Origin of the sequence: Weizmannia sp. CD-2023, from assembly GCF_036225245.1 — a bacterium.
In the GTDB taxonomy this organism is placed as follows: domain Bacteria; phylum Bacillota; class Bacilli; order Bacillales; family Bacillaceae_C; genus Weizmannia; species Weizmannia faecalis.
In genome coordinates this window covers 56343-105690 of the sequence record NZ_JARTJQ010000077.1, presented here as the reverse complement: position 1 = coordinate 105690, position 49348 = coordinate 56343, and the positions used below count along the sequence as shown (strand labels likewise).

General features: G+C 49.1%; 46 protein-coding genes, 1 pseudogene and 1 other annotated feature (1 of these 48 running past the window's edge). Of the genes and pseudogenes, 4 read left to right on the top strand and 43 right to left on the bottom strand.

The features are described from left to right. The 16 genes and pseudogenes from P9687_RS11590 to pgeF form a co-directional block, all read right to left on the bottom strand. The coding region (locus tag P9687_RS11590; protein ID WP_328228897.1) for an FAD-binding oxidoreductase at positions 1-372 on the bottom strand (372 nt) is incomplete at its 3' end. Further along, on the bottom strand, positions 369-3569 hold the full coding sequence (gene carB, locus P9687_RS11585) for a carbamoyl-phosphate synthase large subunit (RefSeq protein ID WP_168985982.1): 3201 nt from the start codon (positions 3567-3569) through the stop codon (positions 369-371). The genes carB and P9687_RS11590, both read right to left, overlap by 4 nt. A 33-nt stretch (positions 3570-3602) precedes the next feature. Next, a pseudogene (locus tag P9687_RS11580) lies at positions 3603-4649 on the bottom strand (carbamoyl phosphate synthase small subunit); the annotation flags it as partial. Further along, complete coding sequence (locus P9687_RS11575; protein WP_237340474.1) at positions 4646-5908, bottom strand: dihydroorotase; 1263 nt, start codon at positions 5906-5908, stop codon at positions 4646-4648. The pseudogene P9687_RS11580 and the gene P9687_RS11575, both read right to left, overlap by 4 nt. An 83-nt stretch (positions 5909-5991) precedes the next feature. After that, on the bottom strand, positions 5992-6891 hold the full coding sequence (locus P9687_RS11570) for an aspartate carbamoyltransferase catalytic subunit (RefSeq protein ID WP_035189241.1): 900 nt from the start codon (positions 6889-6891) through the stop codon (positions 5992-5994). Between the two features lie 230 nt (positions 6892-7121). Then, positions 7122-7664 carry a bifunctional pyr operon transcriptional regulator/uracil phosphoribosyltransferase PyrR gene (pyrR, locus tag P9687_RS11565; protein ID WP_035189240.1) on the bottom strand — a complete coding sequence of 181 codons (543 nt, stop codon included), beginning with the start codon at positions 7662-7664 and terminating at the stop codon, positions 7122-7124. 170 nt (positions 7665-7834) lie between these two features. Next, positions 7835-8746: an RluA family pseudouridine synthase gene (locus tag P9687_RS11560; RefSeq protein ID WP_168985980.1), complete on the bottom strand. Its 912-nt coding sequence runs from the start codon at positions 8744-8746 to the stop codon at positions 7835-7837. Beyond that, a complete protein-coding gene (gene lspA, locus P9687_RS11555; protein WP_211161954.1) occupies positions 8718-9215 on the bottom strand; it encodes a signal peptidase II in 498 nt (165 codons plus the stop codon). The genes P9687_RS11560 and lspA overlap by 29 nt, the downstream gene beginning before the upstream one ends. Before the next feature lie 216 nt (positions 9216-9431). Further along, positions 9432-9680 (bottom strand): hypothetical protein, encoded by a 249-nt coding sequence (locus P9687_RS11550; RefSeq protein WP_035189238.1) that lies wholly within the window; start codon positions 9678-9680, stop codon positions 9432-9434. A gap of 201 nt (positions 9681-9881) precedes the next feature. After that, on the bottom strand, positions 9882-12650 hold the full coding sequence (gene ileS, locus P9687_RS11545; RefSeq protein WP_035189234.1) for an isoleucine--tRNA ligase: 2769 nt from the start codon (positions 12648-12650) through the stop codon (positions 9882-9884). A 93-nt stretch (positions 12651-12743) separates the two neighbouring features. After that, positions 12744-12964: a binding site (T-box leader), on the bottom strand. A gap of 49 nt (positions 12965-13013) precedes the next feature. Next, positions 13014-13529 carry a DivIVA domain-containing protein gene (locus P9687_RS11540; protein WP_035189233.1) on the bottom strand — a complete coding sequence of 172 codons (516 nt, stop codon included), beginning with the start codon at positions 13527-13529 and terminating at the stop codon, positions 13014-13016. A gap of 107 nt (positions 13530-13636) precedes the next feature. Then, positions 13637-14413, bottom strand: coding sequence for a YlmH family RNA-binding protein (locus tag P9687_RS11535; protein ID WP_035181897.1), 777 nt, complete (start codon positions 14411-14413; stop codon positions 13637-13639). 60 nt (positions 14414-14473) lie between these two features. Then, positions 14474-14746 carry a YggT family protein gene (locus P9687_RS11530; RefSeq protein ID WP_014095548.1) on the bottom strand — a complete coding sequence of 91 codons (273 nt, stop codon included), beginning with the start codon at positions 14744-14746 and terminating at the stop codon, positions 14474-14476. Positions 14747-14751: 5 nt separating this feature from the next. Beyond that, positions 14752-15201: a cell division protein SepF gene (locus P9687_RS11525; RefSeq protein WP_013858990.1), complete on the bottom strand. Its 450-nt coding sequence runs from the start codon at positions 15199-15201 to the stop codon at positions 14752-14754. Between the two features lie 26 nt (positions 15202-15227). Next, the gene (locus P9687_RS11520) at positions 15228-15905 is read right to left on the bottom strand and encodes a YggS family pyridoxal phosphate-dependent enzyme (protein ID WP_017554171.1); all 678 of its coding nucleotides are present in this window, start codon (positions 15903-15905) and stop codon (positions 15228-15230) included. Further along, complete coding sequence (gene pgeF, locus P9687_RS11515; protein WP_168985979.1) at positions 15902-16726, bottom strand: peptidoglycan editing factor PgeF; 825 nt, start codon at positions 16724-16726, stop codon at positions 15902-15904. Before pgeF ends, P9687_RS11520 begins: the two co-directional genes overlap by 4 nt. 277 nt (positions 16727-17003) lie before the next feature. Between pgeF and P9687_RS11510 the strand changes: the two genes are divergently transcribed. Further along, entirely contained in the window at positions 17004-17540 is a 537-nt protein-coding gene (locus P9687_RS11510) for a 3D domain-containing protein (RefSeq protein ID WP_168985978.1), read from the top strand. A 42-nt stretch (positions 17541-17582) separates the two neighbouring features. On the opposite strand, the gene P9687_RS11505 is transcribed toward P9687_RS11510, so the two are convergent. The 20 genes from P9687_RS11505 to P9687_RS11410 form a co-directional block, all read right to left on the bottom strand. Further along, positions 17583-17861 carry a YlmC/YmxH family sporulation protein gene (locus tag P9687_RS11505; protein ID WP_017554168.1) on the bottom strand — a complete coding sequence of 93 codons (279 nt, stop codon included), beginning with the start codon at positions 17859-17861 and terminating at the stop codon, positions 17583-17585. 287 nt (positions 17862-18148) lie between these two features. Further along, positions 18149-18925 (bottom strand): RNA polymerase sporulation sigma factor SigG, encoded by a 777-nt coding sequence (gene sigG / locus P9687_RS11500; protein ID WP_014095553.1) that lies wholly within the window; start codon positions 18923-18925, stop codon positions 18149-18151. Positions 18926-19079: 154 nt separating this feature from the next. Then, complete coding sequence (gene sigE / locus P9687_RS11495; protein ID WP_014095554.1) at positions 19080-19799, bottom strand: RNA polymerase sporulation sigma factor SigE; 720 nt, start codon at positions 19797-19799, stop codon at positions 19080-19082. A gap of 24 nt (positions 19800-19823) precedes the next feature. After that, complete coding sequence (gene spoIIGA / locus P9687_RS11490; protein WP_168985977.1) at positions 19824-20750, bottom strand: sigma-E processing peptidase SpoIIGA; 927 nt, start codon at positions 20748-20750, stop codon at positions 19824-19826. Positions 20751-21390: 640 nt separating this feature from the next. Then, entirely contained in the window at positions 21391-22524 is a 1134-nt protein-coding gene (gene ftsZ, locus P9687_RS11485) for a cell division protein FtsZ (protein ID WP_014095557.1), read from the bottom strand. An 88-nt stretch (positions 22525-22612) separates the two neighbouring features. Further along, positions 22613-23902 (bottom strand): cell division protein FtsA, encoded by a 1290-nt coding sequence (gene ftsA, locus P9687_RS11480; RefSeq protein WP_035189211.1) that lies wholly within the window; start codon positions 23900-23902, stop codon positions 22613-22615. 319 nt (positions 23903-24221) lie between these two features. Continuing rightward, positions 24222-24977: a cell division protein FtsQ/DivIB gene (locus P9687_RS11475; protein WP_014095559.1), complete on the bottom strand. Its 756-nt coding sequence runs from the start codon at positions 24975-24977 to the stop codon at positions 24222-24224. Between the two features lie 28 nt (positions 24978-25005). After that, positions 25006-26109, bottom strand: coding sequence for an undecaprenyldiphospho-muramoylpentapeptide beta-N-acetylglucosaminyltransferase (murG, locus tag P9687_RS11470; protein WP_014095560.1), 1104 nt, complete (start codon positions 26107-26109; stop codon positions 25006-25008). A 181-nt stretch (positions 26110-26290) separates the two neighbouring features. Further along, positions 26291-27391: a stage V sporulation protein E gene (gene spoVE, locus P9687_RS11465; protein WP_026684687.1), complete on the bottom strand. Its 1101-nt coding sequence runs from the start codon at positions 27389-27391 to the stop codon at positions 26291-26293. Positions 27392-27468: 77 nt separating this feature from the next. Then, entirely contained in the window at positions 27469-28824 is a 1356-nt protein-coding gene (murD, locus tag P9687_RS11460; RefSeq protein WP_026684688.1) for a UDP-N-acetylmuramoyl-L-alanine--D-glutamate ligase, read from the bottom strand. A gap of 1 nt (position 28825) precedes the next feature. Beyond that, on the bottom strand, positions 28826-29800 hold the full coding sequence (gene mraY, locus P9687_RS11455) for a phospho-N-acetylmuramoyl-pentapeptide-transferase (RefSeq protein ID WP_014095563.1): 975 nt from the start codon (positions 29798-29800) through the stop codon (positions 28826-28828). After that, the gene (locus P9687_RS11450) at positions 29797-30237 is read right to left on the bottom strand and encodes a hypothetical protein (RefSeq protein WP_026684689.1); all 441 of its coding nucleotides are present in this window, start codon (positions 30235-30237) and stop codon (positions 29797-29799) included. The genes mraY and P9687_RS11450 overlap by 4 nt, the downstream gene beginning before the upstream one ends. A 5-nt stretch (positions 30238-30242) precedes the next feature. Next, a complete protein-coding gene (locus tag P9687_RS11445; RefSeq protein ID WP_035189208.1) occupies positions 30243-31700 on the bottom strand; it encodes a UDP-N-acetylmuramoyl-L-alanyl-D-glutamate--2,6-diaminopimelate ligase in 1458 nt (485 codons plus the stop codon). Positions 31701-31969: 269 nt separating this feature from the next. After that, complete coding sequence (locus tag P9687_RS11440) at positions 31970-33886, bottom strand: stage V sporulation protein D (protein ID WP_035189206.1); 1917 nt, start codon at positions 33884-33886, stop codon at positions 31970-31972. Between the two features lie 240 nt (positions 33887-34126). Further along, positions 34127-36268: a penicillin-binding protein gene (locus P9687_RS11435; RefSeq protein ID WP_035181919.1), complete on the bottom strand. Its 2142-nt coding sequence runs from the start codon at positions 36266-36268 to the stop codon at positions 34127-34129. Then, the gene (ftsL, locus tag P9687_RS11430) at positions 36265-36624 is read right to left on the bottom strand and encodes a cell division protein FtsL (RefSeq protein WP_035189204.1); all 360 of its coding nucleotides are present in this window, start codon (positions 36622-36624) and stop codon (positions 36265-36267) included. The genes P9687_RS11435 and ftsL overlap by 4 nt, the downstream gene beginning before the upstream one ends. Positions 36625-36645: 21 nt before the next feature. Next, the gene (gene rsmH / locus P9687_RS11425; RefSeq protein ID WP_035189202.1) at positions 36646-37575 is read right to left on the bottom strand and encodes a 16S rRNA (cytosine(1402)-N(4))-methyltransferase RsmH; all 930 of its coding nucleotides are present in this window, start codon (positions 37573-37575) and stop codon (positions 36646-36648) included. A gap of 27 nt (positions 37576-37602) precedes the next feature. Beyond that, entirely contained in the window at positions 37603-38034 is a 432-nt protein-coding gene (gene mraZ, locus P9687_RS11420) for a division/cell wall cluster transcriptional repressor MraZ (RefSeq protein ID WP_013858966.1), read from the bottom strand. Between the two features lie 338 nt (positions 38035-38372). Further along, complete coding sequence (gene bshC, locus P9687_RS11415; RefSeq protein ID WP_168985975.1) at positions 38373-39992, bottom strand: bacillithiol biosynthesis cysteine-adding enzyme BshC; 1620 nt, start codon at positions 39990-39992, stop codon at positions 38373-38375. A 166-nt stretch (positions 39993-40158) separates the two neighbouring features. Further along, positions 40159-41037 (bottom strand): 2-dehydropantoate 2-reductase, encoded by an 879-nt coding sequence (locus tag P9687_RS11410; RefSeq protein ID WP_035181923.1) that lies wholly within the window; start codon positions 41035-41037, stop codon positions 40159-40161. Between the two features lie 213 nt (positions 41038-41250). Here P9687_RS11410 and P9687_RS11405 point away from each other — a divergent pair, with 213 nt between their 5' ends. Then, on the top strand, positions 41251-41751 hold the full coding sequence (locus P9687_RS11405; RefSeq protein WP_013858962.1) for an N-acetyltransferase: 501 nt from the start codon (positions 41251-41253) through the stop codon (positions 41749-41751). An 84-nt stretch (positions 41752-41835) separates the two neighbouring features. On the opposite strand, the gene P9687_RS11400 is transcribed toward P9687_RS11405, so the two are convergent. The 3 genes from P9687_RS11400 to P9687_RS11390 form a co-directional block, all read right to left on the bottom strand. Further along, positions 41836-42348, bottom strand: a complete 513-nt coding sequence (locus P9687_RS11400; protein ID WP_014095572.1) for an RsfA family transcriptional regulator — start codon at positions 42346-42348, stop codon at positions 41836-41838. A gap of 160 nt (positions 42349-42508) precedes the next feature. Beyond that, entirely contained in the window at positions 42509-42682 is a 174-nt protein-coding gene (gene rpmF, locus P9687_RS11395) for a 50S ribosomal protein L32 (protein WP_014095573.1), read from the bottom strand. A gap of 52 nt (positions 42683-42734) precedes the next feature. Continuing rightward, complete coding sequence (locus P9687_RS11390; RefSeq protein ID WP_014095574.1) at positions 42735-43280, bottom strand: YceD family protein; 546 nt, start codon at positions 43278-43280, stop codon at positions 42735-42737. A gap of 283 nt (positions 43281-43563) precedes the next feature. On the opposite strand from P9687_RS11390, the gene P9687_RS11385 reads away from it, so the two are divergent. Further along, entirely contained in the window at positions 43564-44790 is a 1227-nt protein-coding gene (locus tag P9687_RS11385; RefSeq protein WP_035189218.1) for a nucleotidyltransferase, read from the top strand. Positions 44791-45122: 332 nt separating this feature from the next. Here the strand turns inward: P9687_RS11385 and P9687_RS11380 are convergent, their stop codons facing one another. Together P9687_RS11380 and P9687_RS11375 are read right to left on the bottom strand one after the other, a co-directional pair. Next, complete coding sequence (locus P9687_RS11380) at positions 45123-46172, bottom strand: SepM family pheromone-processing serine protease (protein WP_017552189.1); 1050 nt, start codon at positions 46170-46172, stop codon at positions 45123-45125. After that, on the bottom strand, positions 46169-46960 hold the full coding sequence (locus P9687_RS11375; RefSeq protein WP_014095577.1) for a patatin-like phospholipase family protein: 792 nt from the start codon (positions 46958-46960) through the stop codon (positions 46169-46171). Before P9687_RS11375 ends, P9687_RS11380 begins: the two co-directional genes overlap by 4 nt. A 126-nt stretch (positions 46961-47086) precedes the next feature. Here P9687_RS11375 and ylbJ point away from each other — a divergent pair, with 126 nt between their 5' ends. After that, positions 47087-48307 carry a sporulation integral membrane protein YlbJ gene (ylbJ, locus tag P9687_RS11370; RefSeq protein WP_035189197.1) on the top strand — a complete coding sequence of 407 codons (1221 nt, stop codon included), beginning with the start codon at positions 47087-47089 and terminating at the stop codon, positions 48305-48307. 276 nt (positions 48308-48583) lie between these two features. On the opposite strand, the gene coaD is transcribed toward ylbJ, so the two are convergent. Continuing rightward, the gene (coaD, locus tag P9687_RS11365) at positions 48584-49078 is read right to left on the bottom strand and encodes a pantetheine-phosphate adenylyltransferase (protein ID WP_035189195.1); all 495 of its coding nucleotides are present in this window, start codon (positions 49076-49078) and stop codon (positions 48584-48586) included. Then, positions 49035-49348, bottom strand: partial view of a 16S rRNA (guanine(966)-N(2))-methyltransferase RsmD gene (rsmD, locus tag P9687_RS11360; RefSeq protein ID WP_017552186.1) — the 3' portion only. The gene runs 283 nt beyond the window's last position; the window shows 314 of its 597 coding nt (coding positions 284-597); its start codon lies beyond the right edge, outside the window — the gene reads right to left on this strand; it ends in the stop codon at positions 49035-49037. The genes coaD and rsmD overlap by 44 nt, the downstream gene beginning before the upstream one ends.

The following is a 49348-nucleotide window of genomic DNA, read 5'->3' as shown; positions in this document are numbered from 1 at the left end:
CTCGTACAGCGGCGGGACCCCGATGCCGCCGCCGACAAGGAGCGCTTTTTGCCCGGGGCGAAGCGCGTCCACCGGGACCCCGTTGCCAAGGGGGCCGAGCACATCGAGCCGTGCGCCGGGTGCCATGTTTGCCATCAGGCGCGTTCCTTTTCCCTGCACCCGGTACAACAAAGTAAGCGCGCCGTTTTTGCGGTCCACCGCCGCGATGCTGATCGGACGGCGCAACAGGGGATCAAACCCGCTTCCCGCTTTCACATGAACAAACTGTCCGGGGCGGGCGATTTGCCGGACCAAACTGCCGGCAAGCACCATTTCCCAAATATCCTGCGCAATGAGCCGGTTGCTTTTCACGATCATATATTCCTGGATCATGCGTGCACCGCCTGCTTTGCCCCCTGCACCATCGGCATGATCGAAAAACTTATCGATTCCAAAATGGATACGATGGCTGCTGCTGTATCAAGCGAAGTCAGGCACGGGATGCCGCATTCGACTGCTTCCCTGCGGATCCGGAAGCCGTCGCGTTCGTATTCCCGGCCTTTTGTGATCGTGTTCAGGACAAATTGCACATCGCCCCTTTGGATCGAGTCGAGCACGGTCGCCCCTTCGCCGCCAATTTTTTCCACTTCTTCGACAGCCAGGCCGTTTTCCCTTAAAAATTTTGCCGTTCCCGCCGTTGCTTTTAAGGTAAAACCGATCTCGACAAAGCGTTTCGCAAGCGGCAGGGCTTCCGGTTTGTCTTTATCGGCAACCGTAAACAGGATGCTGCCATCCGGCGAAAGCTTCATGCCTGCTGCAACGAGCCCTTTGTACAGCGCTTTTTCAAATGTACGGTCGCAACCCATCACTTCTCCCGTCGATTTCATTTCCGGGCCGAGTGTCGGTTCCACCCGCTTCAATTTTGCAAAAGAGAAAACCGGCACTTTCACGAACACTTCCGCTTTTTCCGGCCTCAGGCCAGTGCCATAGCCGAGGTTTTCAAGCGATTCGCCCAAAATCACTTTCATCGCAAGTTTTGCCATCGGGACATCGGTAATTTTGCTTAAAAACGGAACCGTCCGGCTTGAGCGCGGGTTCACTTCGATAACAAAGAGTTCATTGTGCGAGACGATAAACTGGATGTTCATCAACCCTTTGATTTCAAGCTCTGAAGCAAGCTTGCGGCACGTCTCCGCCATTTCCGCTTTTAATGCATCGGAAAGCCGCTGCGGCGGATAGACTGCGATCGAGTCGCCGGAGTGTACGCCGGCCCGTTCAATATGCTCGACGATGCCCGGGATTAAAATGTCCCGGCCGTCCGCGATCACATCGACTTCAAACTCCTGCCCTGTCACATAGCGGTCAATCAAAACGGGCTGGTTCGGGCTGACTTTCACCGCATGTTTCATATACTGGCGCAAGTCTTCTTCATGGTAGACGATTTCCATCGCCCGTCCGCCGAGCACAAACGACGGGCGCACGAGCACCGGATAGCCGATTTCAGCCGCAATTCGGGCGGCTTCTTCCGCCGAAGTGCCGGTTTTTCCGAGCGGGCGTTTGATGCCGAGCCGGTTTAACAAATGGTCGAACTTGTCGCGGTCTTCGGCACGCTCAAGATTTTCAAGCGAAGTGCCGAGAATGCGCACGCCGCGTGTTGCGAGCTGTTCCGCGAGATTGATCGCCGTCTGGCCGCCGAACTGGACAACAACCCCTTCCGGCTGTTCCAAATCGATGATATGCATGACATCTTCAATCGTCAGCGGTTCAAAATAGAGCTTGTCCGAGATGCTGAAGTCGGTGGAGACGGTTTCCGGGTTGTTGTTAATGATGATCGCTTCGTACCCGGCTTCCTGGATTGCCCAAACCGCATGGACAGTTGCATAGTCAAACTCGATTCCCTGGCCGATCCGGATCGGGCCGGAGCCGAGGACAATGATGCTTTTTCTGTTTGTCACAACCGATTCGTTTTCTTCTTCATATGTGCCGTAAAAATACGGCGTTTCTGATGCGAATTCGCCGGCACATGTATCGACCATTTTATAGACCGGCAAAATGCCGTTTTCTTTGCGCCATGCGTACACGTTTTCTTCTGCCGTTTTCCACAGCCCGGCAATCGTCTTATCGGCAAAGCCCATTTCTTTTGCTTTCCAGGCTGCCTCTTTGTCCCATCGCGCCTCCCGCAGCGTGTTTTCAAAGCGGATGATGTTTTCCAGCTTATGAAGGAAAAACAAGTCGATTTTGCTCCAGTCATGCAGCTGCCCGGCCGTGATACCCTTTCTTAGCGCTTCTGCGATGTAAAAAAGGCGTTCGTCGCTGGCGTTTTTGATCCGTTTTTCCATCACGTCCATACCGGATGCTTCCCCGAGTTCCAAATGATGGACGCCGATTTCAAGCGACCGTACCGCTTTTAACAACGATTCTTCAAAAGTGCGGCCGATCGCCATCACTTCGCCCGTTGCTTTCATTTGCGTGCCGAGCCTGCGGTATGCCTGTTCAAACTTATCGAACGGGAAACGCGGAATTTTTGTGACGACATAATCAAGCGCCGGTTCAAAATTGGCGTAAGAAGTGCCGGTGACCGGGTTTTTCATCTCGGCCAGCGTGAGCCCGACTGCAATTTTTGCTGACAGTTTCGCAATCGGGTATCCGGTTGCTTTCGAAGCGAGCGCGGATGAACGGCTGACGCGCGGATTGACTTCGATTACATAATATTGAAAACTGTCCGGGTCAAGCGCGAGCTGCACATTGCAGCCGCCTTCGATGCCGAGGGCGCGGATGATTTTCAATGATACATTGCGCAGCATCTGATACTCTTTATCGCTTAACGTCTGGCTCGGGGCGACGACAATCGAATCGCCGGTGTGGACGCCGACCGGGTCAATGTTTTCCATGTTGCAGACGACGATGGCATGGTCTTCGCTGTCGCGCATCACTTCGTATTCGATTTCTTTAAAACCGGCAATGCTTTTTTCAAGCAGGCACTGGTGGACGGGGCTCTGGCGCAATCCGCCTGACACGGTTTCGATCAGCTCTTCTTCGTTACAGCAGATGCCACCGCCCGTTCCGCCCAGCGTGTAAGCTGGCCGGACGATGACCGGGTAGCCCGTTTTTTCGATAAACCGGTAAGCTTCTTCAAGTGTATGGATGATCATGCTGTCCGGTATCGGTTCGCCAAGTTTTCCCATCAGTTCGCGGAACGCTTCCCGGTCTTCCGCCTGCTCAATGGCGCCAAGCCTTGTTCCGAGCACTTCGACGCCGTACTCGTCAAGGATGCCGGATTTCGCCAGTTCCATTGCAATGTTAAGACCGGTTTGGCCGCCAAGTGTCGGCAGGAGGGCATCCGGGCGTTCTTTGCGGATGATGCGGGCGACAAATGCCGGCGTGAGCGGTTCGATATAGATTTTATCCGCCATTTCCGTATCGGTCATAATCGTTGCCGGATTGGAATTGACCAAAACGACATGATACCCTTCTTCTTTTAAAGCAAGGCAGGCCTGCGTGCCAGCGTAATCAAATTCAGCAGCCTGGCCGATCACAATCGGGCCGGATCCGATCACAAGAATTTTTTCGATATCAGTGCGTTTTGGCATGGTTTGTTCCTCCTTTTGTTTTTCAACCATGGTTAAAAATTTGTCGAATAACGGGTTCGAATCGTGCGGGCCCGGCGATGCTTCCGGATGGTACTGGACAGTAAAAGCAGGGTATTTGCGATGTGCCAGCCCTTCAATCGTGCCGTCGTTCAACGCCCGTTCCGTTACGATAAGGTCTGTTCCGGCAAGCGAATTTTCATCGACCGCATAGCCGTGGTTCTGCGAGGTGATCACCGTTTTCCCCGTTTGGATGTCCTGCACAGGATGGTTCGCCCCGCGGTGGCCGAATTTTAATTTGAACGTATCGGCGCCGCATGCTAACGCAAACAGCTGGTGCCCGAGACAAATCCCGAAAAGCGGCACTTTCCCGAGTATTCCTTTTACCATATCAACCGCACAGGACACATCTTTCGGGTTACCGGGGCCATTTGACAACATCACCCCGTCCGGCTGAAGCTGTAAAATGTCCGCCGCCGTTGTATCATACGGCAGCACGGTAACGCGGCAGTTTCGTTTTGAAAGTTCGGTTAAAATGCTTTTTTTCGCGCCGAAATCGACAAGGGCAATATGTTTGCCGGGCCCTTCCATTTCGTAACGCTTCTTTGTGGATACTTGTGCAACGGCATCATGAATGGCTCGTTTGGATTGAAGATTTTTGATCACGGCTTCCGGATCTTCGTCTTCAGCACAGAGGGCGGCCCTGAGCGTACCGAAAGCGCGGATTTTTCTTGTCAGTTTCCGGGTGTCAATGCCAGATATACCGGGGATGCCTTTTTCTTTTAAAAAGGTATCGAGCGTTAAGGTGCTCCGCCAGTTTGACGGGTACGAAGCCGCTTCTTTCACCACGACCCCCTTCACATACGGCGTTACCGCTTCAAAATCGTTCCAGTTGATGCCGTAGTTCCCGATGAGCGGGTAGGTGAAAGTGACGATCTGGCCGTAAAAAGACGGGTCAGTTAATGTCTCCTGGTAGCCGGTCATCCCGGTTGTAAAAACGATTTCCCCGTAAGCCGCTTTTACACTGCCAAAACCTTCCCCTCTAAAAACAGTGCCGTCTTCCAAGATCAGTTGCCTTTTCATTTCAATGCCAGCTCCTTTTCCCATACCAGTTTTCCGCTTCCCCATGTGGCTTGCGGGAAGCCTTTGCATACACGCCCCAAAAAAGGGGTATTTTTTCCTTTCGATAAAAAGCGATCCGGGTCAATTGTTTTTTCTTCCCCCAGGTCAACTGCCGTGATATCGGCGGGTGCCCCGGTTTTCATCGTCCCGTATGGAAGTCCGAACACGCTAGCCGGCTTTATTGTCATCCAGTCAACAAGCTGTTTTAGCGTAAATATGCCGGTTTCAACAAAATGTGTATATAAAAGCGGAAAAGCTGTTTCAAATCCGGTGATGCCAAATGGCGCCTGTTCAATGCCTTTTGCTTTTTCCTCCGCGGTATGCGGAGCGTGGTCAGTGGCGATAAAATCAATCGTGCCATCCAAAAGGCCTTCAATAAGGGCGTCGCGGTCTCTTTTCGACCGGAGCGGCGGGTTCATTTTCCAGTTGGCATCAGGGCCCGGGATGTCGTCTTCAGAAAGGAGCAAATGGTGCGGTGTCACTTCGGCTGTCACTGGAATGCCGGCCCGTTTTGCGTCACGAACAACCCGGACGGATTCTTTCGTGCTGATATGGCAGACATGATAATGGCAGCCTGTATGTTCTGCAAGCAACACGTCGCGGGCGATCTGCACCGACTCGCATACGGAAGGGATCCCTTTTAACCCGTGCGCCGCCGCGAAAGATCCGTCATGCACGCAGCCGCCCCGGATGAGCGAATTGTCTTCACAATGGGCGACGACCGCCATACCGAGTGCTTTTGCCTGTTCCATCGCAGCTAGCATCTGCCCCGCTTCCTGCACGCCGACGCCGTCATCCGTGAACGCGAAGGCGCCTGCTGCTTTTAAACCGGCAAAATCCACGAGTTCGCCGCCTTTTTCATCAAGGGTGATGGCAGCATAAGGGAGCACGCGCACAACCCCATTCCGGCTGATTTTTTCCTTTAGAGACAAAAGGCGCGCCGGCCGGTCGGTAACCGGTTTGGTGTTAGGCATCGCCGCTACCGTTGTAAACCCGCCTTTTGCCGCGGCCATCGTCCCGGTGCGGATCGTTTCCTTCTGTTCGAACCCCGGTTCCCGCAAATGCACATGCAAGTCGACAAACCCGGGGAGAACCGTGAGTCCCGTTGCATCATATACCTGTTCGCCCGCTTCTTTCAGTTCCGGGCCGGTTTCCGCGATTTTTCCATCTTTGATCCGGATATCCCGCTTTACCGATTCTCCCTTTTCATCTAAAACCATCCCGCCTTTAATCAACCAGTCCACTTGGCAAACCACCTTTTCTTTTTTGTCAAAATAGCGCGATCCATAGCAACTTTCATTTTTCAAGCTGTCTGGAAAACCGCTTTTTCTTTCTGTAAAATCGTTTTTAAAATCGCCATCCGTGCAAACACGCCGTTTTCCATTTGTTTAAAAATCCGCGACCGGCTGCATTCCACGAGGCTAGTTGCAATCTCGACATCGCGGTTGACCGGCGCCGGGTGCATAATGATGCTGCCCGGTTTCATCATCCGTTCCCGTTCCACCGTCAGCCCGTATGCGCGGTGGTATGCTTCTTTTGTCAGATGAGCGGTTTCTTGATGGCGTTCATGTTGGATGCGGAGCAGCATGACGACATCTGCTTCCGCTACGCCGTCATCGATCGGAACGTACGGGAGATGCATGGTCGGATCAAACCATTCTACAGGCCCCGAACATGTGACGGTGGCACCGAGCTTTTTCAATGCTTCGGCATTTGATCTGGCAACACGGCTGTGGACGATATCACCGATGATACACACCTTTAAGCCGCGGAAGCCGCCGAATTCCTGTTTGATCGTCAAAAGATCAAGCAGGCATTGGGACGGATGCTGGCCGCTGCCGTCTCCCGCATTGACAATCGAAAGCGCCAACCCTGCGAGCTGCCTGTAATATTCATCTTCCTGGTGGCGGATCACCACCACTTTGACGCCGATCGACTGCAATGTTTTCACCGTGTCGTACAATGTTTCACCCTTTTGCACGCTTGATGCCCCGACTTCAAACGGAAGCAGCTCAAGGCCAATCCGCCGTTCTGCCACTTCAAAGCTGCATTTTGTCCGCGTACTCGGCTCATAAAACAAATTAGCTGCAAAAACCGGCTCCGGCGCTTTCCATACGGCCCCTTTTGAAAAGGCATCGGCTTCTTCCAGAAGTTCCAAAATTTCCTCATTGCCCAAACCGGATATCGTCAGAAAATGCTGCATGTTCCATCCTCCTTTGTTTTTCAGCCAAAAAAGCACCCTGCTTATGGCAGGGTGCGTGAAATGGCACGGCAAGTCAAAAGCCTTGCGCGGCCGGCACCCTTCCAAGCCTCTCCGGACTTGCAGTTAAAAGGTGTTCCGTATTCATTTCAATGAAAAAGCCCCTTTGCCGCGAGGGTACAAAGGGGCTTTTAAACCTCCTTTGCAAACCTCACAGGGCTTGCTTAAAAGGATTACATATCGTGGATTGTGACCAGGTCCCGCCCGTCCACATCCGTCAATTGTACAACGATTCTTTCCGACTGGCTCGTCGGGATATTTTTTCCGATAAAGTCGGGGCGGATCGGCAATTCCCGGTGGCCGCGGTCAACGAGCACCGCGAGCTGGATCCGGCTCGGGCGGCCGATATCCATCAGCGCGTCCATCGCCGCGCGCACTGTCCTGCCTGTATACAGCACATCATCGACAAGCACGATTTCTTTATCGGTGATGCTAGATGGCAGGTTCGCGCCTTTTACTTCCGGTTCGCCGTTTGCCGTTTTTTTCGATAAATCGTCACGGTACAGCGTAATGTCCAGCTCGCCGACTTCGACTTTGCGCCCTTCGATTTGCGCAATTCTTTCCGCCAGACGCTCGGCAAGGTAAATGCCGCGCGTTTTAATCCCGATGAGCATCGTATCTTCAATGCCTTTATTCCGTTCAATGATTTCGTGGGCGATCCGCGTCAACGCCCTGCGGATCATGATTTCATCCATTACTACCGCTTTTTGGGCCATGGTGTCTCCTCCCGAGAAAAATCAAAGCCTTCCGCACCGAAGGCAGGAAGGCTTTGTAAAATGAACGTTCCCTTGCCAGCCTCACGGGACTGTCTTTAAAAGGCTTATGAAGTTATTTTTACCTTACCCGTTTTTCATCCGTTTGTCAATCCTTTTTTATATCATGATGCTCACAACCCACGCCTGAGTGTGTTTAAAAGATGCGCGAAATCATCCGGCAGCGGTGCTTCAAATGTGAGCGTTTCTCCTGTGCGCGGATGGCGGAAACCGAGTACCCCAGCATGGAGCGCCTGGCCGCCGAAATCAATCGTTTTTTTCGGCCCGTATTTCGGGTCGCCTGCCAAAGGATGGCCGATATACTTCATATGGACGCGGATCTGGTGGGTGCGCCCCGTTTCAAGCCGGCATTCGATAAACGTAAACCGGTCAAACCGTTCCAGCACGCGGAAATGGGTCACCGCGTCTTTTCCGTTATCGACCACGGCCATCCGCTGGCGGTCAGCCGGGTCCCTTCCGATCGGGGCGTCAATGGTGCCGGCTTCATGCGGAATATTGCCGTGAACAAGCGCAAAATATTTGCGGGTTACCGTTTTTTCACTGAGCTGCGCCGCCAGCTTTTCGTGCGCGTAATCGTTTTTGGCCACCATTAACAGCCCGGATGTGTCCTTGTCAATCCGGTGGACAATCCCGGGGCGGAGCACGCCGTTAATACCCGATAGATCTTTGCAGTGGTACATCAGGCCGTTCACAAGCGTCCCTGTAAAATGCCCATTCGACGGATGGACAACCATGCCTTTTGGTTTATTGACGACAAGCACATCGGCATCTTCATAATAGATATCAAGATGCAAGTCTTCCGGTTCAATATCGGGCAATTCCGGCTCCGGCACCTCAATTTCAACCAAGTCGCCTGTTTGCAATCTGTAATTTGCTTTTTCTTTTTTGCCGTTTACGGTAATGTCACCATCTTTAATCCATTGCTGAACTTGTGATCTTGACCATTCTTCCCGGATAGAAGAGACCATTTTATCAAGCCGTTCATTTGCTTCGTGTTCAAGAATGGTGTGATCCACTTTTTCCATCGGTTTTCTCCTTTGTCTTTCTGTCTTCCAAAAGCATCGAAATCAGCAATAATACAACACCAATCGTTAAACTGGCATCCGCCACGTTAAAAATGGCAAAATCATAGCTGCCGAAACGCAAATGGACAAAATCAACCACTTCGCCGCGGAACAGGCGGTCAATAAAGTTGCCGATTGCCCCTCCTAATATAAGGCCGAGGCTGATGCCGACTAGCACCCTATCTTTCGCATATTTTTGTATGTAATAAAGAATGCCGGCAATGACAATTAGGGTAATGAGGTAAAATAGCCACATCTGCCCTTCCAGTATGCTGAAGGCAGCGCCTGTGTTGCGCGTCGATGTGAGAAAAAAGAAACCCGGAATCACTTCGATGCTTTCCCCGAGCGCCATCCCTTTTAAAACGAGCCATTTGGCCAGCTGGTCCAAGATGATCACAATGAGTGCAACCACATAATAAAAAATAACCAATCGCTTTTCCTCCGCCTGTGTTTACGGCAGGCGCAAAATGCCACCTGGTCCGGAATATATTTCTTTCTGCATTTTAGCATAAACAGCAGGAAGTGAAAAGAACGGACGGCTGGATCCGGTCCGCCCGTTCCTGCCAGCTTCTTTTAGGCGGAAACCATTTTTGCTGATTGAAGTTGCGCAAAAGCAATGCCTTTTTGACATTTCTTTCGCCCTTTTCTAGTGAATAAGATCGTACGGGACGGTTACTTTGCCGTATGACAGGATGGTTTGCCGGTCCGCAGGCAACAGGGCAGGGATTTCCGCAAGGCCCGGGTCAACTTTCCGGGTGCCGTGAAACCCGTCCAATGCCGCCTCAATCTCTTTCAATTCTTCCTGAACCAGATGTTGCACGAGTTCATGCTTCGCCTCGTACTCGGATAATTCAGCCTGTAGCGATTGCAGCCAAAGTTTCGGATCTTCACGCATCTTCCAACAGCCTCCCCGCGTCTTTGTTGGTTATAGCATTCCCGCAGGCAAGGCTTGTTTGCAGAAAAACGATTTCTAAAAGTAACAAAATCATGCAGCAGCAAACGGTTTTTGCCAGTGAAAATCCGGCGCCGGCAATGGGCTGAAATCCGTTAAAAAAGCCGGTGCTGCATGTCTTCATGCAAGCCCCGGCTTAAAGCTTTACACTTCCCGCATCAATGTTTTTACAACTTGTGCACAGCGCGGGCAGAGCGTCGGATGGTCATGGTCCAGGCCGACTTCCGGCGTTACAACCCAGCACCGTTCGCATGTTTCGCCTTCCGCTTTTTCGACAACAATGGCTGCGTGCTCAAGCTTCAGCGCATTTTCCGGTGCGTCTTCAATGGCCCCTGCCACTTCAAATCCCGACACAATGAACAATTGCTTTTTGCTTTCCGAAATGCTGTCAAGCAGTGCTTTCGTCTCCGCATTCACATACAAGGTCACTTTTGCCGTTAGCGATTTTCCGATTACTTTTGCGTTCCGCGCTTCTTCCAATGCTTTCAAAACGTCTCCGCGGAGCGCCATAAACGCATTCCATTTTTCCTCAAGCGCCGCAGCATCCGGCAAATCCACATATTCCGGCATATCGGTCAGCTGGACGCTTTCTTCCGCCACACCCGGAATATACTGCCAGACTTCATCGGCTGTATGCGGCAAAATTGGCGACAACAGCTTGGTTAAGGCAACAAGGCATTCATACAAAACGGTTTGCATCGCACGGCGTTCCGGATTGTCTGCAAGTTCGATGTACAGCACGTCTTTTGCAAAATCCATATAGAACGAACTGAGGTCTGTGGCACAGAAATTGTTCACCGCATGATAAATGGTGGCAAATTCGTACCGTTCATAAGCCTCCCGCACTTCCTTTACAAGCTTGTTCAGTTTGACAAGCATAAACCGGTCGACCTCGCGCAAATCTTCATAGGCAACTTGGTGCTGGGCAGGGTCGAAGTCGTTCAGATTGCCGAGTATGAAGCGGAATGTGTTGCGGATTTTCCGATAGACCTCGGACACTTGTTTTAAAATTTCATTGGAAACCCGGACATCTGCCTGATAGTCAACGGAAGCGACCCACAAGCGGATAATGTCAGCCCCCAGCTGTTCAACCACTTTGCCAGGCAAAATCGTATTGCCGAGCGATTTGCTCATCTTCCGGCCTTCGCCGTCCAGCACAAACCCATGGCTTAAAACGCCGTCGTACGGAGCGTGCCCTGTTACCGCCACACTGGTAATAAGCGATGAGTTAAACCAGCCGCGGTACTGGTCGGAACCTTCAAGGTACAAATCAGCCGGCCGTTTCAAGCCTTCCTGTGCAGCCAGCACGCCCTGATGGGAAGAACCGGAATCGAACCAGACGTCCATAATATCCGTTTCTTTTTTAAATACGCCGTTTGGACTCGCCGGATGCGTAAAGCCTTCCGGAAGCAGGTCTTTCGCTTCCCGTTCAAACCAGACGTTTGATCCGTGTTCGCGGAACAGGTCGGATACATGCTGGATGGTTTCTTCCGTGATGATCGCTTCGCCGTTTTCCGCGTAAAAAACAGGGATCGGCACACCCCATGCACGCTGGCGGGAGATACACCAGTCGCCACGGTCGCGGATCATGTTATGCATCCGGAGTTCGCCCCATACAGGCGTCCATTTGACCTCTTCAACGGCTTTCAAAATGTCATCGCGGAACATATCAACCGATGCGAACCATTGCGATGTTGCCCGGAAAATTACCGGTTTTTTCGTCCGCCAGTCATGCGGGTACGAGTGCGTTAAAAATTTCAATTTTAAAAGCGCACCTGCCTGATCCAGTGCTTCACAGATCGGTTTGTTGGCTTTGTCGTAAAACAATCCTTCAAAACCGGGCGCGTCTTTTGTCATCATGCCTTTGTCATCTACAGCACAAATCACATCAAGCCCGTATTTTTTGCCGATGAGAAAGTCATCTTCCCCGTGTCCAGGTGAGGTATGGACGCATCCTGTCCCGCTGTCGGTTGTGACGTGGTCGCCGAGCATGACGAGCGAATCGCGGCCGTACAGCGGATGTTTTGCGACAATGTACTCCAGCTTTTTCCCCGGAACCGTTTGAACGACTTCCGCGTTTTCCCATTCCAAAACGCCGCTTACTTCTTCGAGCAAGGCTTCGGCAACCAGGTATTTCTTGCCGTCCACTTTTACGACAACATAGTTGATCTCCGGATTGACGGCAATGCCGAGGTTTGACGGAATGGTCCAAGGTGTCGTTGTCCAGATGACGATTTTCGTATCCGTATCAAGCACGCCTTTTCCGTCTTTTACGTCGAACGCAACATAAATCGATGGCGATTTAATGTCTTTGTACTCAATTTCCGCATCTGCAAGCGCGGATTCGCTGGAAGGGGACCAGTATACCGGCTTCAGGCCTTTGTAAATATAGCCTTTTTTCGCCATTTCCCCGAATACTTTAATTTGCTCGGCTTCATACGCGGGCCGGAGCGTTAAATACGGATTTTCCCAGTCGCCACGCACGCCGAGCCGTTTAAACGCTGTCCGCTGGCGGTCGATTTGCTCATGGGCATATTTTTCGCACAGTTTCCTGAATTCGGCAACCGACATCGATTTCCGGTCCACGCCTTTTTTTGTCAGTTCCTGCTCTATAGGCAACCCGTGCGTATCCCAGCCCGGTACATAAGGGGCATGGTAACCTGTCATTGATTTGAACCGGTTGATGATGTCTTTCAATGTTTTATTCAGGGCGTGGCCCATATGGAGATCGCCGTTTGCATACGGAGGCCCGTCATGGAGCACAAACAAGGGCCTTCCTTCCGTGCGTTTCATCACCTTTTGATAAATATCCATTTCTTCCCATTTTGCCTGGATTTGCGGCTCTTTTTTCGGCAAATTTCCACGCATCGGGAAATCCGTTTTCGGCATTAAAAGTGTATCTTTGTAATCCATGCTGATCCTCCTGCCTTTTGCATATTGTATTTTGAATTTTTCGTTATGTTCAGCCTTGCCAAAAATCCAATAAAAAAACCTTCCCATCCCCAAAATAGGGACGAGAAGGTTCCCGCGGTACCACCCTAGTAGGCATTCCATATGCCCGCTCGACATCCGTAACGTGGAAGGTCCCGCTTAACTCTACTGGCCTTTTCGGCGTTCAAGGCAAGAACTCAAGGGGGATGTTCAGGCTGCGCGCTTTGCCGGGCTCGCACTGTCCCCGGCTCGCTTGGAAAGCTTTCACAACCCTACTGCCCTGTCATCGTTTTTTCGTATACAGTATTGAATGTATTCCATTATAGTTGACCCTTTTCGGATTCGTCAAGTCTGATTTGCTTCTTCTTCTTCCAGCTCAAAGTCCGTGGCATCGACTTCAAATTCCATCAGCTTTTCCCAGTCATCATTATCAATCAGGTCAAGCTGCGCCTCAATCAGCATTTTAAAGCGCGTCCGGAAGACTTTCGACTGTTTTTTCAGCTCTTCGATTTCGAGCGCAATTTTTCTTGCCTTCGAAAGGGCTTCATTGACAATCCGGTCGGCATTTTTTTCCGCCTCGCGGATGATCAGTTTCGCTTCTTTCTGGGCATTGCCCTTTACTTCTTCCGCCGCTTCCTGGGCAACAACAATCGATTTATTTAAAGTTTCCTCAATGGAAGTAAAATGGCTCAGGCGTTCGTTTAATGATGCCACCTTATCTTCCAGGTTTTTCTTTTCGCGGATCAGCATTTCATAATCTTTTATCAGCTGGTCAAGAAATTCATTTACTTCATCTTCATCATAGCCGCGAAACCCTTTGCTGAACTCCTTATTATGTATATCTAAAGGCGTTAAAGGCATGTGGCCACCTCCTGTTCAATTTGCCTTTCGATTGCAAGATTCCCCTTCTTTTTTATATTATAATGGAATTCGACGATTTTTTGGGAAAATCCTGCTAATCCATCAAATTATTTTAAAATCCCTGCCACCATTCGCCACTTTTCTTTCTTCGTTTTGCCTTCCACGCGGATGAGCCGGCTTCTCCCGTACCCCCTAGCTGAAAAAGTATCACCTTCCTCGCACTGGAATGCCGGATCTTCCACTGTTTTCCAGTTCACTTTTACAAGCCCGTGCTCAATCAGCGCCCGCGTTTTTTGCCTTGAAATATTGTAAACGGCGGATAAAATCGCATCAAGGCGGAGCGAACTGACGGTGGCCTGTTTTTCAAGCCAGCGTTGCTGTTGCCCGATGGCCTCGCCCAACTGCATTTTCGTAAGGGTAACCGGCGTTTTTCCAATTTGCCGGAATTCCATTTGAATAAAGTCCGAAAGTTCCGCTGCCACGAAAAACTGAATGCGCCCTTCCCCGATTAAAATATCCCCGAATTTTTCGCGTTTCAGGCCGAGCGCCATCAGCGAACCAAGCACATGTTTATGTTCAAAGGAAACAAATTTGGCAGGGTAATGGACTTCGAATAAGGCAAGATGGAAGTCGTCCTCATCCGGAGAAAAATAGTCAGGAAAAAGCAGCATTCTTTTCCGCTCACTCTCTCTGTATCCGCCAAAAGCCCGGACAGAGACTGCGCCGTGGTTTCCGATCACCGTGTTGACAATTCTCTGCATGCGCGGATCCAAAAAATCCGTCAGTTCAGGGGCATACGCATCTTTCACGTATTGTTTCCAGGTCAGCACCTGGTCAATAAATTCCTTTTCATCCGGCCGGAAATGCTGGTAAATCGATTCCATTTGTCTGACTCCTTTTAAAAAAAGGAACTGCACAGTCCCTTTTTCTGAAAATGGCTCTTTTTACATGAACCACGAAAAAATTTCCGCAATGCCGGCTCTTGCCAAATCCAGGACAAAAAAAGCGACGATCGGAGAAATATCAATCATGCCGATCGGTGGAATGATTCTGCGGAAAGGGTCGAGATAAGGTTCCGAAACGCGCGCAAACAAGCGCCCGATGTCGGTGTCCCTGAGATTAAACCACGACATAAAGATATAAATCAGGAGAATGTAAGAGTAAATTCTCATGAGAAGCAGAATGATCTTTAAAATTGAAAATAAAATTGGATCCATCCGGTTTATGGCCACCTCGTATCGTCATATTCCTGTCCCTGCAGGAATTCAGAAATTTTTCCGGAAACTTCTACGTTATCCGGCGTACAAAGAAAAATATTGCTGCCGACTCTCTGGATATCGCCTGCAATGGCATACACCGTTCCGCTCAGAAAATCGACAATCCGCTTCGCCTGGTCATGCGGCATGCTTTGCAAATTGACGACCACCGCGCGCCTGTTTTTCAAATGGTCGGCAATTTCCTGTGCATCGGCATAAACCCGCGGTTCCACCAGAATGACTTTTGAAGACTTTTGGACGCTTTGCAGGCTGACCACATTTTGCCGCGCATGCCGGACCGGTTTCTCAGCGGGTTGCTCGGGTTCTTCATACTCTTTTTCCATCATTTCTTCTTCCTGGTCTTCGTATTCATCATCAAGCAAAAAGAATGACTTAAATTTCGTTTTCAGTCCCATTCCATTACACCTCCGTTTGTTTTCCCTTATCCGACAAGCGCAGTGCCGATTCTGACAAAAGTCGCCCCTTCTTCTACTGCAATTTCAAAGTCATTGGACATTCCCATCGACAATTCACGGCACGGAGCGTAATCCAAATGCAGCGATTCAATATCCCGCTGCAAAGTTTTCAGCCCGCGGAATGTGCGCCGGATGACGTCCTGATCTTCCGTAAGCGGCGCCATCGTCATCAAGCCCGCAACGCAAATATGCGGAAAATCCTTCAGTTTACGGACAAAATCAACCACTTGCCCGGGCGCCATCCCGTGTTTCGATTCTTCCCCGGAAACATTCACCTGAATAAAGCATTTGATTTCTTTATCCAATTTTGCCGCCCTTTTTTCGATTTCCTCCGCAAGGCTCAGTCGGTCCAAAGAGTGTATGTAGCTGACTTTATCAATAATGTTTTTAACTTTCCTTGTCTGCAGCGTCCCGATAAAATGCCAGACGGGGCGGTTTCCGAGCGCCTCGTATTTTGCCAGAAGGCCGTCGTCTCGGTTCTCGCCAAGATGCCGAATGCCTGCTTCCAGTGCCTCTTTTGCCCTTTCTGTTGTGACATATTTCGTTACTGCAATGATTTCCACATCCCCGCGGCTTCTTCCTGCCCTTTGGCACGCTTTTTCAATTTTTTCGTTGATGTGCGCGAGGTTTTCCGATACTTTCATCTCTCCGGTGCTCCTTTTATACCAATAAAGCCAAGCATTCTCCCGGCAGAGCCGTGATCACGCCGGTGCGAAAAAAAGTCTTCTTCACAACAACTTGTGCACAGGCTGCTGACTGCGATCCGGCTTTCCGGAATGCCTGCCTGCTGTAATATGATTTTATTTAACTGCTTTAAATCGAGCGCATACTGGCCGGGTGATTTTTCCGCGTACGGCAATTTTTCTCCTTTGCCGGTCCAGGGGCGGACAGCCTGGATGACACGGTCATCGACAAGATAGCACTTGCCGCAAATGGACGGTCCGATGACGGCTTCTATTTCATCAAGCGGCACCCCATCCTTTACCCATTTTTCAACCATTTTAGCCGCAATCCCGCGGGTGGTTCCTTTCCACCCCGCATGTGCGATCCCGACGCGGCCGTACTTCGATGCGAAAAAGAAAACCGGCACACAGTCCGCAAACGCCAGCACAAGCAAGATTTCTTTTTCATCGGTGTACAATCCGTCCGTATGCGGAAAAGAGGAACGGTATTCAGCCGCCCCCTTGCCGGCGTCTTTGCGCGTGACCCGTTGCACATGGTCTTCGTGCGTCTGTTCGGCGCCGATCCAGTTTGATAAAGGGAATCCGGTTGCACTTGCAACGATCTCCCGGTTTTTCCTGACCGATTCAGGATCGTCGTCCACATGGAAAGCAAGGTTTAAACTGCCGGGAAAATTTATGCTTGTGCCGCCGTTTTTCACTGTAAATCCGGCACATATCCCGTTTTTTTGCCAGGCGCCGACAGCATAATACAATGCCTGTGTTTTTACAAACGGTTCTCTCATCTCACCCTCACCCGGTTTCTCTTTTGTACTATTATACCTTTTTATCCATGCGTCTTCTATACATTTTCGCATTGAATGCGTTTTTTTCCGTACTGATTTTATTTATAGCAAATTTCATCAAAATTCTCTACTTTTTAGCTTAAAAACGGGGGATCATCCGGAAATTTCCCGGATGTAACGGGTTTGTAACGCAACTAATAAACAGATGTTACCTTTCTGTTATATTAAACTGCTACTCTATTGGTAATAAATCACTTACATAGAAGAGGTAATGAATTTGAAGAAAGCTTTGGTATCATTACTGACTGTATGTATGTTGTCAATTGGAACGGGACACGCATTTGCGGCAACAACGACATATACGGTTAAGCCGGGAGATTCATTATATAAAATCGCCGGAAAATATCATGTGACCGTGGCACAGTTGAAGAGCTGGAACCACTTGAGGTCAAATGTCATCCGGGTGAAGCAGAGACTGAAAATCCAGACGAAAACGCCCGCAAAAAAAGTTTCGTCTTCCTCTTCTTCTTACCGCACGATGACGGTGAAAGCAACGGCTTACACAGCGGGTTCCGGCGGCGGGATTACGGCCACCGGCATCAACTTGAAAAGGCATCCTTCCGCAAAAGTGATTGCGGTCGATCCAAAGGTGATCCGGCTCGGTTCGAAAGTGTACGTTCCGGGTTACGGTACGGCGGTTGCCGGTGATACCGGCGGGGCTATCAAAGGGAAAAAAATTGATGTATTTATTTCAAGTAAAAAGAAAGCCCTTCAGTGGGGCCGCAAAACAGTGACAATTAAAGTGTATAAGTAAAAAAACGGCTGCGCGGCCGTTTTTTTCTTTTCCAGGCCGCGCTTATTTTTTCGGTTCCTGCAGCTGCTGCTGTGTATAGGCCGACTCTTTAAACCTGACGAGGATAACGTCGGTGCCGATTTTTACGATGTTGCTCCACGGGATGACCACTTCGTCCTCTTTTCCAAATAAGCCGAACATTTTCCCCGATGAGCCGCCGACAATGATACTTTCAATTGTGCCATTATCCAGGTTGATATCAATATCTTCCACGTTTCCGAGTTTTCTGCCGTCCGATATGCTGACAACATCCTTCACTTGAAAATCCGAAATTCGGACCATCTGCTCTCCCCCCTGCTGTCTTTCCGCCATGTAATACAAGTTTATGCACGGGGGGAGGTTTTTACGAATAGAAAAGCGGAGGCGTTGCCGGACAAGGATTTCAAAGCCCCCTTTAATAAAGGGGCGGAAATCCATACGACGACGGGCAAGCGCCCTCCGCTTTTCTTATTGTCCAGCTCCGGCTCCTAGCCCCTCGGGTCGAATAACCCGTCCGTCCTGAAGCCAGGGCTTCATTCCGGCCGGAACATTCGCCGGTCGGGGCTATACAGTCGCCTCCGCTTTTCTTACTACTGTATATTTTTGTTCATTTGTTTGATGGCTGCTTTTTCGAGGCGGGAGACTTGGGCTTGGGAGATGCCGATTTCTTCTGCGACTTCCATCTGTGTTTTTCCTTGGAAAAACCGTTTGCGGATGATCATTTTCTCCCGTTCGTTCAGGCGCCGCATTCCTTCCTGCAAGGCGATTTCTTCAATCCATTGCGAATCTTTGTTTTTTTCGTCACTCACCTGGTCCATGACATAAATCGGATCCCCGCCGTCGTTATAAATCGGTTCAAACAGTGATACGGGATCCTGAATGGCATCAAGTGCAAATACAATGTCTTCGTGCGGAACATCCAGCTCTCTGGCGATTTCTTCTGTTGTCGGTTCTTTCGAAGTGGCGCTCATCAGCTTTTCCCTTACTTGCAGGGCTTTATAAGCAATATCCCTCAAGGAGCGCGATACGCGGATCGGATTATTATCCCGTAAATAACGCCTGATTTCGCCGATAATCATCGGCACGGCGTACGTTGAAAAGCGGACATTTTGATTCAGATCAAAATTATCAATGGATTTCATGAGTCCGATACAGCCGACTTGAAACAGGTCGTCCACATATTCGCCACGGTTGTTAAAGCGCTGAATGACGCTCAGCACAAGGCGTAAATTGCCATTGACCAGCTTTTCTCTTGCAGACGCATCGCCGGCATGCATTTTCTTTAAAAGATCCCTCATTTCCTCATTTTTCAAAACGGGAAGCTTGGAGGTATCCACCCCGCAAATTTCCACTTTGTTGCGCTTCAAATCTTTTCCCCCCTTCAGGACTCAGGAGCTGCTGTTCAAAAAACAGTATCTCCCCGGGTGGGAAATTTATGCACTGCGCAAAAAGCGGGAATTGCCTGCGGAAGATGTCCGGACATTGCCGTTCCTGCTTCCCGACCGCCTGCAAATTTTCCTGCTATACCATTTTATTGAATTCTTTACGCAATCTTTTGATAATTCTTTTCTCAAGCCGCGAAATATAGGACTGGGAAATGCCAAGCATATCGGCGACATCTTTTTGTGTTTTCTCTTCCTGCCCTTTAAGGCCGAAACGCAATTCCATAATCTGCTTTTCCCGGTCCGACAAACGGTGCAGGGCGCTGTAAAGCAATTTTTTATCGACGTTCGCTTCAAGATCCCTTGTAATGATATCATCATCCGTGCCGAGCACATCCGAAAGCAGCAGTTCATTTCCGTCCCAATCGATATTTAGCGGTTCATCAAACGAAACTTCGGATCGGAGCTTATTGTTCCGCCTTAAATACATCAAAATTTCATTTTCAATACAGCGGGAAGCGTAAGTCGCCAGTTTGATCTTCTTTTCCGGATTAAACGTATTCACGGCTTTAATGAGGCCGATTGTGCCAATGCTGATTAAGTCTTCGATATTGATGCCGGTGTTTTCAAATTTGCGCGCAATGTAAACGACAAGGCGCAAGTTGCGTTCGATAAGGATCGAACGTGCTGCCTTATCCCCTGCCGGCAGTTTTTTTAACAGCATTTCTTCTTCTTCTTTGGAAAGCGGGGGCGGCAGGGCTTCATTCCCGCCGATATAATAAATTTCATCCGCTTTCAGCCCGAGCTTGAATAGGAGTTTGTACCAAAAATAAGCGAGTTTTAACCGTAAATGTTTCATATTCATCCTCCTTTAAAGTCACCATCAGGCGGATTGCGCAGCTTCTGCCATCATTTGCGGGTGAACAATGCAGCTGAATGCATCATCCCCGGATAAACGTTGTGCCGAAAAAGAAATCAGCACTTTTTTTACAGGCCATGTCCGGTTTCCGCTCGTCAGTTGTACCTCATCCGGCTTGTACGCTAAAAGAAGCGATTGTTTCCCGACTGTTTTTGCCGGGATGAACCGGACGCGGCCGGCCCATTCGTCAGGAAGTGTAGCACTTCCGTCCAAAAGACGGGTCGCATCTTCCGCAAGCACCGCAATTTCTTCGGGGAGATGCTCACGGACGGGCAGGATGGAAAGGATCATCACTGGCAGCTTTGTCAGCGGATCATATAACTGGTTGCCGCTATCCACCAGCCCTTTTACTGTAAAATCACTTTCCACGATGCGAATATAAACATCGACAAGCTGGTCATACTTGATTTTCGCCATTTCAAGCCCCTGAATCCGGTTCTTTGAAAACAGCCATGCCGCCGGAAGACCGAGCGCAACAAACGCCCAGCTGACCGGGTCGCCAAATCCCCCCGCCGCAGCTTTAAGCATTTTCACCTGCATGTCGAAGTGAAAGCTTAAAAAGTAGTGGGCCCCCATTAAAATGCCGCCCATCAGAAACGTGGCAAAATAAAAGGTTAGGAGATTTGAAAAAAAATAGCGCCACCGCTTATAGCCGAAAACTGCAAATACCATGATGCCGGAAAAAAGCAGCTTTACAACCGGGTTACCGGCATAATAAGAAAGCTGCGGCATAAAGCCCATGATGATGATCGCTGAACCGATGAGCCCGCCTGCAAGAATCCGGAGCAGGCGGGCCGGCCGTTTTAAGGCAATGCTTGTCAGCCACAACAGCAGGCTGTCGGCAAGAAAATTCAAAAGCCAGATGGCATCCATATATACAACCAAACGCATCCCCCCTGTCTCCGCCTCAAATGAATCCGCAGCCGTCCCGCCAAAACGACGGCCGCTTTTGCCCGGGCCGCGTGCCCGAGGCTGCGGAATGCTTGCCGCAATGCATCCTGTGCCGGTTTTCGTATACTAACCCGGTAACGTTGTTGAAAGGTACATCGACTAAGGCTTTACCCGGTGATTGTTGCTGAAAGGTGCATCTGCTGCGGCTTTAAGAACGCCAATCCGGTGAATGAACATAGTGCAAACCAATTTCCGGCTTCCAGGCGAACTCTTTTGCCGATTGCTGCTTCTGTCCTTTTGATTAGATTTATGGCTAGTATAACGCACGCGGAGCATTAAAGTGTGTCAGTTTCTGCTGGCAAAAAAACAGAACTTTTCATTTTTTTAGCCGAAAAGTGTCAAGCATGCTTGCTCGATTCTGTTGTCACACCGATATGCATCCGAAAAAAACCCCGACTGGATATACAGACAACATCTCGCAAATTCAAAACAACTTAGCAACATAAACATAGCTGCGGTGCTCTCAATATGCAGACGACATCTCGCCAATCCAAAACGGGTTTAAAAAGTGTTTTCAAACGCAAAAAAGCCCGTCTTTGCTTTCAGACAATGGCCTGGAAAGCAGAGACGGGCTCTTTCATTATTTTCTTCTGTTCCGGTTTCGCAAAAAAGTCGGAATATCAAGTGTATCTTCACTGTACTGAACGGCGCGTTGCGGTTCAGACTGGGGTTCTTCACGCTTTGTTTCGCGTTTTGCCTGTTGGTTCAAGGCCGGCCTTGATTGTCCGAGCGACGGGCGCTGCTTGCTCTGGGTCTGCGCTTCTTCATTAAAGCCGGTTGCAATGACCGTAACCACGATTTCGTCCTTCAGGCTTTCATTGATAACGGACCCGAAAATCATATTGACTTCCTGGTCTGATGCGGAGGCGACAATATCGGCCGCTTCCTGCACTTCATACAAACTTAAATTTGCGCTGCCGGTAATGTTCATCAGCACGCCTTGTGCACCGTCAATAGACGTTTCAAGCAGCGGCGACGAAATGGCTTTTTTTGCCGCCTCTGTCGCACGATTTTCCCCGGAAGCGATCCCGATTCCCATCAATGCTGAACCTTTATTGGTCATAATTGTTTTGACATCCGCAAAATCCAGGTTGATCAGGCCCGGTACCGCGATCAGGTCGGAAATCCCTTGTACGCCCTGGCGCAGCACATTATCCGCTTCCCGGAATGCTTCTAGCATCGGTGTGCTTTTATCGACAATTTCCAGCAGGCGGTCATTCGGGATCACGATCAGCGTATCGACCGCTTCTTTCATGGCACTGATGCCGCCGGCCGCCTGGTTTGCCCGTTTGCGGCCTTCGAATGTGAACGGCCTTGTAACCACACCGACCGTCAGCGCCCCGAGTTCCTTTGCGATATGGGCAATGACCGGCGCCGCCCCTGTTCCGGTGCCGCCGCCCATCCCGGCTGTCACGAACACCATATCCGCACCCTTTAACGCTTCTTCAATTTGTTCTTTGCTTTCTTCGGCCGCTTTCCGCCCGACTTCCGGATTTGCGCCGGCACCGAGGCCACGCGTTAATTTTGCGCCAATTTGCATTTTAATTTCAGCTTTGGAAAGGTTTAATGCCTGGGCATCCGTGTTTACGGCAATAAATTCAACGCCCTGCAGATCATGTTCAATCATACGGTTCACGGCATTGTTGCCGCCGCCGCCAACGCCGATAACTTTTATCGTTGCCAAAGCGTCTACATTGGTATCGAACTCTAACATTCACTAATCCTCCTAATTCGTATTGCGTATCTTATCCCGGTCCTGCTGCCGGACGGGCTCCGGTTTTTTCGCACATGATGCCGGCAGGCTATTCGAAAAACAAACCAAAGAATTTTTTCATTTTCGATGACATTTTTTCTTCCTGACCGGAAGCTTGTTTTGGTTTGGACTGCGGCTTTTTCGCCGGTTTCGGTTCCGCATACTCCATTCCGGCTGCCACCAGGCGGGAGCTGACATTTTTCCCTTCCAGCCGCGCATTTTTCGCAGCGTACTGGATCAGGCCGACCGCCGTCGTATATTGCGGCTCACGGACACCGATATAATCCGGAATGGCAACTCTTACGCGGTTTTGAAAGACCGTTTCTGCAAGCTCCGGTACACCGGGCATATTTGCAGTGCCCCCTGTCAGCACAATCCCGCCCGGCAAATCATGGACGCCGATCTTCCTCAGTTCCTGCTGGATAAACAAAAAGATTTCTTCTAATCTAGCTTCTATAATATCAGAAATTTGTAATTGGTTAAATTGTTCTTTTTGTTCACTGCCGATGATCTGTACATCAAAAACATCGTCTTCGAGCGCATCCTGGCTGAACGCGTGCCCGTGCTTCAGTTTGATTTTTTCCGCATCTTCCGTTGAAGCCCTTAGACAGATGGACAAATCTTTTGTGATATGGTCCCCGCCGACGGGCAGCACGCTCGTTGTCCGGATATGGCCGTTTTCAAAAACAGCCAGCGTCGTCGACCCGCCGCCGATGTCAACGAGTGCCGTCCCGAGTTCCATTTCATCTTTTGACAGCGCAATGGCACCGGCTGCAAGCGGCATGAGAACAATTTCCGCGATGGTCAGGCCGGCCTTTTCAACACAGCGCAATGTATTATGTAAGATCGTTTTGGAAGTCGTGACAATGATGCCTTCCATTTCCAATCTGACACCGATCATCCCGCGAGGATCATGTATTTCATCCAAACCGTCCACAATGAATTGTTTCGGAATGACATTCACAATCTCTCTTTCGGGAGGAATAGAAAGCACTTGCGCCGCATCCATCACTCTTTGTACATCCACGTCCGTAATTTCCCGGTTCTCGCTCTGGACCGCCACCACCCCGTGGCACGGCTGCAGCATCACATGATTGCTGGCAATGCCGACGATCACGTGGTCAATTTTCATGCCGACCATTCTTTCCGCTTGTTCAATTGCCCGCCTGATGGACAGGACGGTTTCATCTATATCTACAATCGATCCTTTTTTAATGCCTTCGGACCTGACATTGCCAACCCCAATAATATTTAATGAATCATTGCCCATTTCGGCAATGATGACTTTCGTGGCAGATGTACCGATGTCAAGACTCACATATATTTCACTGCTGTTCATACTGCGGCACCTCCCTTTGCCTTTCGATCAAACGCAATCCGCCTATGTTAAAGCGCCATTTTTCCCAATTCGTCTCTTCTGAGGCGGGCTCTTTTTGCCGTTCCGTCCGTGAGTCCGCCAGAAGCCTCCATTCAAAAAGGTGATTATAAACAAAGTATTCTGCGTCATAATCAAATTCCCTTTTTTTCAATCGGACTTTTTTCATTTTCTTTTGGTGATCAAAATATTTCCAGTCTCAAAATATAGCAATTCCTAAAATTTGGTTTCATCATAAGTCTACACTAAGATGGACACGGAGAAAAGCGAAATTTTTTCATGTCTACTTCGAATCGTAAGCTTTAAAATACGAACCGACTTCGAGGTCAATCACACCTTTTTTCTTCGGGTCAAGCTGACTGATGATCGAAGGGTAATGCGCCATCTTTTCTGCGAACGACGGAATGCTTGCGCGCACTTCAAAACCGTTATTCATGTACAGGGTGACAAGGTCACGGTCAACGTTTGAAGGGGTATAGCGGACTTCCGAAATGGCATTTGTGATCGAATCCGGCAATTTTTGCATCTGGCGGATCATTTCATGCAAATGCGTATCCTGTTTGAAACCGGTAAATATCAGGCTTGCGGCCGGAATTTCTTTCACCGTTCTTTTGACGACCGAACCGTTATCCAAAACCGGCAAAAAACCGCCTTTCTGCTGTAAATACCCGATTTTTTGATGCTCTTTCACTTTTATGTAAAGCGTATTCGGCAAGGAAATGCCCACTTTCACCGAATCAACTTCAGGGATGGATGCGATTCTTTTCCGGACTGCGTCTTTACGGATATTCCATATATTCTCACCCGTGGCAATGCCGCTTTTTTTCAAAATGTACGGCTTGCTGACCGCCTCATTTCCCTCTATCTGAATGCGGTGGACGCGGCTCAGCGGGGACTCGAGGTAGATGATCAGCATCACCAGCATAAAAAAAACCGTCAGCAGCATGATGAGCCGCCGGTTCGTTTTTCGGCGGCGCTGCTGCTTTAATTTCGGGATCCGGTCTTCCAGCGAAACGATGTTTTTGTCAGACCGCGCCATTTTGTTCCTCCCTTTTTTATTTGCCGCATCACGATTTGGCTTTTGCGGCCAGATTTTCCATCACTTCATAAAGCCGCCATGAAGCGTCACGAATACCGAGCTTGCGGGCGGCCGCCTGCATTTTCTCCATCTGTTCCCGATCCAGCAAAATTTTATCAATCAAGGATACGAGCTTTGCGGAAGATAAATCTTTTTCAAGCAGCATAAAAGCTGCGCCGTTTTCCACGAGTGTTTTCGCGTTTTTTTCCTGGTGATTGTTTGTCACATAAGGGCTCGGGATTAAGATACTTGGCAAACCGAGCGCCGTCAGTTCGGCCAATGTGGTTGCCCCTGCCCTTGAGACGACAAGATCCACCGCTCGCAACACTTCCGGCATATTGTGGATAAACGGTACCACCTTGATATTTCCTTTTTCGCCGATCAATGCAATTTCTTTTTTGACGGCCTCATAATGCACATCCCCTGTCGCATAAATGACCTGGTAATTTTTTTGTGCAAAATTGGAAAAAGATTTCACAACCGCTTCATTAATCGGGCGTGCCCCGCGGCTCCCGCCGAAAATGAGAACGGTTGGAAGCGTTGTTTTCAGGTTGAAACCGGAAAGGACGCCGCGCCTTTTGTCCCCGATCACTTCCGATGCGCGCGGATTGCCGGTCAGCACCACTTTTTTCTCATCAAAAAAAGATTTTGCAGATTCAAAGCAAATGGCCACTTTGTCAACGTACCGGCTTAAAAATTTATTCGTCAGCCCCGGCACGCTGTTTTGTTCGTGAATGATGGTCGGGATGTGCAGTTTGGCGGCAGCGTAGACAACCGGACCGCATACATACCCGCCTGTTCCGATGACCACATCCGGCTTGAATTCGCGGATGATTTTTTTGCACCGGCTTACCCCTTTTAGAAAGCGGACAACCGTTTTGACATTTTCAAACGAAAGGGAGCGTTTAAACCCCGTAATATGAATCGATTTGAACGGAATGTTTTCCCGCGGCACAAGCCGGGATTCGAGCCCTTTTTCCGTGCCAATATACAAACATTCCGTGTCAGGATGTTTCTGTTTGATCGTTCTGATCAATGCCAGGGCCGGATAAATATGCCCGCCTGTTCCGCCCCCGCTGACAATGATTTTCATGTTTTTCCACCTCAGGACGCCGTGCTGGGTTGCACGGGTATCAATATATGATGTTTGAAACATTCATTTTTCTATATTACTATATTTTAAACGACAATGGGTGCACAGTAAAACGATTATTACCAAAATGTTAACTTGTTGTCAAACGAAAAAAGAACCCCTTTATGAGGTTCTCCTTCCGTTACAGCCGGGAATGGCGGCTGATGTTTAAGAGCACGCCGACTGCGACAAGCATCAACGTCAAAGAAGAGCCGCCGTAACTGATGAACGGAAGCGTAATGCCTGTAACCGGGATCAGGCCGATGACAACGCTGATATTGATCATCACCTGGATCGCGATCATGGAAATAATGCCGACTGCGAGCAGGCTTCCGTACAGATCGGGTGCGCCAAGTGCGATCCGGATGCCGCGCCAGAGCAATAGCGCAAACAAAATCAGGACAAAAGTCCCGCCGATAAAACCGAGCTCCTCGGAAAGAATGGCAAAGATAAAATCATTTTGCGGTTCCGGCAGATAGTGGAATTTTTGTTTGCTCTCCCCAAGCCCCATGCCGAACAGGCCGCCTGGACCGATCGCAAGGAGCGACTGGATAATTTGAAATCCTTTCCCCTGCGGATCGGACCAGGGGTCAAGGAAAGAGGTGATCCGTGCGATCCGGTATGGAGCCGATAAAACAAGAGCGACAAAACCGCCCACACCAAGGAGCCCGAGCATGACAAAATGGGCAATGCGGGCGCCGGAGACAAAAATCATGATGATGCATGTCCCAAGCATCACCGTTCCCGTTCCAAGGTCCGGCTGCAGCATAATCATCCCGAAAGCAACAAAAACGAGCGCCAGCGCCGGGAGCATGCCTTTTTTAAAAGTCGTAATGTATTTCTGGTTCTCCGATAAAAATTTTGCCAAATACGCGATCAGCGCCATTTTAATGAATTCGGAAGGCTGGATGGAAAATGCGCCGACCCCGATCCAGCTCCGCGACCCGTTCCGTTCAAGCCCGATGCCGGGAATCAAAACAAGGACGAGCAGCACAAAACAGATGATCAGGATGGTTTTCGCCCATGCCCGCCACGTCCAGTAATCAATGCGCATCACGAAAAACATCGCTGCCACGCCGAGCCCGGCAAAAAGCAGCTGCCGCTTCAAAAAATAAAATGCATCGTTAAATTTGTATTCCGCCACGATCTCGCTCGCGCTGAACACCATCAGAAGCCCGGTTGCAAGCAGCGCCAGGGTCACAATGATTAATAAAAAATCGGGATTCGTTTTTTTCGACGGCATCCGCGCCCACCCCAGAAAAGATTTAGAGCTTCCCGCAAAAACCGGCAACCCGCGCCGGCCAAAAACGGTCCAAGCCCTTATCTTAACTTATGCACGGCGTCGATGAAAATATCACCACGAATTTCAAAAGATTTGTACTGGTCCCAGCTGGCGCATGCCGGCGACAGCAAAATGCAATCGCCCGGTTCGGATAATGCCCATGCGGCCGGGACTGCTTCTTCCACGTTTTCCACCGTGCGGATGACCGGAATGCCTGCTTTTTTCGCGGTGCTTTCCAGTTTCGGCGCGGTTTCCCCGAAAGTAATCAATGCTTTGACATATTTCAAAGCCGGGATCAGTTCATCAAAGCCATTGCCACGGTCAAGCCCGCCGGCAAGCAGAATGACCGGCTGATGAAAAGCGGCGAGTGCGGCTTTGCAGGCCAGGATATTGGTCGCTTTTGAATCGTTGTAAAATTTCCGTCCTTTGATTTCTCCGATATATTGCGTCCGGTGCTTGACGCCTTTAAACGTTCCGAGCACCCCGCGGATGGCATCATTACTTGCTCCCATCAGCTTGGCAGCGGCGACAGCGGCTAAAATATTTTCCAGATTATGGTCTCCCGGCAGCACAATGTCAGCGCGGTCCATGATTTTTTCGCCTTTCCACATGATGCTGCCGTCTTTTACCGATGCGCCGTCTTCAACATATTCCTTCGTTGAAAAAGGAATAATTTTTGCTTTCGTGAAGGAGACCAGATCCCACAGTTCCGGCTGGGCATGGTTCAGAATCAGGAAATCATCCTCTGTCTGGTTTCGGGTAATATTTGATTTTGCTTTTGCATAAGCTTCTTTTGTCCCGTGATAATCGAGATGGGCTTCATAAATATTCGTGATAATGGCAATATGCGGCCTGAATGTTTGCACGCCCATCAGCTGGAAAGAAGACAACTCCACCACCATCTGCTGGTCCGCGCGTGCTCTTTGCGCCACCGTGGAGGCCACTTTGCCAATATTTCCGGCAATTAACGGATCAAGATGCGGATCCGCCTGGAAAATTTCATAAATCAACGTGGTAGTCGTCGTTTTCCCGTTCGTTCCCGTAATGCCGACCATCGGGCATTCTGCAATTTTATAAGCCAGCTCGATTTCGGTAATGACCGGGATCCCTTTTTCAATCGCCCCCGCAACAAGCGGGTTCGAATAAGGGATGCCCGGATTTTTCACAATCAGTTCAAAGCCTTCATCCAATAGTTCAATTGGATGGCTGCCACAAATGACTTTAATCCCCTGTTCCAAAAGCCCCTGCGCCTCCGGGTTCTCTTCAAGCGGTTTATAATCATTCACCGTCACAAACGCCCCGAGCCGGTGCAACAGGGAGGCCGCGCTCACCCCGCTTTTCGCCAGCCCGAGTACCAATACTTTTTTATGTTCATATTCCGTGATATTTTTCATGTTACATCCACACCTCGATATAAATTCCTAAAATCGCACACAAAAGGCCTACCGCCCAGAACGTCACGACAACACGCCATTCCGACCAGCCCGAAAGCTCATAATGGTGGTGCAGCGGGCTCATCCTAAAAATTCTTTTTCCTGTTGTCTTAAATGATATCACTTGGAGAATGACAGACAAAGTCTCAATGACAAAAACGCCGCCAATCACAATTAAAAGAATCTCAAGATTGGTCAGAATTGAAATGGCGGCAATCGCTCCGCCCAATGCAAGTGAGCCGGTGTCCCCCATGAAAACTTTTGCCGGATGGGCATTAAAGACGAGAAAACCGAGCACGGCCCCGACAACGGCAACCGAAAACAGGGCGACATCCGCCTGTGACTGGTTCCATGCCAAAACGGCGAATGCCCCGAAAGCAATCGCTGCCGTCCCGGATACAAGGCCGTCAAGCCCATCCGTCAGATTGACCGCATTGGAAAACCCGACAAGCCAGAGAAGAATGATAACAAAGTAAAACCAGCCGAAATCGACCGATTTGTCCGTAAACGGAATCGAGACTTCCGAAGATAAATGGAAGTGGCGGAAAACGACATAAAAAATGATGGCAACGAGAATCTGGCCGAGCAGTTTCTGCTTTGATGTAAGGCCAAGATTCCGCTTCATCACCACTTTAATAAAGTCGTCCAAAAATCCGAGCAGCCCGAATCCGATCGTCACAAGCAGCAAAAGGTAAATTCTTACAGTCGGTTCTGCGAATTTACCGGCCATGATCAGTGTGGATGCAATGATCGATACCAAAATAATCAAGCCGCCCATTGTCGGCGTCCCGGATTTTTTCTGGTGCGATTTCGGGCCTTCTTCCCGGATGCTCTGGCCGAATTTCAATCTCCTTAAAAAAGGGATAAAAACGGGCGAAAGCAGCACGGAAATCAAAAAAGCCATCAGTGTTGTAAAAAAAATCACTTGCTCGATCATGCTTTTTCCCTCCCGTGGCGCCTGCATGCACAAAGCAGCCGCTTCCTGTTTTCCGCATCCGCCAAATCATATGTATGAGGGTTTTTTTCCCGCAATTCCGGTCCGTAAAAAATAAAAGTTGTCTTCATATCCAAATCCTTGCTTTCCATTTTTTTTAGATAAAACTGTACCAGTTGTGTAAAAGCAACAGAAACATCCTCTGCCATAAACAGCGGAAAATCATTCGGTATATAGCGGGGCACGGGCGCATCGTTTTTCCAAAGCGCCGCGATTGCCCCGTGTGCAATTGCCCGGTTAATGTCCGGTTCAGAAAAAGGGACGTATAATCCCTTTGGCTGGTTTACATCCGCAAACACGCTGACTGTGGCAAATTCGAGCGCCATCTCCATGCCGCGGCCCAAACTGAAAAGGTGGGCTGTATCCCCGAATGATAACATATGCTTCACCGCTCCTTTATCATTTCCAGTGCAACTTCCCTGTCATCAAAATGATGCACTTCATTTCCAATGATTTGATACGTTTCATGGCCTTTTCCGGCAATCAGGACAACATCCCCCGCCTCTGCACGGAAAATGGCTGTTTTGATTGCTTCCCTCCGGTCGGGGATGCATTCATATTGCTCACCTTCTACCCCTTTTTCCATCTCGCGCAAAATGGCAAGCGGATCTTCACTGCGCGGATTATCCGATGTAAAAATCGGATAATCCGCATATTTGCAAGCAATTTGCGCCATCACCGGCCGCTTTGTTTTATCGCGGTCGCCGCCGCAGCCGACAACGACAAAGATTTTTTTGCGGGCAAACTGCCGGATCGTTTTCAGGACATTTTCCAGACTGTCGGGCGTGTGCGCGTAATCGACAATCACGGAAAAATCCTGGCCGCCGTTTACGAGTTCAAACCGGCCGCGTACGCCTTCCATCGCTTCCGCCGTTTTAATGACCGAATCAAGCGGCACCCCGGAAACAACTCCGGCTGCGATCGCTGCAAGCATATTATAGACGCTGAACTTCCCGGCGAGCTTGAGGTGGACTTCCCGTTTTTCAAAAGGCGTCACAAGCGTGAATGTTGTCCCGCGGGCGTGCATGTCAATGTTTTCGGCCATAAAATCCGCATCATGGTCGATTCCGTACGTAATAACAGGCACTGCGGTTACTTGTTCAAATTCTTTTGATGCGGCGTCATCTGCATTTAAGATGGCATATTTCGGCTTATCTTGCGGGCAGGAGTTCCCGAGCTGCGAAAACAATAAACTTTTGGCGCGCCGGTATTCCGCCATCGTTTTATGGTAATCGAGATGATCCTGCGTGAGATTTGTAAAAACGGCAATATCATAGTCGCAGCCGTGCACCCGGCCTTCAACAAGCGAATGCGAAGAAACTTCCATCACACAATCGGTGACACCGCGCGCGTTCATTTCATGGAATGTTTTTTGCAATGTCAGACTGTCCGGCGTTGTGTTTTTCGTTTCCAGTGTTTCATCGCCGATTTTCATATACATCGTGCCAATCAGGCCGGTCGTTCTGCCTGCATCCCGGTATATTTTTTCGATAATATGGCTCGTTGTTGTTTTTCCGTTTGTGCCGGTAATGCCGACAAGACGAAACTTGCGGGACGGCTGCCCGTAAAACCGGTCTGCAAGGAGCGCCATTGCCCGTTTTGTATTGCGGACGATAATAACCGGTATATCCACATCGACCGGCTTTTCGGCTAAAATGGCTGCTGCACCCCGTTTGGCCGCATCAACGGCAAACTTATGCCCGTCAACCGTATAGCCTTTGATACAAATAAACAGACTGTTTTTCGTGACAAGCCGGTTATCCTGGACAAGTTCCGTAATTTCCGGATTCACTGCAGGCATTTTCACAAATGGTAATGCCTCTAACAATGTATGTAACTTCATTTTGCTTCCAACCCTTCCTGTTCCAAACCCTTGTTGCTGCATCTTCTTTGTGTATACATGTAAATACAGTCCTTTTCTATTGTACAAAAAAAACGGCCATTAAGCTATGAAGTCCTGTTGATTTTTAAAATGTACGCCGAAAGAGCTTGTTTATGCCTCTTGAAACAAAAACACGGGCGGCCGGACATACGGCGCCGCCCTGTTTTTCTGCATGCAAATTCCGGATTGTTGAGCCTGGCGGGGCCCATTCCGGAATTGGTGAATCTATTTTACTGCATGTAAACCCGGATCGTTGAGCCCTCTTCCACTTTCACGCCTGCTTCAGGGGACTGCCGGATCACCTTGTTTCCGGATCCGCTGACATCAAGTTTGAGATTATATTGATCGTTCATCATCTCTTTTTTCGTCTCTCCGATTAAATTCGGCACTTTTACCGTTGGCGTTTCAAAATAACTTTTTTCTTTTTCCGCCTGGTTTTTCACCGGCTTGACGCCCATGGCACGCAGGCTGTCGCCGATGATCGTGCCCGCGATCGGGGCTGCCACCTGGCCGCCGAATTGGATCGTATTTTTCGGATTATCGACCGCCAAGTAGACGACGATTTTCGGATCATTGGCCGGGGCGAAACCGATAAAGGATAAAACATAATTGTTTTCGAGATAGCGGCCGTTTTTGGCTTTTTGCGCCGTCCCGGTTTTCCCGCCGACCGGATAACCGTCCACATAAGCATTTTTTCCGCTCCCTTGTGTGACAACTGTTTCAAGCGCATGGCGGATTTGTTTCGATGTGTTTTCCGAGATCACCCTTCTTTTGGCAACCGGGTTTTTCCGCATGACCGTTTCCCCTGTTTTAGGGTCAACGAGTTCCTTTGCAATATACGGTTTGTAAAGAATCCCGCCGTTTACGGCAGCCGAGACCGCTGCCACCTGCTGGATCGGCGTAACAGAAACCCCCTGCCCGAAAGCCGTTGTCGCCAGTTCAACCGGCCCGACGCGGTCAAGGTTGAACAAAATGCCGGAAGCTTCGCCGGATAGATCCACACCGGTTTTTGTGCCAAACCCGAAATTGCGGATGTATTTGAATAATGTATTTTTTCCGATCCTTTCGCCAAGTTCGACAAAGCCCGGGTTGCATGAATTTTGGACGACTTCAAGGAACGTTTCGCTGCCGTGCCCGCCCCTTTTCCAGCAGTGCAGCGTCGAGCCTCCGACTTCAACCGCGCCGGAATCGTAAAATTTGTCTTTTGTCAAATTCACTTTCTTTTCTTCAAGGGCGGCGGCAAGTGTGATAATTTTAAATGTCGAGCCCGGTTCGTATGTGCTCCAGATCGGCAGGTTCCGGTTATACACTTCCTGTGGCACATTTCTATAATTGTCAGGCGTATAGCTCGGCCTGCTGGACATCCCGAGAATTTCCCCGGTGCCCGGGTCCATGGCGATCGCAATCAGCCCGTCCGGATGATATTTTTTTTCAGCATTATCGAGTTCACGTTCAATAACCGTCTGGACTTTTGTATCAACCGTTAGTTTCAGGTCAAGCCCGTTTTTTGGCGGTTCATATTCATCTGCCATATCCTTCATCTTTTTCTTCCCTTTTGCGTCCGTATAAAACTCGACTGCCCCTTTTTTTCCGCTCAGCGCATCATCATAATACAGTTCGAGCCCGGTCAGCCCCTGATTGTCGGCACCAGTGAATCCGAGTACATGCGAAAGGTAACGGCCGAACGGATAATACCGCTTGGAATCTTCCGCGATATAGACCCCTGAAAGCCCAAGGCGGCGTACGGCATTTGCCTTTTCATTGCTGATTTTCCGCCCTTCTTTTATTCTGACAATCGATCTGACCTGTGTAATTTCTTTATAAAGCTTTTCTTTGTCTGCATCAAGGGCGTCCCCCAGTTTTTCAGCCGTTTTTGCCGGATCCTTGACCTGCCTCGGAATGATAAAAATCGTCGGGGCACTTTGGTTGGAGGCGATCGGCACACCGTTTCTGTCTTCGATTTTTCCCCGCTCCCCTTCAAAAGGGATGCTTCTGCTCCATAGCGCTTTTGCCCTGTTCGTCAGCATATCCCCGAGCCCGAACTGGACATAGCCGAGCCGCACATCTATAATGCTGAAAATGACAATCCCGCAAAGCAATATAAAAACAAGCCGCTTTCTCACCGTAACATTGGATACACGTTTCACGAGCGCGCCTCCTTCATTTAAATCTCAAAGCAGCAGATTCCTGGGTAGGAAAGATGAAAGATTTCAGCCTTCTCTTGGTTTCCTTTAACCCTGAAAAATCCGCTCCGGGCGCATAAAATGCCCTTTGTTGCCTTTATACCCATTTATATGCTTGTACGCATCCGGCTAGTACCTTTTCACACGCATGAAAAAAAGCAAGCCTTGTGCTTGCTTTTTTTCGGTATTCCTTCTACCGGCCGCCTAAGGGTTTTTAAATTTTACAGTAAGGGCCTGTCCGGATTTCACTTTTGATTTTGCCGGAATGCTTTGGGATACGGCATAACCTTCCCCGCTTATGGTCAGGCGGAGGCCGAGCAGTTTGGCAGCGCCCGCCACGTCGCGTTTCGAAAAGCCGCGTATATCCGGCATTACTTTATTGCCATTTGTTTTCAAAAATACTTTTGCGCCCGGCAGCAGTTGTCCCTGTGCCCTGGGTTCCTGGGCCGTTACGGCATCGCCATCGCCGAGCACAACAGGGGTAAGGCCCAATGCTTTTACGGCAGATGACGCTTCTGACCGGCTGTCACCCGTAAAATCAGGAAGCTTGGCAAGGCGTACGGTCTTTCCTTTTGCCGGTTTAATGTTTAAATATTGCAGGCTGTTCTTCATAATCGGGTTAAACAGCGCTTTAACCGGTTCGCCGCCAAGCTCGCCGGCTTTTAAATGCGGCTGCTGGACAACGGCGTAAACGATTAATTTCGGATTGTCTTTCGGCGCCATACCGAGAAAAGAAAAGATATAATTATCGGTACCGGTTAAATATCCGCCGCCGTTCGGATTCGGGATCTGGGCGGTACCGGTTTTGCCGGTCACCTCGTAGCCCGGAATGTTATAGGCCGTGCCGGTTCCGGTTTTTTTATTCGTCACAACCGTCCGCAAATAATCCCGGACTTTTTTCGCGGTATCCGCGCTGATCGGGTTGCCGGCAACGGTTGGTTTTGTTTTTTCCGTTTTTCCGGTTGCGGGATTGACCACTTTCTCGACTACATACGGTTTCATCATTTTCCCGTCATTGGCAATAGCTGTTGCCGCCTGAATCATCTGCATCGCGGTAACGGTTGTACCCTGCCCGAATGTCGACGTATACCGTTCAATCGGATAATCGTATAAAATTTTGCCGGAAGCTTCATTCGGCAAGCCGACTTTCGTCTGTTTCCCGAACCCGAACGCTTCCAAATACTGCTTAAATTTATCCTGCTTAATATAATCCAGCAATGTGGCAAATGCAACATTAGAAGAACGCTGCAGCCCTTCTAAAAAGGTGATCCTGCCCCAGCCGACCCCGCCATTATGGTCTTTAATCGGGTTTGGCACATTTTTCACCCGGAATTCTCCTGACTTATAGGTCGCATTCGGGTGAAAAACGCCTTCCTGGACGGCCGCCGCCAAGGTAAAAATTTTCATCGTTGAGCCCGGTTCATAAGCGGTTTCGACTGGATCGTCCTGCCAAGCATCGCTCAAACCTTTCCGCGTTTCCGGATCAAATGTCGGCCGCTGCCCCATTGCCAGTATCTTACCCGTTTTCGGATCGGCCACGACAACAAACGCTTTTTTCGGATTGTATTGTTTCTGGACTTTGCCAAGCGCATCTTCAACGAAAGACTGGATTTTCTTGTCAATCGTTAAATAGACATTTTCCCCGTTTTTCGGTTTGGTGACTTTTTTATGCGCGTTTGGCAAAATATATCCCCAAAAGTCGCCTTCATAACTGATTTTTCCGTCTTTGCCTTCCAAAGCGGCATTCATGCTTTTTTCGATTCCCATTACACCTGCCATTTGGCCGCCTGTCTCATTTTTCTGCGCATAGCCGACCAGATGGGAGGCAAACGAACCGTTCGGATACGTGCGTTTCGGCACGGCTTCGAACTGGATGCCCGGCAAGTTCTGTTTTTGAATTTCATTTTTTACGTTATACGGAATATCCTGCCCCGCCTTCCCGAACTCCACTTGAAACCGCCCTTTTTGTGTCAGGAGCGAATAAATTTTTGATTCGGGCATGTCAATATATTTCGCAAGGGCCTGGGCGGTTTTTCGAGGGTTGACAACATGTTTCGGATGTTCCGGATCAATCGTGACTTTCGGGTCCAAAACGGCGACCAGATTGTACGAAACAACATTTTCGGCGATCACTTCCCCGCTTGCATCGTAAATATTGCCGCGGGAAGCGGGAATGGCGCTTGTCCGCAAATATTTTTTCGCCGCTTTTGCCGCGAGCACTTTCCCGTCTGCCTGCCCTGTGATTTCAATCGTCAAAAACCTTACGGCGATAATAAAAAAGGACAGACCGAATATGATAAATAATATCGCTGCCCCCCTGTTTGTATTCAGTTTTCTGGACTTCATTTATTTTCAACAACCTTGACATTATTCTCGTCCAATTTCAAGCCGAGTTCTTTTGCCTTTTCGTAAATACGGTCGTAGCGGCTCAATTCGCTTACTTGCATTTTCAAATCATCGGTCACCTTGTTTTTGTTCTGGATCGTGGTTTTTGTATCTTCAATCGACCGGTTGACATTATAAATTGCAGCTTCCGTCGATACGATCTTCACGGCCATAATCAGCACGAACAAAGCAAAAAGGCTTGCGATGATTTTTTCCCCTAAAGTGATCTGCGCGCGTCTTGTGGCCGGTGCTACTCTTTTTTCAATCTGTTGTTGCTGTTCCGGCGCACGTTTCGGCTGCCTTGCTAAATTACTCAAAAAACTCCCTCCTCTATTTTCTTAGCGTTTTTCCGCAATGCGCAGTTTAGCCGACCTTGACCGGTTGTTCCCGCCCACTTCCTCATCATTCGGGACAATGGGTTTCCTCGTAATGAGTTTTAATACGGGTTCGTATTCTTTTGGGATGACAGGCAGCCCATGCGGCAAATCTCCTGCACTGCTGTATTCTTTCAATATATTTTTACAAATGCGGTCTTCCAGGGAATGAAAGGTAATGACAGAGACCCGCCCGCCTGGTTTTAAAAGCGAAATGGCATCCGTTAAAGACATTTCAAAAGCAGATAATTCATCGTTCACGGCAATCCGGATCGCCTGAAAGACCCTTTTTGCCGGATGCCCGCCTTTTCTTCGTGCGGGTGCAGGAATCGCTTCTTTAATTAAATCGGCCAGTTCACCGGTTGTTTCGATCGGTTTTTTGGCACGGGACGCCTCGATTTTGCGGGCAATTTGTTTTGAAAATTTTTCTTCCCCGTACCGGAAAAAGATCCGGACCAGTTTTTCATACGGCCATTCATTGACGACTTCATAAGCGGTAAGCGGCGCATCGAGGTCCATCCGCATATCGAGCGGTGCATCATGCTGATAGCTGAATCCCCGTTCCGGTGTATCAAGCTGGGGAGAGGAAACGCCCAAATCATACAAGATGCCGTCGACAGCCTGCACACCGCGCGCGTTCAATTCTGATTTTAAATACCGGAAATTGCTTTTAATAAAAGTGATCCTGTTTTGGTCATGGGCAAACTTTTCTTTGGCATGCTGAATCGCCGTTTCATCCTGGTCAAAAGCGTATAAATGCCCGCCGGTAAGCTGCTGAAGCAAATAGGCGCTGTGGCCCCCGCCACCGAGCGTGCAGTCAACATAAATCCCGTCCGGTTTAATATGTAGCCCGTCAACGGTTTCTTTCAGCAAAACGGTCTTGTGTTGAAACATACTGAATCTCCTATCCAATCGAACATGTTAAAGGTCAAAATCGATGAGGTTTTCCGCAATATCAGCAAAAGAAGCCTCCGATTCCTGAAAATATTCTTCCCATAAATCTTTGCTCCAAATCTCAATTCGATTGGAAACGCCGAGCACCACGCATTCTTTTTCGAGTTTCGCATAGGAAAGGAGCGGTGCGGGAATAAGAATGCGCCCTTGCTTGTCCCACTCGCATTCGGTCGCCCCCGAAAAGAAAAATCGTGTGAATGCGCGGGCATCTTTTTTCGTTAACGGAAGGGACTTCAGTTTTTCTTCCACCTGTTTCCATTCATCCGCAGGGTAACCGAAAATGCAACGGTCAAGCCCGCGGGTAATGACAAACGTATCGCCAAGCTGTTCACGGAATTTGGCCGGTACAATCAAACGGCCTTTTACATCGATATTGTGCCGGTATTCTCCCATGAACATTGGCGCGTGCCCCCCGCTTCCCACTTCATATTATAATTTACCACAATCCCCCACCTTTCACCACTTTAATTTTTATATTCTCCTCGCAGCTCCGTTTTCCTGCTTTTTGCAAGAAAAAATCAATTTAAAACTTGCCTGCCGTAAAGCCTTGTTCCAACATGGTGAGTCCCGGCAACCCGCTTTTTCGCTTTGCAATTATTTTTTCAAAAAAGCATCATGAACCAAAACCACGTCGGTATCGTGCGGGAAGCGTCTTTACAATTCATTTTTCCAACAAAGCATCGTGAACCAAAACCCCCTGTTTTTTTGCATAAAAAAAGCCGGCCGCTGTCAGCCGGTTAAATTTTAACGAGTTTATGTGTGCCGTCAAATGTGAACGGCAGGGCGGCAAGGGTGTGGATAAAGTCCGCCCCATATTTGTTAAGGAAATAAAAAAGGTTCCAGACCCTTTCCTGGGGATTGCCGTCCGGGCGCAAGGCACGTTCGACCCGCGCGTATTTTTCAAGGATGTTTTCATGTTTTCCCGCAATCTCTTCATCCACTTTCCGCTGCAAAAACGCAAGCTGCCCGAGGTGAAAATCGAGATTTTTGCGGGCAAGCGGTTCCAACCCCTTTCCAATTGCGGCAAAAATTTTATCGTATTGCATTTTCAGCATGTTTTCCGTTTCTGCAATGAGCGCGTCCATATTCTCATCTTTTGCGTCATTCCAATATTTTTCCCGCTCTTTCCGGGTCCCGTATTTTAATACATGCCCGATATCGAGTTCCAGTTCCTCGATATCCCTTTGGACCGTTCTCTCAAGCAACGTGATATTGAGTCGCGGCACGAGAGGCGGCATCAGAATCCCCATTTCTTCAAACACCCGCTTCAGCTCGGCCCAGTACGCAATTTCGCCCGGCCCGCCGATAAACGCAAGGGTTGGGAAGAGCCATTCCTGCATAAGCGGCCTTGTGACAACATTATTGCTCAGCCGTTCAGGGCTTTTCGCACAAAGCGCGCGCAACGCTTCCTCCGTAAAAAAGGGGCTGCCGCCTTTCCCGGTAAATCCGCCGTGCTCCGGACTGTACTCCAGCAAAATCCGTTCCTTCCCGTCATAATAAAAAAGATTCAGCGCCCGCCTGGAAATATCAATCGCTTTTGGAAACTCAAACTGCGCGATTTCCTGCTGCTGCCAGAGGACCGCTTCCGTAATCTTGTCATAATCCTGGATCATCCGTTCAAAAAACGGCGCCTCGATCTTTCGCAAGTTCGCATCAGCCGAATCGATGAGCAGCACCCCGTACACCTTGAAAAGATCGTGAATCATGCAGGCAAACAGGTCAGAAAGGCTTTGTGCCCTGTCTGCAAACGCCTCCAGCTTGGAAAGAAGGGCATTGGTATGTTCGGTTTCGCCAAATGCTTCAAAAACTTTATGTATCCATTTTTTTAAATGGGCAGGATCCGGTGTGGTATCAGAGATCATTTTTTTCTCAAGCGGCCCTTCAGCATAACTAAATTTTTTTAAACGCCTTTCCTGTTCGGCATAAATATGGTTCACTTCCAAGTAGTCATGGTCCTCGCCCGCGATCCAGAAAACAGGTACAACCGGAATTTGCAGGGCTTCTTCCTGCTCACTGGCAAGCCGGATAATCGAAATCAGTTTATGGATCGTATAAAGCGGCCCTGTTAATAGCCCTGCCTGCTGGCCACCGATCACAACAGCAGCGTTCGGCTGCCTTAATTTTTCCAAGGAATGGGCCGTCTCCGGGGAGATTCCAAATTTTTCCATATAGTGCCCGATACAATCTGCCAGCCCTTCCCGGTTAAAAGCCCGTTTTTTTAAATCTTCCACTCTTTTATGGAAAACAGAAGCATCCGTTATATCATAATGAAAAAAATCCTTTACAGGAGATTTTTGCGCAAGATAGAGGGAAGCGAACCGATTCGTTGCTGGAATTGAAAAGTTTTCCAGTTCCATCAAATGATTCTTCCTTTCTCGTTTTCATTGATTTTCTCATTGAGTATAGCATTTTTGTGAAAAAAAGAAAAAAAGCCTGCCTGCTCGTTTCAAGGCTGCCCGTTTTCAAAAACAGAAGCCATGTTTCCGGCCGCTGCGGGCACGGCGGCAACACCCGGAACGTGCCTCACCCCTTATCCTCCATCCCTTTCACCATTTCATAAAGGGCGGACGCAAGCGGAACCTGGCTGTTTTGACGGGCAGCCGTTTCCAGCATGTAACCGAGAATCGCGTCAATCTCGGTCCGTGCTCCTTTTTTCACATCTTTCAGCATGGACGATTCATTTTCGCACGTATTTTTGCAAATGCCGGTGACTTCCTCCCACATCTTTTCCCGCGAAAGTTTCGGGAAAAGCGCCGCCAGTTCTTCAAATACGGCGCGGAACACACGGGCATAATGCGGGTTTTTGACCAGTTCCCCGTTCTTTGCCTTTAAAACGGCTGTGAGCGGATTGATGACGGCATTGGCAAAACATTTGCGCAAAAGCATCAGCTCATAATCCGGCTGCACCGTGAACGGGAAAGCATCCGTATGCAAATGCACGCTTTCATCCCATTTCCCGCGGTAGACGGCGATATTCGTTTTGCCGTGCCCATTATGCTTCACCGTTGTGCCGTCAAGCCGGGATGCGCCGTGCTCTACCGTACCGACAAGGATCGTTTTTTGCGGCAATTCTTCAAGAAGAACAAGATGGCCCATGCCGTTTTGCAAAAACAAGACCGGCACCCCGCCATCTTCGTTTTTTAAAACGGTTGTCACAGCAGGAAGGTCATATTGCTTGACGGCAACAATGACTAGATCCTGGGAGGAAAGCGAAGAGAACGTGTCATCCGCTTTGACGAAAGTTCTGAACGAAGATGCGCCGTCTTTTACGGTAATCCCTTTTTCATTCAGCTCTACGGCCTGCGCCTTCGTATTTGGAAACAAGGTCACTTCATGCAACTTTCCAAGCCAACCCCCGTATAATAAACCGATCGCACCAGCGCCAATCACCCCAATTTTCATTTTGCCCGCCCCTTTCCATTTTCTTTGCTCCATTTTAACAGGCAATAAGGGAATGGAAAAGAAAATTCCAGACAAATGGTGTGCGACCGTTTACACGTATTTCTTTCATTCTTCCAATTGTTTGTTATATAATGATAATATCAACCGGTTTTATGTAAGAATCGCCGCCATGCTGCTGCGACACAGCATATAAAGAGGGATGGGGGAATTGATATGGCTTATCAAGTGGAAAGGCTGAAAGTGAACTACAAAACGCTCGAAGAATTCAAGCAGTTTAAAGAGTACGGGCAGCAGGAACTGTCCATGCTTGAAGATTTGCAGGACAATATTATTGAAGACAACGCCGACTCGCCATTTTACGGCATTTATTTTGCCGATAAACTCGTTGCGCGCATGAGCCTTTACGAACGGGATGCAAAATACGATCTCTATTTTGACCCCCCGCAAACATTTTTGGAACTTTGGAAGCTGGAAGTGCTCCCGAACTATCAATATAAGAATTACGGCCGGGCGCTTGTTGATTTTGCCAAAAGCTTCGGGCTGCCGATTAAAACAAACGCCCGCCTGAAGTCGCGAGGATTTTGGGAAAAAATGGGGTTCAAACCTGTTCCTTATAATGTCGAACGCGATTTGAGTGAAAACCCGTTTGTCTGGTTGCCGCACGGCGTGAAGCTGAAAGACGCAAAACAGGACAAAAAAACGACCTCTTCTTAAAGAACCGGATTCCGGTTCTTTTTTTGCCTTTTACGAACAAAAAATGTCCCCTGCCTTTTAAGGTCCAGGGGATGTGCCGCCGCTTTAATCTTGTTCAGACAACTGCCGTGCTTTTTCCATAATGGAAAGGAGCGCACTGTATTCTTTTTGCAGCTGCTCATGCTTTTCCTTTTCTTCAAGATACTTTTGAAGCAGCGCCTCATATTTGCTTTTCCATTCCTCTGTACCGCGCCGGGATGCGGACAACTGCCCACTCTCGTGCCTGCTTTTTTCCGCAAGCTGCTGAAGGATACGGATGGCATCAAACAGCGTTGCTTCTGTCTGCTGCCCTTCTTCAGCCGGTGCTCTCCCGGAATCTCGGACGAGCTGCTTTTTTTCCTTTCTTTCTTTTTTTGCGGCTTCAATTTCTGAGGCGTACTGCTTTCTCACATAAGAATTCCACCTGAACCCGCATGCCGCTGCGGTCCGGTTCATCCGCTTCCCTGCCTCTTCAAACGCCCGGAGCTGCGTGCTGCCTTCGCGAATATGGCGCAACACAATGTCCGATAGCAGCAAATCTTCTTCCTGTGTCCAGGCATCCTGTCTGACTGCCGGCATATCTTTCCCCCCATCCTTTTTAATACTATTCATATGCCGTTGATAGAAAAGATAGACGAAATTTCGAGAAAAAAAGGAGGAACGGGGAGAAGCTTTTGGCGGAAAGGGATGGCGTTTTGAAGGCAAATAAAAAAGCACGGGTTTGCGCCGTGCTCTTTTATTATTTATTTACCACAACTTTGTTTTTGTAATAACCGCAAGATGGGCATACGCGGTGTGCCATTTTCATTTCACCGCATCGCGGGCATTCAATCATGCCGGGAACTTGCAATTTAAAATGTGTGCGGCGTTTTCTTTTTGCCGTTTTAGAAGTTCTTCTAAAAGGTACAGCCATTCTTCCCACCTCCTTATAAGAGATCAGCATATCATTTAGCCGAAGATGGCGGTTATTCAGAATCCTGGTCAAAAAATTTCGCAAGGTCGGCCATACGCGGGTCTACCGCTTTTTCCGCCTTCTGCTCCATTTCCAGATACTCGTCCTCCGTCAGCACCTGCCAGTTGTCCGTATGCGGCAGTTCGCCTTTTTTGGCTTCCTCACTGAAAACCTGCATGGGAATATCGAGCAAAATCAATTCTTTCATAACCGGGATCAAATCAATGACCTCATTTTCGGCAACATGCACTTCTTCATCTTCAGTGCCTTCATAATCGGAAGGCTCGAGAAGAAACGTTTCTGTCGATTTCAAGTCTACCGGGTAATGTACATCAACAAGCGTCCGGGCACAAGGCAGCACAAGCGTTCCTTCAATGTGAAGGTCAAACGTCACCCTGCCCTGCTGAGCACTCCCCGTTCCCGTTACGTGAAAAGGCGAAGCCCCGCGGATCTCGGAATCAGTTTCCATTAAATCTTTTGTAATATCAACCGATTCATCTATCTCAAAGCGCTTGTCCCGAAATTTTTGCAATTGAATGGCAGACCATTTCACTTTCATCACCCCAAGACAACAAAGGTAATTATAGCTTCCCTCATACCTTTTGTCAATATTTTTTGCTTTACAACCATGATGTCCACAACGAAAATTTTTCTTCAAACCAGAAACCGGCCCGGGCTTGTTTAAGACGCGTCCTTTTTACGCTTTCATCTTCAAGACTCCCCGTTTTTTCAAAAAAATTTTGCAGCAGGCAGGATTGCTTTTTTTGCCGGTTATGTTAAAAATAACTTATCCCAAACGGGTGCTTTTAAACATCCAAATCTTCCGGAAAGGGGAATCACAATTGAAAAGTACCGGCATCATTGTGGAGTACAATCCTTTTCATAATGGCCATTTGCACCATCTTCGCGAGACGCGGCGGATGACAGGCGCAGAGTGTATCATTGCCGTAATGAGCGGCTATTTTATGCAGCGGGGCGAGCCGGCGCTTGTTTCAAAATGGACGCGGGCGGAGATGGCCGTATTATCGGGCGCGGATCTCGTTGTCGAACTGCCGTATGCATTTGCCGTCCAGCCCGCCGAAAAATTTGCGGCAGGCGGGATTGCCATTTTGGACGCTTTGCAGTGCAAAAGCTTCTGCTTCGGCAGCGAATCCGGCGACATCGAAGCATTCCGCCAGGCGGCTGCCGTCCTGCTTCAAAACGAAGCGGCATTTAACGCATCCGTCAAGCGCGAGGTCAAAAAAGGGATCAGCTATCCGGCAGCGCTATCAAACAGCTTTCAGAAGCTCGCACCAGGCGACAGTACGCTCGATTTAAGCTCACCCAATAATATTCTCGGCTTCCATTATATGCTCGCGGCAGCAAGGCAAAACCCGGCGATGGAGGCTTTTACCGTCCAGAGAAAAGCGGCTGGGCACCATGACGTCGCGATAACCGGTGAAATTGCAAGTGCAAGCGCCATCAGAAAAACCATCTTGCAAACCGAAGATCTGCACGCTGCCCGCCCGGTGCTGCCGGAACCAGCATTTCATGTACTGAGCCGGCACCGCAACAACAACGGGCACTTCCTGCATTGGGCGCTTTACTGGCCTTTTTTGCACTACCGGCTGCTTTCCTCATCTGAAGAAGAATTACGCGCCATTTATGAAGTGGAAGAAGGCATTGAATACCGTTTAAAAAAAGCCGCGGCATCTGCCAACAGTTTTCCCGACTTCATGGAAAAAGTGAAAACAAAACGATACACGTGGACAAGACTGCAGCGAATTTGCACCCATTTGTTAACCAATGCCAAAAAAGCAGAAATCAAAAAACATGCGGCAAAACCGTCGTATATCCGGCTGCTCGCCATGAACGAAACGGGAAGGCGCTATTTGAACAGCGTGAAAAAAACGGTACCGGTTCCTATTATTTCAAAATTTTCGCTGCAAACTGCCCCGTTGCTTGCACCGGACATAAGAGCCGCGCGGATATATGCCCTCCCGCTTCCGGCAAACGAACGGGAACACTTAATGATCCGGGAATTCAGCAAGCCGCCTTTTTTTGCAGACGAAAAAACGGATGGCGCGTGAATCCGTAGGCTGTCTTTTTACAGGCGGAAAAGCTTCGGGCATGCGGCTGGGAAGAACCGGATGAAACGCATGATTTTATGAGAACGGCTTTTTGCAGACGAGAAAGCCGCATACTTAGGCTGTTCTCCTTTTTGCAAGCGAAAAAACTGCAGGCATGCAGGCTAACACCTTTTTGCAAGCGAAAAACCGATGAAACGCATGATTTTCAGCTTTTTACAGGCGGAAAACCGGAACCCACATTACATTTCAGACTTGCAGGCAAAAGCCCGGGATGCGTGACAGCCTTCCCCCTTCTTTACAGGGAAAAGCCGCTAAAACAAGCGGCTTTCCGGTTATTTTTGTTTCAGGCCGTTTAAATAGGCGAGTGCATCATCCAGTGTTTTGACCGGTACAATTTTCATGTTCGTCCCGATTTCTTTCGCCGCCGCTTTTGCCTCTTCGTAATTCGGCTTGATGCCAGGCTCGGCTTTTTTCATTTCAGGTGTAATCGTATCATCTGGAGCAAAGAAAATGTCCGCCCCTGCTTTGTCCGCTGCAATCACTTTTTTATCAATCCCGCCGATGCGGCCGACCTCCCCGTTTGGCGAAATGGTTCCGGTTCCGGCAATTTTATAGCCTTTTGTGATGTCCTGTTTGGTCAGCTGGTTGTAGATTTCCAATGTGAACATCAGCCCGGCGGAAGGGCCACCGATTTTTTCGGTATCCATTTTCACAGCCGGGTCGGATTTGACGGTCCGGTCATCGACAAGGCTGATCCCGATTCCCGTTTTATGATGGTTTTCCTTGAATTTTGCAAGTGCAACGGTTGCCATCTTCGCCTTTTTATGACGCATATAGTCCAATTTCACTTTGTCCCCGGCTTTTTTCTTTGCGACATAGTTCATAAACTGTTTGGAAGACTTGAATGCATGGCCGTCCACTTTTGTAATTCTGTCCCCGGCTTTGAGCACTTTTGCGGCCGGCATCCCGTCATATACATTCAGGACATAAATCCCTTCGTAATGGGAGCTGAACGGCCTTTTTGCCTTCTTAAAAGCAGCCTGGATGGCATTATGTTTTGCTGATTCCATTAAATAAAGCTGATAGACATTGTATTCCTCGTCCGTCATATTTTTATCCATAATTTCACGAACCGGTACGACATCCTCGTGTTTTCTCATTTTTGCCCAAAGATACGTATACGGATTCGCGCGGCCCATACGGACAGTCGTCAGCATCAATTGGCCTTTTTCAGGATAGCCGCCCTTTACTTTGATCAGCGGGGCAAGCTGCATGGCACTCCCCGGCATTTCAATATAATAAGGCAGCGGCACAAAGGACAGGAGGGCAAGAATCAGCACTGCCACAATCAATATGCGCCGCCGGATGTTTCGGTGTTTCATTTGTCGGGCTCCTTCCATTTTTCCAGCAATTGCTGTATTTCAGTTACGGATTGTTTTGCTGCTTCTTCCCCTATCTTAATGATTTGTCCGGCATTTGTAAAAGCCATTGAACTGTACATTGAGACATCGGGGCGGATCAAAACATGGGCTTCCGTTTTCCGGCTTTCGGCCAGTTCCATCTGCATGATATCGATGCTTTGCATAATCACATCATAAATATGGCGGATTTCCGCTTCTTTTTTCATGACGGAAACATCCACCCCGATCAAAAGCTCCGCCCCCATTTCCTTTACAACGGACACCGGGACGCGGTCCACCACACCGCCGTCCACAAAAAGATGGCCGCCAATTTTTTTCGGGACAAAAATGCCAGGGATGGAAATGCTGGCGCGCACCGCTTCTTGAACCGGCCCTTTTTTGAACACCGTTTTTTCGCCGTTTGAAAGATTTGCGGCGACAACGGCAACAGGTGGGTTCAATTCTTCAAGTTTTTTCCCATGAACGAGCAAACGGATCAGATCTTCAATTCTTTTCCCCGAAATCAGGCCCATCTTGCCAATTTTAAAGTCCAAATAATATTTGCGTTTAAATGCACCGGAAAGCAGCTCCATCTCGCGGACAGTCCGCCCCGCCCCGTACAGCGCCGCAACCAGCGCCCCAATGCTGCTGCCGGAAATCATATCCACCGGGATGCCTTCCTCTTCGAAAACTTTCAATACGCCGATATGCGCAAAGCCTCTGGCGCCTCCCGAGCCGAGCGCCAATCCGATTTTCGGGCGGCCCGCCATTGTCCCCCCTCCTCGTGTCCTTCTTTCGTACAGTTTATGGTCTAATTTACAGACCTATGAGTATATTTGATTTATAAGGACAAGCGAGCAAGTGCTGCGGATTGAAAGACAGGGGAGGAACACAGATTGTACCAGTCTAAACTCAAAAGCGCCATTTTGGCCTTCAGCGTTTCGATAATGGCGATTTCCATGATTGTATTGCCGGATGAATCTTTTAAAGCCTCCATTCAAGGTTTAAATATGTGGTGGGAAGTCGTTTTCCCCTCACTTTTTCCTTTTTTTGTCATTTCTGAACTGCTGATCGGCTTCGGAGTGGTCCGCTTCGTCGGTGTCCTCTTGGAGCCGTTGATGCGGCCATTGTTCCGTGTTCCAGGTGTTGGCGGATTTACTTGGGCCATGGGGCTTGCTTCCGGCAATCCTTCAGGGGCGAAACTGACCGCCCGTCTCCGTCAGGAAAAACAGATTGACCGGGTTGAAGCAGAACGGCTTGTAGCGTTCACCAGTTCTTCCAGCCCTCTTTTTATTTTCGGGGCGGTCGCTGTCGGCTTTTTCCATAATCCTTCTCTCGGCATTCTGTTTGCCGCGGCGCATTATGCGGGCAATATTATTGTCGGCCTGGTGATGCGTTTTTACGGAACCGGCGAGGATATAAGAGGGCCAAAAAAGAAACATACCTTTCTTTTAAAAGAAGCGCTTCTCGTTTTGCATGCGACAAGAATTAAAAACAGCAAGCCGATCGGGAAGCTGCTCGGGGACGCTGTCATGTCCGCCATCCAGACGCTTCTGATGATCGGCGGATTTATCATCCTGTTTTCAGTCTTTAATAAATTGCTTCTGTATATGCATGTCACATCCGTATTCGGCATGCTTGTCTCCCAGCTGCTTCACCTTGCGCATTTTTCGGAAAAGCTGAGCATCCCGCTCATTTCTGGCCTTTTCGAAGTAACACTCGGAATCCAAATGATCAGTGAAGTGCAGGAATCCTCGCTGCTTCAGCAGGTCATCGCCGCGAGCTTCATCCTCGGGTTTGGCGGGTTCAGCATCCAGGCGCAGGTGGCCAGTATTCTTGCCCAGACAGATATCCGTTTCCGGCCGTTTTTTCTTGCCCGCCTGCTGCACGGTTTTCTGTCGGCTGTGATCATCCGGCTCGTTTGGAATCCGGTCTACTTACGCTTTTTTGCTGAAAAAAGCGCGTGGCAGGAAGCTTTTGGTATGCCAGGTGGAGGCCGCAGCTTGTACGCGCGCGTCACGGATTGGCTTGGAATTTACGGGCCGTTATTTACCCTGTCCTGTCTTGTGCTGTACATTTTCCTTTATTACCGATCGTGCCGGGCAGACCGGGCCTGAAAAAAGCGCAAAAAAGCGGGGAGCATTCCCGCTTTTTCTGATGCCTTTGCAAATTTTTCAATAAATAAACTGGGCCTGTTTTTAAAGTTTTTAGTGCGGTGTATAAACGGCATGTCCGGTTTTGGGGAGCCGGTTTAAAATGTACATCCGGCCCAGCCCGGGATTTTCCGGCACTTTATGTACGGCCGGTATGTCCGGTTCCCATTGCTTTTTCTATTGTATCAACACTTCTGTGTTCGTCCAGCTCTTCCGGAATGTCCGGTTCCGCCCGCTTTTCTATTGCCCCTGAAATTTCTTTTTCAATGCCTCATGCACAACCGGTGGTACCAGTTCCGCAATATTGCCGTGGTATTTGGCGATTTCTTTCACAATGCTTGAGCTGAGAAAAGAATACTGGTTGTTTGTCATGATAAAAAAGGTTTCAATTCTATCATTCAGCACACGGTTCATGGATGTCAGCTGCAATTCATATTCAAAATCCGAAACAGCCCGTAAGCCCCGGATAATCACATCCGCTTTTTTTGATTCTGCATATTCCATTAAAAGCCCCTGGAAAGAATCGACTTCCACATTCGGGATGTCTTTTGTCACTTCCCGGATCAACGCTTTTCTTTCTTCAATATCGAAAAGCGGTTGTTTTGAAATATTGTTCAGCACTGCCACATAGACTTTGTCAAATACTTTTGCCCCTCTTTTAATAATATCCAGATGCCCGTTTGTAATCGGATCAAAGCTGCCCGGGCAGATCGCGGTCTTCCCCACGGGTTTCATCCCCCTTTTTCGTGTAAATCGTGATGCCGGTGATGCCGTACTGTGCTGTTTTATATGTAAAAAGATTGCCCGCTTTTTCCGGTAAGGTCAGTCCGGCGTCGTGCTCGCAAACAGCGTAACCGTTTTCACGGAGAAGGCCGTTTGCCGAGATAAATTTCAGCATCGCGGTTAGTTTTTGCTTTTTGTAAGGCGGGTCGAGAAATACCGTATCAAAGGCAAGCCCCCGTTTCGCCAGCACTTTCAATGCACGGCCGGCATCGTTCCGGTATA

What these genes read in the sequence shown, in the direction of transcription:
- carB (WP_168985982.1), bottom strand. Translation starts at nt 3,569, where the DNA reads ATGCCAAAACGCACTGATATCGAAAAAATTCTTGTGATCGGATCCGGC.
- P9687_RS11575 (WP_237340474.1), bottom strand. Translation starts at nt 5,908, where the DNA reads ATGGTTTTAGATGAAAAGGGAGAATCGGTAAAGCGGGATATCCGGATC.
- P9687_RS11570 (WP_035189241.1), bottom strand. Translation starts at nt 6,891, where the DNA reads ATGCAGCATTTTCTGACGATATCCGGTTTGGGCAATGAGGAAATTTTG.
- pyrR (WP_035189240.1), bottom strand. Translation starts at nt 7,664, where the DNA reads ATGGCCCAAAAAGCGGTAGTAATGGATGAAATCATGATCCGCAGGGCG.
- P9687_RS11560 (WP_168985980.1), bottom strand. Translation starts at nt 8,746, where the DNA reads ATGGAAAAAGTGGATCACACCATTCTTGAACACGAAGCAAATGAACGG.
- P9687_RS11550 (WP_035189238.1), bottom strand. Translation starts at nt 9,680, where the DNA reads ATGCGTGAAGATCCGAAACTTTGGCTGCAATCGCTACAGGCTGAATTA.
- ileS (WP_035189234.1), bottom strand. Translation starts at nt 12,650, where the DNA reads ATGGATTACAAAGATACACTTTTAATGCCGAAAACGGATTTCCCGATG.
- P9687_RS11540 (WP_035189233.1), bottom strand. Translation starts at nt 13,529, where the DNA reads ATGCCTTTAACGCCTTTAGATATACATAATAAGGAGTTCAGCAAAGGG.
- P9687_RS11535 (WP_035181897.1), bottom strand. Translation starts at nt 14,413, where the DNA reads ATGGAATCGATTTACCAGCATTTCCGGCCGGATGAAAAGGAATTTATT.
- P9687_RS11530 (WP_014095548.1), bottom strand. Translation starts at nt 14,746, where the DNA reads ATGGATCCAATTTTATTTTCAATTTTAAAGATCATTCTGCTTCTCATG.
- P9687_RS11525 (WP_013858990.1), bottom strand. Translation starts at nt 15,201, where the DNA reads ATGGGACTGAAAACGAAATTTAAGTCATTCTTTTTGCTTGATGATGAA.
- P9687_RS11520 (WP_017554171.1), bottom strand. Translation starts at nt 15,905, where the DNA reads ATGAAAGTATCGGAAAACCTCGCGCACATCAACGAAAAAATTGAAAAA.
- pgeF (WP_168985979.1), bottom strand. Translation starts at nt 16,726, where the DNA reads ATGAGAGAACCGTTTGTAAAAACACAGGCATTGTATTATGCTGTCGGC.
- P9687_RS11505 (WP_017554168.1), bottom strand. Translation starts at nt 17,861, where the DNA reads ATGGTCCGAATTTCGGATTTTCAAGTGAAGGATGTTGTCAGCATATCG.
- sigE (WP_014095554.1), bottom strand. Translation starts at nt 19,799, where the DNA reads ATGAAACATTTACGGTTAAAACTCGCTTATTTTTGGTACAAACTCCTA.
- spoIIGA (WP_168985977.1), bottom strand. Translation starts at nt 20,750, where the DNA reads ATGCGTTTGGTTGTATATATGGATGCCATCTGGCTTTTGAATTTTCTT.
- ftsZ (WP_014095557.1), bottom strand. Translation starts at nt 22,524, where the DNA reads ATGTTAGAGTTCGATACCAATGTAGACGCTTTGGCAACGATAAAAGTT.
- ftsA (WP_035189211.1), bottom strand. Translation starts at nt 23,902, where the DNA reads ATGAACAGCAGTGAAATATATGTGAGTCTTGACATCGGTACATCTGCC.
- P9687_RS11475 (WP_014095559.1), bottom strand. Translation starts at nt 24,977, where the DNA reads ATGGCGCGGTCTGACAAAAACATCGTTTCGCTGGAAGACCGGATCCCG.
- murG (WP_014095560.1), bottom strand. Translation starts at nt 26,109, where the DNA reads ATGAAAATCATTGTCAGCGGGGGCGGAACAGGCGGGCATATTTATCCG.
- spoVE (WP_026684687.1), bottom strand. Translation starts at nt 27,391, where the DNA reads ATGCCGTCGAAAAAAACGAATCCCGATTTTTTATTAATCATTGTGACC.
- murD (WP_026684688.1), bottom strand. Translation starts at nt 28,824, where the DNA reads ATGAAAAATATCACGGAATATGAACATAAAAAAGTATTGGTACTCGGG.
- mraY (WP_014095563.1), bottom strand. Translation starts at nt 29,800, where the DNA reads ATGATCGAGCAAGTGATTTTTTTTACAACACTGATGGCTTTTTTGATT.
- P9687_RS11450 (WP_026684689.1), bottom strand. Translation starts at nt 30,237, where the DNA reads ATGTTATCATTCGGGGATACAGCCCACCTTTTCAGTTTGGGCCGCGGC.
- P9687_RS11445 (WP_035189208.1), bottom strand. Translation starts at nt 31,700, where the DNA reads ATGAAGTTACATACATTGTTAGAGGCATTACCATTTGTGAAAATGCCT.
- P9687_RS11435 (WP_035181919.1), bottom strand. Translation starts at nt 36,268, where the DNA reads ATGAAGTCCAGAAAACTGAATACAAACAGGGGGGCAGCGATATTATTT.
- rsmH (WP_035189202.1), bottom strand. Translation starts at nt 37,575, where the DNA reads ATGTTTCAACACAAGACCGTTTTGCTGAAAGAAACCGTTGACGGGCTA.
- mraZ (WP_013858966.1), bottom strand. Translation starts at nt 38,034, where the DNA reads ATGTTCATGGGAGAATACCGGCACAATATCGATGTAAAAGGCCGTTTG.
- bshC (WP_168985975.1), bottom strand. Translation starts at nt 39,992, where the DNA reads ATGGAACTGGAAAACTTTTCAATTCCAGCAACGAATCGGTTCGCTTCC.
- P9687_RS11410 (WP_035181923.1), bottom strand. Translation starts at nt 41,037, where the DNA reads ATGAAAATTGGGGTGATTGGCGCTGGTGCGATCGGTTTATTATACGGG.
- P9687_RS11405 (WP_013858962.1), top strand. Translation starts at nt 41,251, where the DNA reads ATGGCTTATCAAGTGGAAAGGCTGAAAGTGAACTACAAAACGCTCGAA.
- P9687_RS11400 (WP_014095572.1), bottom strand. Translation starts at nt 42,348, where the DNA reads ATGCCGGCAGTCAGACAGGATGCCTGGACACAGGAAGAAGATTTGCTG.
- rpmF (WP_014095573.1), bottom strand. Translation starts at nt 42,682, where the DNA reads ATGGCTGTACCTTTTAGAAGAACTTCTAAAACGGCAAAAAGAAAACGC.
- P9687_RS11390 (WP_014095574.1), bottom strand. Translation starts at nt 43,280, where the DNA reads ATGAAAGTGAAATGGTCTGCCATTCAATTGCAAAAATTTCGGGACAAG.
- P9687_RS11380 (WP_017552189.1), bottom strand. Translation starts at nt 46,172, where the DNA reads ATGAAACACCGAAACATCCGGCGGCGCATATTGATTGTGGCAGTGCTG.
- P9687_RS11375 (WP_014095577.1), bottom strand. Translation starts at nt 46,960, where the DNA reads ATGGCGGGCCGCCCGAAAATCGGATTGGCGCTCGGCTCGGGAGGCGCC.
- coaD (WP_035189195.1), bottom strand. Translation starts at nt 49,078, where the DNA reads ATGAAACCCGTGGGGAAGACCGCGATCTGCCCGGGCAGCTTTGATCCG.